The organism is Muricoccus harenae (genome assembly GCF_009848505.1).
GTDB classification, from domain to species: Bacteria; Pseudomonadota; Alphaproteobacteria; order Acetobacterales; family Acetobacteraceae; genus Roseomonas; species Roseomonas harenae.
Map to the genome: position 1 here is coordinate 1 of NZ_WWDL01000027.1, position 55,708 is coordinate 55,708.

Here is a 55,708-nt window from a genome sequence, read left to right on the forward strand (position 1 = left end):
GGAGGGCCACCGCCTCTGGCGCAGGGCGGGGGTGCGGGGCGGGGGGGGGGGGGCTCACGGCTGCGTGAGTCCACGCCGCCGACTGCCAAGACGGCGCGTTAACCCACAGCAAGGCGCAATTCCGTTGCGCCTTCGGTCCAATGAAGCAGCTGGACGCAACATTGATGGGAGAAACTGCTATGCGCACGAGTGTTGCCGCCCTGGCAATCGCTGCCGCCCTGGCCACGCCGGCCCTGGCCCAGCAGGGGAACACTGCGAATCCCGGTTCGCAGCAGACCACCCAGCCGCCCATGAGCATGGCGCCGGCGACGCAGGCTCCGGGCGGAACGGCTGCGCCGGGGACCACAACCGGGCCTGCCGCCTCGCAGAGCCGTGCGGGCACCGCGACGCAGATGGCGCCGCAGGGCAGCGCGACCGGCAGCCAGCGGGTGGAGACTGGCCGCGGGGCCGATGCGACCTCCAACCGTGCGGCGGCCAACGGCAATACCGGGCAGAATGCCGGCCAGAACAACAACGACCAGGCCGCGGTGCGGACGGACAATCCGGGCGATGCGCCGCGGACCACGGCCACGCCGGCCGCGGGCGCCAATTCCTTCACCGAGGGGCAGGCGCGCAGCCGGATCGAGGCTGCGGGCTTTAGCGGCGTGCAGGACCTGAAGAAGGATGAGGCCGGTGTGTGGCGTGGGCGCGCGATGCGCGGCGGCCAGACGGCGGATGTGGGCCTGGACTTCCAGGGCAACGTCGTGACGGGCAACGCGCCGGCTCGCTGACAAGGTGCGCTGAGGCGCCGGCAGCGACGGCTCAGGACGATAACGGGCGGCCCGAGGGTCGCACCAACCGAATGCAGGAGAGACACATGGCCACCCGTACCATTGCGAGGCTTTACGACACCTATGCCGATGCCAGCTCGGCGGTGAGTTCGCTGGAGGCCGCGGGCTTCATGCGGGACGATATCAGCATCGTCGCGAATGACGGTGCGACCGGCACGACCACGACCACGACCGGTGGCGTGGCCACCGACACCACGACCGCCACGGCTTCGGATCACGACGACACCGCGAATGGCGCCGGCACTGGGGCGACCATCGGCACGGTGCTGGGCGGCGGCGCCGGCGTGCTGGCAGGGATTGGCGCGCTGGCTATTCCCGGGCTGGGGCCGATCGTGGCCGCGGGCTGGCTGGTGGCGGCGCTGGCCGGTGCCGGCGCAGGTGCCGCGGCTGGCGGCCTGCTGGGCAGCCTGGTCGGCGCGGGCGTCGAGGAGCGCGACGCGCATGTCTATTCCGAGGGCCTGCGCCGTGGCGGCAGTCTGGTGACTGTGCGGACGGATGACAGCCGAGCCGCCGAGGCCGAGGCCATCATGGCCCGCCACAACCCGGTGGACACCACCGCGCGTGAGGCGGATTACCGGACGAGCGGCTGGACCGGCTACCAGGACGACGCGATCGTCGGTGACCGGCCGGATGGCACGCCGGGCAATCCGCCGGGCACGATGGCGTCCCGCGGCGTCGACCAGGTGGCGGGGACCAATGTCTCCGGCGCCCATCCGGAGAATGAGCGGAGCCGGGCGGACACGACCGTCTATCCGAAGACCTCCAACGCCATGGGGACCTCGTCTAACCCGCCGGGCACCGAGGCAAGCCGCGCCTTCGACCGGGCGGCGGGAACGAATGCCTCGGGCGCCTATCCGAGCCAGTCGGATGATACGGCTGCCAATCCTCCGGGCACGGCGGCCGGGCGGGCGACGGACGATACGCTTGGGACCAATCTGACGGGCACGAATCCGCGCCGCTGACGCATCGGTTGTTTCGTCAGCGTGAGTAATAGGCGGGGCGGCTCCCTTAGGGGGGCCGCCCTGCTCAGTGTTGGGGAGGGCGCTGTCCGCGCGGGGCAGCAGCGGATCGATGGCCTAGGGGCGGTGCAGCGCAGGCGAGGTGCCCGGGCTGGCGGGTTGGGCTGTGGCGATCAGGGCCAAGGTCGTGAGGGTGGTGGCCAGGGTCGCGGGCAGGGCGATGGCCGTGGCGGTCCGGCGGCACGGTGACGGCAGGCTCACGGTGGCTGTGGCGGTGGCGCAGCCTGCAGGGTCAAGGCGGGGCCGCCCGTCTCTGGCGGAGAGGACGGCCCCGGCGTTTCAGGCCTGGCGCATCGGGTGGGACGCGCGACTAGTAGCGGTAGTAGAATCCCACACCCGGCGGCGGCGCATAGTAGCGTGGCGGCGGGGGCGGCGGGGCGTAGTAGTAGACCGGCGGCGGCGGCCGGCGCCAATGGCGGTGCCCGTGGTGGTAGCCGCGCGGTGGCCCGTAATAGCGGGGCGGCGGCGGGGCGTAGTAGTACTGGACGGGCTGGACTGATCCGGCGACGTTCGCCAGGGGCGCCGCGATGGGCATGGCTTCGGCCGGCCGCGGCGCGGCGGCCAGGACGCCCGCCACGGCCGCCGCGGCAAGCGCGACGCGGAACGGGCTGGGCAGGGACGGGGTCATCTCACGCTCCTCCTTGGGCCGGGTTGCCGGCCGGGAAATCCCCAAGGCTCGACGCCTCATGCGGGGAACCGCAGGCCGGGGGACCCAGGCTGGGGACACCCTCAAACTGGGCATCCATCTGGGCAGAACGGAGGCGCGGGCTGCCCCATTGCGGCGGCGGCGGATCAAGCTTTTGAGACCGCCGCGCGCCTCTCGGCAGGCCTTCCCTCAGGCCGCTTCGGCGAAGACTCGGTCGAGGGTGGCGCGGACATGGGTGAAGTCGCGCTGCGGGTCCATCACGCCGTCCAGCGCCTCGGGGGCGATGAGGGCGGTGACCTTGGGATCGGCCAGGAGGTTGTCGCGGAAGCTGCGGCCCTGTGGGGTGCCGAGGTTTTCCCAGGTGGCCATGGCGTTGCGCTGGACCGTGGCATAGGCGTCCTCGCGCGACATGCCTGCCTGGGTAAGGGCGAGCAGCACCTTTTGGCTGTGCACCACGCCGCCGAGGCTTTCCAGGTTGGCCTTCATGCGCTCGGGGTAGACGGTCAGCTTCTCCATCATGCCGGCGGCGCGCATCAGGGCGAAGTCCAGGGCGATGGTGGCGTCGGGGCCAATGACGCGCTCGACGCTGCTGTGGCTGATGTCGCGCTCGTGCCAGAGGGCGACGTTCTCCAGCGCGGGCATCGCATAGCCGCGGACGAGGCGGGCAAGGCCGGTGAGGTTCTCCGACAGGACCGGGTTGCGCTTGTGGGGCATCGCGGAGGAGCCCTTCTGGCCGGGGTGGAAGTACTCCTCGGCTTCCCGGACCTCGCTGCGCTGGAGGTGGCGGACCTCGGTGGCCAGGCGCTCTAGGGCGCTGGCGGCGACGGCGAGGGCGCAGAAATAGGCGGCGTGGCGGTCCCGCGGGATGACCTGGGTGGAGACGGGCTCGGGGCGAAGGCCGAGCTTCTGCGCGACGAAGGCCTCCACGCGTGGGTCCACGCTGGCGAAGGTGCCGACGGGGCCGGAGATGGCACAGGTGGCCACTTCGGCGCGGGCAGCGACCAGGCGGGCGCGGCAGCGGGCGAATTCGGCCCAGTGGCCGGCGAGCTTGATGCCGAAGGTGGTCGGCTCGGCATGGATGCCGTGGGAGCGGCCGATGGTCGGCGTCAGGGCGTGCTCCTCGGCGCGGCGGCGCAGCGCGGCCAGGAGCGCGTCCATATCCGCGATCAGGAGGTCGGCGGCGCGGACGAGCTGGAGGTTCAGGGCGGTGTCCAGCACGTCGGAGCTGGTCATGCCCTGGTGCATGAAGCGGGCGTGCTCACCCATTCCGCTGCCATCCGGGCGCTTTTCGCCGAGCCAGGTGAGGAAGGCGATGACGTCGTGGCGGGTGACGCGCTCGATCTCGTCGATGCGGTCGAGGTCGGCCTGGGAAATGGCGGCGAGGCGGCGGTCGCCCTCGCGGCGGATGGCTTCGGCGGATTCGCGCGGGATGGTGCCGAACTCGGCCATGGCCTCGGCGGCGAGGGCCTCGATCTCGAACCAGATGCGGAAGCGGCCCTCGGGGGACCAGATGGCCGCCATCTCGGGGCGGGAATAGCGCGGGACCATGGCATGCCTCCTCGGCGCCGGCGCCCGGGGGAGCATCGCGGTGGGGTGCCGGCGCGGGGGCGGTATCCGGGGGGCGGCGCGACGTCAACCGGTGAGGCGGGGGCGGCCGGCTCATGGTTAGAAACGGACCGTGGTTCAATGGTTGCTGTAAGATTGCTCATTGTTTATGCGGCTCTGGCCGCTATCTGTTGCGGCAGGCCGCGATGGCGCGGCTGGCGTTCCCGTCATGCGGCGGGGGCGCGTTCATTCATGGCCGGTGCCCGCCCTCGGTGGCGAGGGACCCGGCAGGGGAAGGCGGATCGCGGATGGGAGCGGATTGGTTCATCGCCTTGGGACAGGTCCTACTGATCGACCTGGTGCTCGCGGGCGACAACGCGATCGTCGTCGGCATGGCGGCTGCGGGGCTGCCAGCGGAGCAGCGGCGCAAGGCGATCTTTTGGGGCATCGTTGCCGCCACGATCATGCGCATCGGCTTCGCGGCCATCACGACGCAACTCCTCGCGATCATTGGCCTCACGCTGTTCGGTGGGCTTCTGCTGCTGTGGGTGTGCTGGAAGATGTACCGCGAGCTGCGGCAGGGGCATGAGCAGCACCAGGGCGCGGAGTTGGTAGCGGGCGACGAGACGGCGGATGCGGGAGCGCCGAGGAAGACGCTGAGGCAGGCGATCATCCAGATCCTTGTCGCGGACGTGTCCATGTCGCTCGACAACGTGCTGGCTGTGGCCGGCGCAGCGAAGGACCATCTGGACGTGCTCGTCATCGGCCTCGCCATCTCGGTGGTGCTGATGGGCGTTGCCGCGACCTTCATCGCGAAGCTGCTGGAGAAACATCGCTGGATCGCCTGGGTGGGTCTGCTCGTGATCCTCTACGTGGCGCTGGAGATGATCTATGCCGGTTCCGGCGAGGTGATGAACTTCTTCAACGGCACGCCTGCGGCGCCTCCGGCGGCGCATTAGCAGGGGGTTCCGCCCGGATGTGGCGGGGCCGTTAAGATCCAGTCATGTAAGGCAGTTGGCGCCGCCCGGGAGACCGGGCGGCGCTTTTGCGTGCAGGGGGTGCGGTCTAGGGTCCGCGCGCGGACGCGTTCTACCGGGATTGTGGAGCGGCGTCCGGTTCCCTGCAGAGACGAGGCTAGGCGGCGCCCGGTGGCGCTGCCTTGGCCTGACCGGAGACGTTCATGGAATCCATCACTTCCGCATTGCCGCAGCTCCTCGAGATCATGTGGCTCAACATCATCCTGTCGGGCGACAACGCGGTTGTGATCGGGCTGGCGGCGGCGGGGCTGCCGGAGAGCCAGCGCAACAAGGCGGTGATGTTCGGCATTGCCGCCGCGGCGGTGCTGCGCATCCTCTTCTCCTTGATCGCGCAGCAGCTTCTGGAGCTGTGGTGGATCGACATCCTGGGCGGCGTGGCACTGCTCTACATCGCGTTCAACTTCTTCATGGAGCTGCGCCACTCGCAGCAGGAGGAGGCGACCGAAGGGACCGCGCATCACGACAAGACGCTGATGGCGGCGCTGTGGCAGATCATCCTGGCCGATGTCTCAATGAGCCTTGACAACGTGCTGGCGGTGGCGGCCGTCGCGCGCAGCAACATCACGTTGCTGATCGTGGGCCTGGCGATTTCCATCGTGATGATGGGGCTTCTGGGCGGGCTGCTCGCGCGGGTTCTGGATCGCTACAAGTGGATCGCCTATCTCGGCGTCGCGCTAATCGCCTATATCGGCTTTGAACTGCTGTGGGAGGGCCTGATCATGGCCAATGCGACGTTGAACCTGGGGCTGCCGGTGCCGGCGCCCCATGCCGTGGCCCATTGAGGGCGGCCGGTTGACGAAGGGACGGCTTGGCGGGGCGGTGCTGTGCCGCCTCGCGCTCGTGGCGCTGCCGGCGTTGCTGGCCGGCTGCGCCGTGGATCAGGAGGCGGAGGGTGCCCGCACGCAGCGGGAGCGGCCGCCCCTGGAGACGGTGCTGGCGCGGCTTCCGGCCGGCGCGGCTGGCTTCGAGCGGGGGGCGACGGTGGATGTCGCCCCGGGCGATCCCACGGCGGGGAAGGTGGTGGAATACGCCACCGGCGGGCGCGTCGCGGTGGGGCATGTCTTCGTCTATGACAGTGGCAAGCCGAATGTGACGGCGGCGGACCTGCCGCCGGAGGTGGAGCGGGCGGTGAGCGAAGGCACGGCGCTGCCCTCCGACCGGACCGGACGCGAGCTGACCATAGCCTCCCGCGGGCCGGTGCCGGCGCGCGGGGGCGACCTGTCCTGCGCCTTCCTGGAGGGACGCTTCGGGCGGTTGCAGGTGGAGCGGCAGGTCTGCGTGGGCGTTGCCGCCGGGCGCTTCCTGCGGGTGCAGGTGACGATGCCGAGAAATGGCGCCTCGGGCGTGGATGCGCGGGCCTTCGCGACCGAGATCGCGGCGGCGGCGCGGGGGAGCTAGGAGCGGCTCTGGTGCCGGGAGGCGCGGCCTTCCGGCACTGCGCCGCGGGCGAGCTGCCGGGCCCGGATTTCTAGCGCAGGCAGCGCAGGAAGAGCACCGAGGGGTGGACGGCCTCGCCCACCCCGGCCGCGTCGCGCTGGGTGGCGCTGGCGGCGGTGCGGGGGCGGACGCTCTGTTCCCGCAGGAAGGCGAGCGCCTCCTCGGTTTTCACCGCGAAGTTCACGTTCTGCGGGATGTCGCCGGTGCGCTGCGCCACGCGCTGGGCGTTCAGCTTGCTGGTGATGATGCCGACGACATTGCCTGACAGGTCGAGCAGCGGGCCGCCCGAATTGCCGGGCTGCACCGGCGCGCTGATCTGGAAGTGCGCGCGGTTGTCGGCGAGGCCAGCGAGGGCGGAAATGGCGCCGGTGGTCAGGGTGGGACCAGAGGCGAGCATGCCCGCGAGCGGGAAGCCGTAGGTCACGACGGAATCGCCACGGCGGATGTCGGGGCCGCTGCGGAAGGTGAGCGGCGGGCCGGCGGCTTCGCGCAGGTCGAGCAGGGCGAGGTCCCGGACTGTGTCGGTGGCGCGGATGGTGGCGGTGATCTCGCGCCCTTCGGCGTTGCGGGCACGGATGCTGCGGCAATCCCGCACAACATGGTCGTTGGTGAGGGCCTGGCGGTCGGCGACGACGAAGCCGGTGCCGGACGAGACCTCGCGGCCCCTGGGGGGCGTGGTTTCGTTGGGACCGAGCGGCGGTGGCTTGCCGGCGGGGCCATTGCCGGGGGGTGTGTTCGCAGGTGGGCGCGGGCGGGATTCGGGGCGCGAGGGCGGGCCGGGACGGCGCGGGGCCGGGTCTGGCATGTCGTAGAGCGGCGGCGGCTTGCCAATGGGCGCACCGGTGGATGGAGGTGGGGTGTCCTGCGGCCCGGGCGCGCCGAGGGGCGGTGGCTTGCCGGGGGCTGGCACCAGCTGGGCGAGGCCCGGGCTGGCGACGAGCAGCAGGGCGGGGAGGGCCGCGACGAGGGGGGCGCGCATCGTTGAAGGTTGGGCGCAGGTCGGGCGGCGGGTCAATCGTCCACGCCTGCGGTCAGAGCAGACCTTCGCGACGGAAGGAGAGATGGCGGCCGTTGCCGATGATGATGTGGTCATGGACCGTGATGCCGAGGATGGCGGCGGCGGCCTTGATCTCTGCCGTCATCTCGATGTCAGCGCGGGAGGGGGTAGGGTCTCCCGAGGGGTGGTTGTGCACGAGGATGAGGGCGGTGGCGCCGAGTTCGAGGGTGCGGCGGACGACCTCGCGCGGATAGACGGGGGTGTGGTTGACGGTACCGCGGGCTTGCGGTTCGTCGGCGAGGAGGCGGTTGCGGCTGTCGAGGAAGAGGACGCGGAACTGCTCGACCGGTTCGCGCGAAATGGCGGCGGTGAGATAGGCGACCAGACGGTCCCAATTGTTGAGGACGGGTTGGTCGCGGACTTCCTCGGCGAGGAGCTTGAGGGCGGCGGCCTGGACGAGACGCAGCGCGGCGATGGCCGAATCGCCGATGCCTTCCACGGCGCGGAGGTCGTGCTCGGCGGCGGAAAGGGCGCGGCCGGCGGAGCCGAAGCGGGCGATCAGGCGTTTGGCGTGCGGCTTGGTGTCGATGCGCGGGAGGGCGAGGAAGAGGAGCATCTCCAGCAGCTCGTAGTCGGCCAGGGCGGCGGGGCCGGCGCGGAGGAGCTTCTCGCGGAGGCGCTTGCGGTGACCCTCGGGGCCCTAGGCCGCTTCAGGCGGTGGGCGCGGCGTGGAGAGGGGTTGGAGGTCGGGAAGGGTGGTGAAGAGCGGGCTCGCCTCCTCCATGCCGCGCCTGGGGGGCAAGCCCGCCTCCTGTTCCCGTGATGCGCGAAGGATGGGGCCGGGGCGGGTGGCTTGTCCATGGCGGCGCCCCGGCCTCCGGCGGTCAGGCGAGGTAGCATGCGGCGGGACGTTCCCGGCGGAATTTCGGCTGCAGGGCGAGGTGGGTGGCGTCGAGGCTGGTCCAGTCCGATTCCTCGGGCAGGGGCGGGATGGTGACGGGTTCGCGGCGGTCGAAGCCGACGAGGGCGGCATCCACCAGATCGCCCACCGGCATCATGCCGGGGATGGAATCGGGCGAATAGCCGGAGCGCTCCCCGATCTCCGTGCACATGGCGGCGGGGTGGACAGCCTGCACGTAGAGGCCGCGTGCTCCGAATTCCGCCTGCAGCGCCTGGGAGAGGGTGAGGATGTAGCTCTTCGTCGCCGAGTAGATGCCGGGCAGCACCTCCGGCGCGAGGGCGAGGACGGACGCGATGCGGGGTAAGGCGCCGGCAGGAGGGCTGCGGCGGGCCTTGCCGCGGAGGCCGCAGGGCGACAGGCTGGCCGCATGGCGGAGGACATCTTTCGGATCGGCGCTGTCGGGACTGCCGGGGATCTCGAGGCCGCGAAGGGGCTGTTCGAGGAGTATGCAGCCTCGCTCGGCGTCGATCTGGGCTACCAGGATTTCGCGGCGGAGCTGGCCGGGTTGCCGGGACGCTATGCGCCGCCGGAGGGCGCCCTGCTGCTGGCGCGGGGCGGGGCGGGGGAGCCGCTGGGATGCGTGGGGCTCTGGCCGCTTGCGCCCCTGGGCTGCTGCGAGATGAAGCGGCTCTATGTCTCGCCCCGGGCGCGCGGCCTTGGTCTCGGCCGGGCGCTGGTCGAGGCCGTTATCGGCGAGGCGGCGCGGATCGGCTATCGCGAGATGCGGCTGGACACGCTGCCCGGCATGGCCGGGGCCATCGCGCTTTACCGGGCGGTGGGGTTTGAGCCGATCGCGCCGTATTACGACACGCCCATCGCGGGCACGATCTTCCTGCGGCGGCGGCTCGCGGGCTGACGCGGCGCGGGGCCGCTGGCGTCAGGCCTGGGGCGCGTCGTCCAGCGGGTTGAAAGTGCCGCTCGCCTCGTCCAGCACACAGAGGCTGCCATCGGCGACGTCGAACCAGAGGCCGTGCAGGGCGAGGTCGCCGGCGTGCTCACGTTCGGCGAGCCAGGGGAAGGTGCGGAGGTTGATCAGGGACTGGCGGATGGAGGCGAGCTCCATCGCCGTCTGGTCCTGCAGGGGGTCGACGCCTTCGCAGGTGCGGGCGAGCCGGGTGGCCGGAGCGATCAGCTCCATCCACCGGGCGACGAAGTCGCCATGGGCCGCGTGCAGGCCGTTCAGGTGGTTCTGGCGGAAGGCGTTGATGCCGCCGCAGGAGGCGTGGCCGGTGACGGCGATGTGGCGCACCTGGAGCTGGCGGACTGCGAATTCGATGGCAGCCGAGGTGCCGTGATAATTGGCATCCGGCTGGTAGGGCGGGACCAGGTTCGCAACGTTGCGGACGACAAGCATCTCGCCCGGGTCGGTGTCGAAGACGACCTCAGGCGCGACGCGGCTGTCGACGCAGGCGATCATCAGGGTGGAGGGTCGCTGGCCGGCTTCCGCGAGGCGCGCATAGTGGTCGCGCTCGCGCCGGAACCGGGTATGGCGGAAGCCGCGATATCCCTCGATCAACCGTGCCGGGAGGGTCATGTTGCGGCGGCGGTGACGTAGGGCGGCTTGTGCAGGCCGGCGGGGGAGAGGGTGAAGACCTCGCAGCCGATCTCGGTGACGCCCACCATGTGCTCAAACTGGGCGGAGAGGCTGCGATCCCGCGTGACGGCCGTCCAGCCGTCGTCGAGCACCTTCACCTCGGAGCGGCCGGCATTCACCATCGGCTCGATTGTGAAGAACATGCCGGGCTTGAGGGCGGGGCCTTCGCCGGGGCGGCCGAAATGGAGGATGTTTGGCGGCGCGTGGAACTTGCGGCCGACGCCATGGCCGCAGAAGTCGCGCACCACGGAGAAGCGGTGCTTCTCGACATAGCTCTGGATGGCGTTGCCGATGTCGCCGAGGGTGGCGCCGGGCTTCACCGCCGCGATGCCGCGCATCAGGCTTTCATAGGTGACGTCCATCAGCAGCTTCGCCTTGGTCGAGGGCGTGCCGGCGACATACATGCGCGAGCTGTCGCCGTGCCAGCCATCGAGCAGCGGGGTGACGTCGATGTTCAGGATGTCGCCATCCACCAACACACGGTCGCCGGGGATGCCGTGGCAGACGACGTGATTGATGCTGATGCAGGAGGACTTGGTGTAGCCGCGATAGCCGAGCGTCGCCGGGGTGGCGCCATGGTCGAGCATGAAGTCGTGGCAGAGCTGGTCGAGCTGGCCGGTGGTGGCACCGGGGCGGACATAGGGGGTGATCATGTCCAGGCACTCGGCCGCGAGGCGGCCTGCGCGGCGCATGCCTTCGAAATCTTCCGGAGTGTGGAGGGGGATGCGGCGCGCTTCGCCTGCCGATTGGTCCATAGGCGGAAAATGCGCGCGGCGCCGGGCGGTTGCAAGGCATGGCGGGGATGCATGAAGCGTGGGGCAACAGGCCTGGGAGGCGGCTTCTGCACGGATGGGCAGGCGGGTGCCTGGGGAGGCGCGGGGGCGGTGACCGGGGGCTGATCGGGCGGGCTCGCGGGTGGGTGGCCCGGGTGGGGCTCGGGGTGGGGCTTCAAGGCGGGGCGCCCAGGGCGCATCCTGGGAGTGGCCGCGGGTGCGGCGGGGCGTATCGGGGGGCGTGGTGGCGGTTTCGGGACTCGATGCGGCCGAAGGTGTTGCGGGCATGCCGGAGGATCCCCTTCCCGCGCCACCGGCGAATGCGCGGCTGACGGCGGTGATCGTGGCCTCGGCGCTGATAATGCAGAACCTGGATTCCAGCGTGATCGCGACGGCGCTGCCGGCGATGGCGCGGGACCTGAATTCCGAGCCGCTGCATCTTTCGGCGGCGATCACCTCCTATCTCGTGGCGCTGACGGTGTTCATCCCGCTCTCGGGCTGGGTGGCGGACCGGTTCGGGGCGAAGCGGGTCTTTATGGTGGCGATCGCGGTCTTCGCCCTCGCCTCGGCGCTTTGCGGGCTTTCGCGGGGGTTGGGGGAGCTGGTGGCAGCGCGGGTGCTGCAGGGGCTGGGCGGGGCGATGATGGTGCCCGTCGCGCGCTTGCTGCTGATGCGGCAGGTGCGGCCGGAGGAGGTGGTGAAGGCGACCACCTGGCTGACTATGCCGGCGCTCCTGGGGCCGATCCTGGGGCCGCCGCTGGGCGGGCTGCTGACAGACACCGTGTCTTGGCGGGCAGTGTTCTGGATCAACCTGCCGGTCGCGGCGCTGGGTCTGCTGGCGGTGTGGCGCTTCATCCAGGCCCCGCGGGAGGCGCGGCCGCCGAAGCTGGACGTGGTGGGGGTGACGCTGATCGGCAGTTCGCTGGCCGCCCTGATGTTCGGGGCGGAGACGGTGGGGCGCGGGGTCCTGCCGGCCTGGATGCCGGTGCTGGGCTTCTTGGCGGGGGTGGTGCTGGCCTGGATGGCGCTGCGGTGGCTGCGGCGGGCGCCTTACCCCGCCCTGGACCTCGGGCTGTTCGCGGTGCCGGCCTTCCGCATCGCGGTCGGGGCGGGGAGCCTGTTCCGCATCGGGGCGGGGGCGGTGCCCTTTCTGCTGCCGCTGTTCCTGCAGCTGGGCTTCGGGGCCTCCGCGACCGCGTCCGGGCTGGTGACGCTGGCGAGCGCGCTGGGGGCGCTGGCGATGAAGCCGATGACGAGCGTGGCGCTGCGGCTTTTCGGCTTTCGCAACGTGCTGACCTGGAATGCAGTGGTGGTGGCGCTTTCCCTCGTCGTCTGCGCGACCTTCACCCCGGAATGGCCGCTTTGGGCAGTGTTCCTCGTGCTGGCGTTGGCGGGGCTGGTGCGGAGCCTGCAGTTCACCTCCTCCAACTCGCTGACCTATGTGGATCTGCCGCCAGGGAAGCTTTCGGCGGGGACCTCGATCGCGGCGACGGCGCAGCAGCTTTCGATGGCGCTGGGCGTGACCTGGGGGGCGGCCTGGCTGGCGGCCTCGGCGGCGGTGTTCGGGCGGGCGGAGCCGGCCGTGGCGGATTTTGCCGTGGCCTTCCTGGGCGCGGCGCTGCCGGCGCTGCTGGCGGCACCGATGGCGGCGCGGCTGGCGCCGGATGCGGGGGCGAAGGCTTCAGGGCACCGGGCGCGGGGATAGCAGGGCTGGCCTTGCGGCGCAGAACGCCGCGCGCAGGGCCGGGCGGGCGGCTCGCGCATTACGGGTGCGGGGACTCGGTTGCATTGTGGCAAGGTTCCGGGAGGAAACGTCCCGGTGGTTGCCATGCGCCTGCTTCGTCTCATGGGTATCGTCGTCATGCTGCTGAGTGCTGGCCAGGCATGGGCGCAGGGCTTCGAGCTGCCGGGGCTTTCGGCGGATAGCGAGCGCTTTGCGGCGGGGCTGACGCGGCGCTTTCCGGCGGGCGGGACGGCGGCGCAGCGCGCGGGCGCGGAGCAGCGGGCGCAGCAGGCGGAGGGGCGCAAGGACTGGGCGGCGGCGATCGCGGCCTGGGAGGAGCGGCTGGGCATGGGCGATGTCCGGCCGGAGATGTGGCTCGCGCTCGGGCGTGCCGCGCTGGCGCGGGTGCCGGCGGATCCGGCGAAGGCGCTGCTGGCGGCGCAGCGGAACTTCGACATCGTGCCGGCGGGGGAGCCGGAGGTGGCTTCCCTGCAGCTGATGGCGGATGCGCTTCGGGCGCAGGAGCGCTGGGTACAGGTGATCCAGGTGCTGGAGGCGGTGGCCGAGCGGCTGCCGAATGATGCCGCGACGCGGACGGCGCTGGTGGAGGCGCGGCGGACGGCGGGGATGATGCTGCGGCGGGTGCGGGTGGAGCCGGAGGCGGAGCCCGCGCGGGCTTGCCTTTCCTTCACCGTGGCGCCGCAGGTTGGAAATTCCTGGCAGCCGGAGGACTGGGTACGGGCGGAGCCGGCCATTCCGGGGTTGGCGGTGGTACGCGAAAGGGATCAGCTCTGCGTGGCGGGGCTGCCCTGGGGGCAGAGGACGCGGCTGGTGCTGCGGGGCGGGATGCCGGGGGCGGGCGGGGTGAACCTGCGGGCCGACCTGCCGGTGGATGTCTCCATGCCCGACCGGCGGGCGCGCATTGCCTTCGACCAGCGTGCCTTCATCCTGCCGCGCGGGGCGGCGCCGCGGGTTTCCGTGGGCACGATGAACATCGAGACGCTGCATCTGCGGCTGGTGCGGGTGAGCGAGCGCGGGCTGGTTCCGCTGACGCAGAACACGCGCCTCGGCGAGGAGCTGTCCGGCTGGCAGGCGGAGGAAATCCCGGAAAGCCGTGGGCGGGTGGTGTGGGAGGGGCGTGCGGATGTTCCGCGCTTCCAGCGCAACCGGATGCAGCGGACGGTGCTGCCGCTGCCCGAGGCGCTGACCGGATTCGGGCCGGGGCTGTTCGTGCTGATCGCGCGCAATGCCGCGGATGGGCAGCAGAACACGCAGGACACGGCGGCGCTGCCGATCATGGCAACCGATCTGGGGCTGACGGCCTGGCGCGGCAGCGAGGGGCTGGCGGTGCAGGCGCGCGGGCTGGGGGATGCGCGGCCTAAGCCGGGGGTGAAGGTCGCGCTGATGGCGCGGAACAACGATATTTTGGCTGAGGTGGAGACGGGGGCGGATGGGGTGGTCCGCTTCGGGGGTGCGCTGCTGCGGGGGGAGGGGCCGGTGGCGCCCGTCGCGCTGCATGCGCAGTTGGGCGAGGATCTAGTCGCGCTGGACCTTGAGGCGGCCTCCTTCGACCTTTCCGACCGTGGGGTGACGGGGCGGGATTATCCGGGGCCGGTGGATGCGTTTCTTTGGCTGGACCGTGGGATCTACCGGCCGGGGGAGGTGGTGAATCTCTCGCTGCTGCCGCGCGATCCGTCCGGCCGGGTGCTGGACCTGCCGATCCGGCTGCGGCTGAAGCGGCCCAATGGGCAGGTGGCGGCGGAGACGGTGCCGGAGCGCGGGCCGGAAGGCGTGGTGCTGTGGCCGATCCGGCTTTCCGCCGGGGCGCCGGCCGGCGGCTGGGTGGTGGAGGCGCTGACCGATCCAAACCGGCCGCCGATCGCCACCATCCCCTTCCAGGTGGAGGCCTTCGTGCCGGAACGGCTGGAGGTGAAGGCGGGGCCGGCGCCGGGGCCGCTGACGGCCGGGGCGCCGCTGTCGCTGCCGGTGGAGGCGCGGTTCCTCTATGGGGCGCCGGGGGCGGGGCTGACGGGCAGTGCGGAGATGCGGCTGGCGGTCGATCCGGAGCCCTTCGAGGCGTGGAAGGGCTGGCGCTTCGGCCTGGCGGAGGAGCCTTTCGACGGCGGGCTGCAGAGCTTCGAGATCGGGGCCGCGGATGCGCAGGGGAAGGGCTCGGTGCAGCTTTCCCTGCCGAACCTGCCGGATACGTCGCGACCGCTGCGGGCCGAGGTGGCGGTGGTGATGGCGGAGCCGGGAGGGCGCGGGAGCAAGGCGGCCGCGACCGTGCCGGTGCTTTCGGTGCAGCCCTTCGTGGCGCTGCGTCCGGGTTTCCGCGATGGCAGCGTCGATGACGGGGCGGAGGCGGTTGTCGAGGCGGCGCTGGTTTCGCCGACCGGGGAGGCGCTGGCGGGGCGGCTGCGGGCGCGGCTGGTGCGGGAGCGGCCAAGCTGGCGGCTGACGGTGATCAACGGCACGGCGCGCTATGCGACGGTCTGGCAGGACGAGCCGGTGGATTCCGCCGAGTTGACGGCGGCGCCGGGACGGCCCGCGCGCTTCGCGCGGCGGGTGGGCTTCGGGCGGTACCGGCTGGAGGTGACGCAGCCGGGGGGGATGGGGATTGCCTCGCTGCGGTTCCGTTCGGGCTGGACGGGGTCGGATGATCCGGCGGTGCCGGACAAGGTGGACGTGGCGGCCGACCGGCGTGGCTATGCCGCCGGGGAAACGGCGCGGCTGCGGGTGACGCCGCCTTTCGCCGGGCGGGCCAGCATCGCCGTGCTGACGGGTCGGGTGCTGTCCGTGCGGGATGTGGATGTGCCGGCGGGCGGGGCCGAGGTGGAGGTTCCGGTGGAGGCTGCCTGGGGGCCAGGGGCCTGGGTGGCGGTGACGGTGTTCCGGCCGGGCGAGGCCGCAGCAGGGGCACAGGGCGCGGCGGCTGCTTCAGGCGCGACTGCGCCGCGACGCGCGATCGGGTTGGCTTGGGTGGGGCTGGATCCGGCGGCGCGGCAGCTGGAGGTGGCGCTGGAGGGCGAGGCGCTGCTGCGGCCGCGGCAGCGGGTGGAGGTGCCGGTTCGGGTGGCGAATGCGGGCGGCTCGGCCTGGCTGACGCTGGCGGCGGTGGATGAGGGAATCCTGCGGCTGACGCGGTTCCGCTCGCCCGATCCGGCGGCGCATTTCCTCGGGCGGCGGAAGCTGGGGCTGGATATCCGGGATGATTACGGGCGGCTGATCGCGCCCGCCGAGGGCGAGGCGACGGTGCTGCGGCAGGGTGGCGACGACGACCTTGATACGGCGGGGGTGCAGCCGCCGCAGCGGGTGGTGTCGCTGTTCTCGGGCGTTGTGGCCGTGGGGGCTGATGGGCGGGTGGTGGTGCCGCTCGACCTGCCGGAGTTCAACGGCGAGCTGCGGCTGATGGCGGTGGCCTGGTCTGGCGAGCGGGTGGGGTCCGGCTCGCGGGCTGTGACGGTGCGCGACCCGGTGGTGGCGGAGGCGCTGCTGCCGCGCTTCCTGGCGCCGGGAGACGAGGCGCGGATGCCGGTGCTGCTGCACAACCTCGACCTGCCGGGGGGCGGGGTGAGGGCCTCGGTGACGGTGGAGGGGCCGCTTTCGGTGGAGGGCGGTGGGTCGCTGGGCGGGGAGCTGGCGCAAGGGGCGCGGGCGCTTCCGGCGGCGACCTTGCGGGTGACGGGCGCGGGCGAGGGGGTGGTGCGCGTCGCCGTCTCCGGACCGGGCGGATACAGCGCGACGCATGAGAGCCGGTTCACGCTGCGCTCGCCGCGGGCGCTTTCGCGGGAGGTGCTGGCGGGCTCCGTGCCGGCGGGCGGGATGACGCGCGTGGGACCGGACCTGGCGCGGTTTTTCCCCGGGACGGCAAGCGTGCGCGCCACCTGGGGGCAGCCGGTGCGCTATGATCCGGCGGCGCTGATGCGGGTGAATGTCGACTTTCCCTTTGCCTGCGGGGAGCAGGCGGCGAGCCGGCTGATGGCGCTGCTGGGCTTCGAGGCGGCGCCCGACCGGGACCTGGGGATGCAGCGGTCGGTGGCGCAGATCCTCGACAAGCAGCGCTTCGACGGGAGCCTGGCGCTGTGGTCCACGAACGGGCCGGCGGATTCCTTCGTGACCTCCTATGGGGCGGAGGCGCTGCTGCGGGCGCGGGCGGCGGGGGTGGTGGTGCCGGAGGCGCCGCTGGAGGCGCTGCTGAAGAGCATCCGAGATGATGCCGACAACCGCAGCTATGACGAGCCGCTGGAGAAGGCGGTGCAGGCCTATCGGATGCATGTGCTGGCCATGGCCGGGCGCGGGCTTCCGGGGGCGGCACGGCGGTTGTTCGAGATCCTGGACGAGCTGCCGACGCCGCTGGCCAAGGCGCAGCTGGCCTCCGCCTTTGCGCGGATGGGCGACCGGCCGCGGGCGGAGGAGGCGTTTGCCGCGGCGCTGTCGGCGCCGGCGCGGCGGCCCTGGCACGAGGATTACGGGAGTGCCGCGCGGGATTCGCTGGCGGTGGCGCTGCTGCTGAAGGAGAGCGGCGTGCTGGCCGGGCGCGTTGCCGAGGCGGTTTCGCGGCTGCCGGGGGCGGAGCTGACGCCGGAGGCGGCCTCCACGCAGGAGGCGTCCTGGGCGGTGCTGCTGGCGGCGTCGCTTGGGCGCGACGGGCGGCCGGTGCGGGTTTCGCTGGGCGGGCGGGAGCTGGCGCAGGCGCCGGTGGTGTCGGCGGTGCTGGACGGGGCGGCGGAGGTGCGGAACCTGGGCGACCGGGCGGTGCCGCAGGCGGTTTCGGTGGCCGGGCTGCCGGTGCAGCCGCCAGCGGCGGGACGGCAGGGCCTGCGTATCCTGCGGCGCTTCTTCAACACGGATGGCTCGGCGGTGAACCTCGATACGCTGCGGCAGAACCAGGTGTTCGTGATGCAGGTGGAGGCACGGTCGGAAACCGGGGAGATGCATCGGGCCATGGTCCAGCAGGGGTTGCCGGCGGGGTGGGAGATCGTCGGGCGGTTGCCGGAAGGAGAAGTGGCGGGGATGCCCTTCCTGGGCGAGCTGACGGCGGCCGAGGCTTTCCCGGCGCTGGATGATCGCTTCGCGGCGGCGGTGACGCTGACGCCGCAGGCACCAGTGGCGCGCTACGCCGTGCGGGTACGGGCGGTCACGGCGGGGCAGTTCGAGCTGCCGGGGGCGGAGGTGCGCGACATGTACCGGCCGGGCTTCTTCGCGCGGCAGAATGCAGGGCGGATTGCGGTGGAGGCGGTGCCTTGAGGCGGGTGCCGGGCTGAAGGGACGGCCCGGTCCTTGCTTGCCGTTTGCCGCTAAGGAAGTTGAGGCAGCCGGGAGGTCCCGATGAGCGCGACGATGGCGGCGCCAAAGCCGCGGGAGATGATGCATCTGAACACGCGTTCGGATGCGAAGGGCTGGGCGCGGGCGGCGGTGCATCTGGCGCTGATCCTGGGCAGCGGATGGCTGATTGCCGTTGTGCCCTGGGTGCTGGTGGTGCCGGCCATGGTGCTGGCGGGGGCGATCCAGGCGGCGCTCTTCGCGCCGCTTCACGAGACCTGCCATTACACGGCCTTCAAGTCCCGCCGCGCGAATGCGGTGGTGGGCTGGATCGCGGCGCTGCCGGCACTTCGGAACTGGCATTTCTACCAGCAGTTCCACCTGGCCCATCACAAGCACACGCAGGACCCGGAGCATGATCCGGAGTTGTCCCCGCCGCCGCCGGGGAACCTGGCGAGCTATGTCGGGCGGATCGTCGGGCTGCCTTACTGGCAGGCGCAACTGACGGTTTGGATGCGGGGATGGCGGGGGGACATGTCGGCCTATCCCTTCATCCATCCGGCGACGGCGCCGCGGGTGATCGCGAGCGTGCGGGCGGGGTCGGCGCTGACGGTGGTGCTGGCCGTGGCAGCGGGGCTGGTCTTTGGCTGGGAGGCGGTGCTCCTGTTCTGGGTGGGGCCGCAGCTGCTGGGGCAACCGCTGCTGCGGCTCTACCTGCTGACGGAGCACACGGGCTGCACTGAGGATGCCAATGGGCTGACCAACACGCGCACCATGATGACGGTGGCGCCGGTGCGGCTGCTGATGTGGGAGATGCCCTTCCATGCAGAGCATCACCTGTATCCGTTCATCCCCTTCCACCGGCTGCGGGACGCGCATGTGCTGCTGCGGGACCGGCTGGGGCAGGTGGGGGATGGGTATGCGCGGTGGCATCTGGAGCATGTTCGGGAGTTGCGGGGGCGGTGAGCCGGAGGCTCCGCCTCCGGACCTCCGCCGGGGTGGCGGCCACCCCGGACCCCACGATCGGTTTTTAGCCGTATGGGGCAGCAGCGCCCAACAAGTCGTGAAATTAGGCTTCGGTATTAGCTGCTTGGTTTGAATCAATCCCCGGAAATATCGCTCCACCGGAGGGAAGAGCTACCGCGCTCGGCGGCGTGAAAAGCTCGTAAAGGCCAGGGAATCGGATGTCCGCCTCAGCCTGGCGACCGGATGTCGATGCGAGCCGTTTAGCCAAGCGCCGGATGGCCTGAACTGGCCGAAGGCCGTCCATCCGGCCCCAGGGCCGTGCCTCCAGAAGCGGACATGCCCAGTCTGGCCGCGTCAGGCCTGCTCCCGCCCCGTTGCGGACCTGTGTTCCTCCAGGTAACGCAGTCCTTTCAATCGGCAGTTGCCAAGGTTCACAGATGGCTGGTTCGGGGGATATGACGCCTGTGGGCCACGGTGGTAATCCAACTGTGTTGGACGACAGCGAGCGGCGTCTCCAGGCGGTGCTCGACAACGCCACCGTTTCCATTCTCCTCATGAACGGTCGCCAGCACTGTATCTACATGAACAAGGCGGCGGAGAAGCTCACTGGCTACACGCTTAGTGAGGTGCTGGCGCTCGACAGGCCGCTCCATGATATCATCCACCATACCTATCCCGACGGGCAGCCGTTCCCGCTCTGCGAGTGCGCCATTGATCGAGCATTTCCCGAGCACAACCAGATGCAGGGAGAAGAAGTCTTCGTTCACAAGAACGGCGGCTTCTATCCCGTGGCCTACACCGCGAGCCCCATTCGCGACGAGGCGTCGAACACAGTCGGCACCATCATCGAGGTGCGTGACATCCGCGCCGAGAAAGCGGCCAGAGAGCAACAACGCCTGCTCATCGACGAGCTGAATCATAGGGTGAAAAATACGCTTGCCGCCGTCCAGTCCATCGCCTTTCAGTCGTTGAAGAGCGCGGATGCTGATGCGCGCGAGGCGTTCATGGGCCGGCTCTCCGCACTCTCGGCCGCGCATGACGTGCTGACGGCCCAGGGATGGACGGGCGCAAGTCTCCGCAGCACTGTCAGCATCGCCATTGCGCCCTACAACACGCTTGGGTGCTTTGAGCTTGTCGGCCGCGACTACCCTCTTGGTCCCAAGATGGTGGTTTCGCTCTCGATGGTGCTCCACGAGTTGGCGACCAACGCCGCCAAGTACGGCTCCCTGTCGGTCCCCGAAGGCAAGATCCTCCTCGAATGGTCGGTTCTCAAGGAGGATGGATGCGAACGCCTCGCGATGCGCTGGGAGGAGAGCGGCGGCCCGGAGGTGACGTCGCCGGCGCAGAAAGGCTTCGGCACCCGTCTCCTGGAACGGCAATTCGCGATGGAGTTCTCCGGATCGGTGACGCTCGATTACCGTCCAGGCGGCCTCGTCTGCGCGATGAACCTGCGCCTCCCCTCGGCCAACCCCGCCGACCATGAGGCGCTCAAAAACGCCTCTGGTTCGGCTGCCTGAGACTGGAACGAACAGTGGAGGCGCTCGCCGGCCGTCGCGTGCTGCTCGTCGAGGACGAGAGCCTTGTGGCCGCCCTTGCGGAGGACATCCTGCTGGATGCCGGATGCGAAGTAATACTTGCCATGGACCTCAAGGAGGCGTTGGTCCTCGCGGCGGATGAGAGAATCGAGCTGGCCATACTGGACGTCAATCTTGGGTCGGCTCGCAGCTATCCTGTCGCCGAAATTCTGCGCGAACGAGCCGTTCCGTTCATCTTCGCCACTGGTTACGGGCGCGTTGGGCTCGACGAGGCGTACCGCGATACGCCGGTAGTCCAGAAGCCTTATCGACCCCATGAGCTAATAGGCTGTGCCGAAGAGGCATTCAAAGCCAGGCTTTAGAGATAGGTTAGGTCTGCCCTCACAGGCGTCTGAGGACATCGACCTCAGGCGCGACAACAGACCGCGGGGTCCGAGGGTCGCGTTCGGCCCCCGGTGCGGTCCAGGGGCAAAGCCCCTGGCCTTGTCCCGCGTTCACCTCCAAAGCCGCACGGAGGAGCACGCATGTTCGACTGGATCACGGGATTGGTGGGGCAGACCGGGTATCTCGGCATCGCCTTGCTGATGCTGGCCGAGAATGTGTTTCCGCCCATCCCCTCTGAGCTGATTATGCCGCTCGCAGGATTCACGGCTGCGCGGGGGGAGTTGAACATCTTCCTCGTGGTGTTGGCGGGGACGGTCGGGACGGTGCTCGGGGCGCTGTTCTGGTACGGAATCGCGCGCCGGGTGGGACGGGATCGGCTGCGGCGCTGGACGGGAACGCATGGGCGCTGGCTGACGATTTCACCTGGGGAGGTGGACCGGGCCTCCGAGTGGTTCGAGCGGCATGGGCGGGCGGCAGTGCTGCTGGGGCATTTCGTGCCGGCGGTGCGGACGCTGGTATCGATTCCGGCGGGGATCGCGGGGATGCCGCTGCTGCCCTTCGTGCTGTTCACCAGCCTTGGGACGGCCGTGTGGTGCGGGGTGCTGGCGGGGGTGGGGTATCTTCTGGAGGAGCAGCATGGGCGGGTGGCGGCCTATGTGAACCCGGCCTCGAATGTCGTGATGGGGGGGATCGTGCTGCTCTACCTCTACCGTGTGGTGACCTTCCGGCCGGAGGCGCGGTGACGCCTTGATGCGGCGCCCGGCGGCGCGGGAGAGTGCCCGGCGGGATGGCGGAAGGGCCGGTGATGCGGCGGGGGCTGGACGCGCTGGCGTTGGTTGCGGTGCTCGGGGCGGGGCTGCCGCTGGGGCTCTGGGCGCTGGACCGTGCCTGCCCGCCGGACCTGTCGCGGCTGGAAGCGGTCGGGCGCGTGGTGGTGGACCGGGAGGGGCGGGTGCTTTCCGCGCTGCCGGCGCCGGGCGGGGTGTGGCGGCTGCCGGTGGAGGCCGGGGAGGTGCCCGCGCATCTGGTGGACCTGTTGGTGGCGGCGGAGGACCGGCGGTTCCGGTGGCATCCGGGGGTTGATCCGCTCGCGGTGATGCGTGCGGCCGGGGAATGGGTGCGGGCGGGGCGGGTGGTTTCGGGTGGCTCCACCCTATCCATGCAGGCTGCGCGGCTGCTGGAGCCGCGGCCGCGGAACCTGCGCAGCAAGGCCATCGAGGCGCTGCGGGCGATGCAGCTGGAATGGCGCTACGGCAAGGCCGGGGTGCTGCGGGTCTGGCTGGCTCTGGCGCCGATGGGCGGGAATCTGGAAGGCGTGCGGGCTGGGGCGCTGGCCTGGTTCGGGCGGCCGGTGGAGCGGATCGGGGTGGCGGAGGCGGCGCTGCTGGTGGCGGTGCCGCGGCGGCCGGAGGCGCTGCGGCCCGACCGGCATTCGGCGGCGGCGCTGGCCGCGCGGGATGCAGTGTTGCGGTGGCGGGGGGCTGCCGCGCTGCCGGAAGAGGAGCGGGTGGCGGCGATGGGGGAGGCCGTGCCTTCGGCGCGGCTGGGGATGCCGGGGCTGGCGCCGCATCTCGCGCGGGAGGTGGCGCGGGAGGTGGCGCGGGCGGACGGTGGCGGCCCGGCGGGGCGGGAGCCTGGGGCCGCGGACGGGCGAGCCTTCGCGGATGGGGTAGTGCGGACAGTGTTGGATGCCGGGCTGCAGCGCGCCATGGAAGGGTTAGCGCGGGAGGTGCTGGGCGGGCTGCCGGAGCGGGGCTCGGTGGCGATCGTGGTCGCGGAGCTGGGGGCGCGCGAGGTGCGGGCGCTGGTGGGTGGGGAGTGGCTGGCGGAGGGGCGCGCGGGGGCGCTGGACCTGACACGGGCGGTGCGCTCGCCGGGCTCGGCGCTGAAGCCGCTGTTGTATGCCATGGCCTTCGATCGCGGGCTGGCCTCGCCGGGGACGGTGATGGAGGACCTGCCGCGGCGCTTCGGGGATTGGGCGCCGGAGAAATACGCGCAAGGGTTTTCGGGACGGGTGACGGCGGCCTCGGCGCTGCGGCAGTCGCTGAACCTGCCGGCGGTGGCGCTGATGGAGGCGCTGGGGCCGATCCGCTTCGCCTCGGCGCTGAAGATGCTGGGGGCGCCGCCGCGCATGCCGCCCGGGGCCGGGGCGGCCCTGCCGCTGGCGCTGGGCGGCGCGGGGATCACGCTGCGCGAGCTGGTGGGTGTGACGGCGGCGATTGGGGATGGCGGGCGGGCCGGGGTGTTGCGGGTGCTGCCCGGCGGCGCGGGCGGCGAGGGCGATCCGGTGGTGCGCGGGAGCGCGGCGGAGGCGGTGGCGGAGATCCTGACGCGGCCCTTCCCCGATGGCGGACCGGGTGGCGTGGCCTGGAAGACCGGGACCTCTTGGGGCGGGCGGGATGCCTGGGCGGTCGGCTTCGATGCGCGGCATGTGGCCGGCGTCTGGGTAGGTCGGCCGGATGGGACGGCGCTGCCGGGGGCGACCGGGCTGACGCTCGCGCTGCCGGTGCTGGCGCGGGTTTTCTCGACGATGCCTTCGGCGCCGCGCGCGGTGCCTGGGGGTGTGCGGGTGGTGGGGCCGGGGGTGGGTATGGCGGCCGGGGTGGTGGATGGTCTGCGGCTGCTGTTCCCGCCGGCGGGGGCGGTGATCGAGGAAGGGCCGCTGACGATCCGGGCAGCCGGGGGGCGGCGGCCCTTCACCTTTCTTGTGGATGGGGTGCCGGTGGCTTCGGGAGGGGCGCGGCGGGAGGCGGGCTGGGTGCCGCCGGGGCCGGGCTTTTACCGTGTGACGGTGCTGGATGCCGCCGGGGCGGCGGCGAGCGCGCCGGTGCGGATCCGGATGCGGGGGGTGGAATAGGGAAGGTGACGGGGCCCGGATCCGCTGGGGATCCGGGCCCGCGCCGTCGCGCGATCAGAGGATGAAGTCGCTGGCCGCGAGCGTGTGGTGGCCGGTGAGCTCGACCTGGAAATCGGCCCGGCCGTCGCCGTCGGCATCGGCCTGGACGAGGGTGTTGTCTCCGGACTCGATGGCGTGCAGCTCGCCATCCTGGCCGGTGAAGTCCTCGCTGCCCCGGAAGGTGAAGGAGCCCATGGCGGAGAGGTCGATCACGTCGCCGTCGCCGAAGTCGGTGATGACGTCGTGGCCGCTGCCGGCCTTGCTATGAGACAGGGCGGTGAAGGAGAAGCGATCATTCTCCGCGCCGCCGGTCAGCATGTCCTTGGCCGCGCCGCCGGTGAGCGTGTCGTTGCCGCTGCCACCAACCAGCGTGTCCTTGCCGGTGCCGCCGATGAGCGTGTCGTTGCCGTCGCCGCCGTTCAGCGTGTCCGTTCCGCTGCCGCCGTCGAGCGTGTCCTTGCCGGCATCGCCGTTCAGCGTGTCGCTGCCGGTGCCGCCCGAGAGCGTGTCATCGCCGGCGCCGGCCTGCACGATGTCGGCGCCGCCCCTGGCGTCGATGACATCGTTGCCGGAGGTGCCGGCCAGGTGGTCGGCGGAGCCGGTCGCAACGGTGGTCGGCGTGGCGTCGCCGGGGGCGTCGTCATCGCTGTCGGGCAGGGCGGGGCTGGCATCCGGCGTGGTGGTGCCGGTATCCGTGTTGCCGTCCTCGGTGTTGCTGCCGGTGTTACCGCTGTCCGTGTCGTCCTCATCCGTGTCGGGGACACTGGGCTGGGTGACGACGGGCGAGGTGACGACAGGGGTGCTGTGCGAGCCGTCGAGCTTGCCCACGCCGGCATTGGCGGTGACATGAGCCTTCACGGAAGCGGCGGCAACCAGCGCGTAGTCATAGGGCACGTCATAGTCGGTGGTCGACTTGCCGTCCTGCGCGCTGGCCTCGTTGCCGTCGACATCGCCCCAGGTGACGCCCTCGAACACATTGCCGCTGAGATTCCAGAAGCCGATCTCGTCGCTGTCGAGGCTGACGATCGGGTTGCGGACGTTCTCGAAGACGTTGTTCTCGACCAGGGCCTCGGCGCCCATGCGGATGTTGACCGCGGATTCCGTCACGTCCTTGTAGTAGTTGTCGTAGACGTGGACTTCGCCGTCACGGACGAGCGGCGCGCGTGCGCCGATGTTCTCGAAGATGTTGTGGTCGTAGGTGACGTAACGGCCGCCGGTGTCGCTGTCGGAGAAGCCGTTGAGCGACACCTTGTGGTGGTCGTGGAAGTTGTTGTTCGAGACGGTGACGTATTCCACGCCGCGCTTCATGTCGACGAGGCCGTCGTAATAGTCCTTGCCGACCGACATGCTGCTGTAGAATTCGTTGTGGTCGATCCAGATGTTGTGCGCGCCGCCTTCCATGCCGATCGCGTCGCCCTCGCCGCCACGGACGTCGTGGATCTTGAGGTTCTGGAAGATCAGGTTGGACGAGCCGCCCTTAACCTGGAAGCCGATGCCGTCGAACTCCGCGCCATTGCCGGCGCCGATGATCGAGAGGTTGTGGACGTCGTTCAGGGTGATCTGGTCGGCGCCCGTGTTGGAGGCCGTGATCGTGCCCTTGACCTGGATCGTGAGCGGCGAGGTGCCGGCCTGCTCGATAGCGGCCAGGAGTTCCTTGCCCGTCGTGACCGTAACGGTTGCACCGCCGGCACCGCCCGTGGTGCCGCCGTTAAGGGAAGCGAAGCCGTGAGCTTCATTCGCCATGATGAATACAGTCCCCGTGCGCCAAGAGATCTCGGCGCATCCCAGAAGAGAGGTTCGGGACGTCCTCTGATTTATTAATTATTTTGAAATTAGTGATGGTTTGTTTGTTAAAGAATCATTGGTCATGTAGCGGCTTCGACGCAGTGATTTCGTCCGGCCCATGAATACTGGGTGGTTAGTCCCCGCTGCATGTGTTCTTGGCTATCGCTGCTTGGCGCCGGCCGCAACCCGGCGTCACACATTCCTGTGACGACGAGGGTGTCTTTGAAAATTCGGGCTTGCTAGGCCCTAAGGTATTAGGAACAAGTGCCTACTTGCCGGCAAGTTTTGTCAGTTGGCCTGGGGGGCGGTGCGGGGCAGCCAAGTGATGAGATAGGCGGTGCCGGGGCCGGGAAGGCGCTCGATGGTGGCGTCGATGCCGCGCAGCAGGCTGTCCACCACCGTCAGGCCGAGGCCGCGGCTGGGCTCCTTCGGCATGCCGGCGCCATCATCGGCGATGCGCAGGGTGAAGCCGCCGGTGCCGGCGGGACGGAGCGTGACCTGGATGGTGCCCGGGCCGCGGCCGACGAAGGCGTATTTCAGGGCGTTGGTCGCCAGCTCGTTCACCACCAGCGCGATCTTCACGGCGATGTCGGCCGGGACCTCCAGCGGGTCTAGGTCGGCGAGGACCTGGGTGGCGTGGCCCTCGGTGAGGTCGCGGGCGGCGAGGGCGCGGCAGAAGCGGTCCAGCATCTTGTCGAGCGCGGCGAACTGGCCGGCGCCGTCATGCAGCAGCTCATAGGTCATGCCTATGGCGACCATGCGGTTCTGCGCAGTGCGCAATGCCTGGAGCGCGGCGTGGTCGGAGAGCTGGCGTTCCTGCAGGCGAAGGAAGGAGGCGACGAGGGCGAGATGGTTCTTGATGCGGTGGTGGGCTTCCCGCAGCAGCATGTCGCGGAGCTGGATGGCCTCGTCGCGGGTGGTGCGGGTGGCGCCGAGGCGGCGGATCAGCTCCATCACGTCGGAGGCAGCGTCGGTTTCGGCATCGGCGGCGAGAGAGACGCCCGGGGGCGCGTTTTCGGAGGATTCCAGGCGGCGCGTGGCGGCTTCGAGTGGGGCGACGACGAAGCGCTGCACGGACCAGAACAGCGCGCCGAGACCGGCGAGGAGAATGAAGGCGAGGATCAGTGGCGGTAGCGCCACTTTGAGCGGAGCACCAGCACGGATGGCGCGCTCGGGCAGGGCGACGACCACGGCGAGGTCGTCGGTGGCATACGCCTCGATCAGGAAGCGGCCGCCATCCATGGCGGTGCCCGCGCCCACCGGGCGTTCCGCGCGGTAGGAGGTGCGCAGCGCGTCGGGGAGCGAGGGCAGCGGTTCCGGTGGGCCGACGAGGCTCGTGCTCGCACCCGCGGAATCCCGGAGCCAGACGCGCAGGCCCTCGAACTCCGGCAGGCTGCGGGTGGTGAGGTCGCGCAGGTCATGCACCGTGACCGTAGCCACGATGACACCTTCATGCCGGCCGTTGCGGCGCAGCGGGTGGCCGACGCCGATAACGGTGCCGAGGCCGAACTGGGACTGGTGCAAGGCGCCGGTGACGGGGCGGCCGGTTAGCTCGGCGGTGCGGATCACGGTGCCGGCCGAGAGCACGCCCTCGGCGCCCGCGATGGTGGAGCAGGTGATGCGGTGCTCGGCATCGATGGCGACGAGGTGGCGGACGACGGCGTCCATGGTGAGATGCGCGGCGTTCAGCATTGCCTGGCAGGTTTCGCGGCCTTGGGCGGACGGGTCGGTCGTTGCCAGGATGGAGACGCCCTGGCGGGCCTGGGCGAGCACGCTGCCGATGCGCTCGGCCATACGCCGGGTCTCGGCGACCGCGAGGTCTTCATTGCGGGCCGAGAGGGTGGAGGCCTGCCACCAGGTGAAGATGCCGGCGCCAAGCAGGATAATGAAGGAGACGCAGCCATAGACGAAAGCGAGGCGCTGGCTGAGCGTCCAGCCGCGCGCGCGGTGATGGGGCTGCGCGTCATCCGGGCCACCTGCCGGCGCGGCGGGCAGGAGCATTGCTGTCGGGGCCCCCTCCGGCATGGTCATTCGCTTCCCACCGTTCGGTTTTGGCAGGGCGGGGCGGGGGGCGTCAAACCGACGTGACGGTGTGGTCGGGATGGAGCGTTTCGTCTGATCGCGATCATGCCGCGGGTCGGCCCGGGTGGGGCGGGGCGGTATCGGCGCCGCAGCGGGCGAATGCGGGGGCCATGGCCGCGGGAATGGGCGCGGTGGCCTCCAGCGGCGGATCGAGGGGCAGGCGGATGGCGCGGGCGAGGAGGTGCATGGGCCCCGGCGCGGCAATCTGCGGACCATAGAGCGGATCGCCCAGGATGGGGCAACCGAGCAGGGCGCAGTGGACGCGGAGCTGGTGCGTGCGGCCGGTGGTGGGGCGGAGCTCCAGCCAGGCGGTGTCTTCCGACCGACCGAGCACGCGCCAGGCGGTGCGTGCGGGCTGGCCCTCTGGATGGGCCTCGATGCGCCAGCCGGATTCGCGGGTGCTGGTCTTGCGGAGGGGGGCGTCGGTGGTGCCGGCGTCTTGCCCGGGCTGGCCGGTGACGATGGCCCAATAGGTCTTTTCCGCGCGGCGTTCGGCGAAAAGTGCGTTGAGGGCGGCGAGGGCTGGCTTGGTGCGGCCGAGGACGAGGCAGCCGGCCGTGTCCTGGTCCAGCCGGTGGGCGGGCTGGGGCAGGTGGCGCTTGCCAAGCTGCAGGAGGGGCAGCCAATCGGCGAGGCTGGCGTTGGCCGGTAGGGTCCCCTGGGCGTTGCCGACCGGGGTGCTTCCGATCGGGGCGCTGCGGTGCGGAGTGCCCGATCGCGCGGTGGTGGATCTGGGGCGGCCGGGGTCGATCGGGAGGCCGGCGGGCTTGTCGATGACCATGGCCTCCGGTCGGATGAGCAGGATTCGCGCGGCCAGCCAGCCGGGCAGGGAAGAGGGGTCGCGCATGGGGGCGAATGGGTCCGGCCGAGAGGTTGGGAAGGTGGGGGTTGGCAGGAAGGCGGTGGTGGTCTGCGTCGGGCAGGTGGTGACCGACCATACCTTCCGCGTGGACGAGGTGGAGCTACCACCTTCCAAAACGACGGCGCGGGGCTATGCGCGGAGCGTGGGTGGCATGGCCGCCAATGCAGCGATCGCGGTGGTGCGGCTGGGCGGGGAGGCGGTGTTCTGGGGCCGTGTGGGCCGGGACGAGGCGGGGGAGGAGCTGCGGCAGGCGCTGGAGGAGGAGGGCGTCGATGCCGGCGGGATGGTCATGGCGGAGGGGGCGCGGACGCCGCTTTCGGCCGTGATCGTGGACAAGATGGGAGAACGGAGCATCGTGACCTATCGGGGGGAGAAGCTGCCCTCCGATGCTTCGGGCCTGCCGCTGGATCGCCTTGCGGAGGCTGGGGCGCTGTTGTGCGACCCGCGTTGGCCGGAGGCCGCAGAGGCGGCCTTCCGGATGGCGCGGGCGCGCGGGCTGCCGAGCGCCATGGATGCGGAGAAGACCGAGGAGCGGGTGCTGCGGCAGCTCGTGCCGCTGGCCGACCATGTGATCTTCGCCACCAGCGGACTGACGATCTTCGCGCCCGGGGTTCCGCCCGAGGAGGGGCTGGCGCGGGCGCTGAAGGCGGGGCCGCTGCAGCTGGCGGCGGTGACGCAGGGAGAGAAGGGCACGCTCTGGCTGGCGCCGGGGATGGAGCGGATGGCGGTGCGGCCGGCCTTTCCCGTCGAGGCGACCAACACCACCGGGGCCGGGGACGTATTCCACGGGGCCTATGCGCTGGCCCTGGCAGAGGGGCAGCCGGTGGAGCAGGCGCTGCGCTTCGCCTCGGCGGCAGGGGCGCTGCGGGCGCGCGACGGGCGGACGCCCGACCGGGCGGTGCTGGAGGCGTTGCTGGCGGGCGGGACGGACGTGCCGCCGGTGCGGCGCAAGCGAAAGGACTAAAGGGCTGATCGGGATCAGGCCGGCCGGTTCAGGATCAAAGTAGCTCTGAACTATTCTGACATTGCCGCGCATCTTGCGCGCGCCTGTTCTGCCGGCACGTCGCGGATGGCGGGCATCCTTGCGCCTGCCCCAAGCACCGCGTGAGGGCGGCGCCGGGGCCGGTCGCGGCCCGGGTGCTCTACCGAGCGTGCTTCAGCGGGGCGTGCGGGCGGTCTCCCCACGCACGGCCAGTTCCGGCATGACGCCGTGGCCGTCCCAGCGGCGGATGCGCTCCAGCTCCAGCGCGTTGCCATGCTCCGTCGTCAGCGCCGGGGATGCCGCGAGGGCTGCGGCGCGGGCGCGGCCCATTTCTCGCTCGGCGACAACGGCGCGGTAGCTTTCGCCGGGATCGATGCGGGTGAGGGAGAACTGGGCGACGTCGACACGCAGCAACTCGCGGGCGCGCGTGCGCAGGTCCTCGGTGAGGGCGTTGGCGATGGTGGTGTTGTCGCGGATGATCTCGTCCATGCCGTGACGGCCCATCACCGCCTGGACGGAGGCGGCCATCAGCGGGTTCAGCATGTCGGTCTTCGCGTCATGCTTCCAGCGGATATGGGCGAAGCGCCAGCGCAGGTCTTCCTCGTCGCCCTCGCGCCAGAAGGCGGTGCCGTAGACGGTGAGCGGATGGCCTTCGGCACTGACCGCGGGCATGCCGCGATCGGGGGCGGAGCGGTCCACCGCGACCAGGGCCATGTCATAGGCGGCGCGGGTGTGGGTCCAGGGATTGAGGAAGCCGATCTGGCCGGGGCGGTAGACCGCCGTGACTTCGCCCCCGCGGCTGACCACGACCATCTGGGCGTTGCCGGGACGGATGATGAGCACGCGGTCGATCAGGATCGCGACGGCGAGGAAGGCGATCAGCCCGAGGACGAGCATCGCCGCGCGTGGGCGGCGCGCCTCCGCCCGGGCGCGGGCCGGGGTGGAGGCGGGAAGGTCGTCATCCCTTGGCATCGCTGTCCGGCACCTCGCGCCCCGTTCCTGTCTTCAACACAGGTTAAACGGGGTTCGGGGCGGCGGGTTCCGTCCGCAGCCCCGGGCGGGTCAGGCGCGAGGGATGATGCGGGCGGTTTCGGCGAAGTCGAAGTAGAGGCGGCGCGCCTCTGCGGCGATGGGGCCGGGCTGCATGTCATGGTCGCCGTAGCGGATGCAGGGCTGCACCTTGGCGTAGTTGCCCGTGGAAAAGATCTCGTCGGCAGTCTCGAGCATGCCGGTGGTGACGGTGCATTCGCGGACCTCGCGCCCGGCGCCGCGCAACAGGCTGATGATGCGGGCGCGGGTGATGCCGGCGAGGAAGGTGCCGTTGGCTGCCGGCGTCATCACCACGCCGTCCTTCACCATCATCAGGTTGGCGCTGCCGAATTCGGCGACATTGCCCTCGGGGTCCAGCACCACGGACAGGTCGAAGCCGCGTTCCTGTGCCCAGCCTGTCGCGCGGGCGGAGTTGGGGTAGAGGGCGCTGGCCTTGGCGTCGGTGGGAGCCTGGTCGGGCGCCGGGCGGCGGAATGGCGCCGCGATGGCGGAGAAGCCGGTGGGCGGGGGCAGGGGAGCGTCGTAGATCGCCAGGATGAATTCGGTGCTGGCGGGGTCGGGCTGTGCGGCGCCGAGGCCCTTCCGGACGAAGAACATGGGGCGGATGTAGAGCTCCGCGTCAGCTGGCATCCGGCGGACGCCCTCCTTGCAGAGTTCCTCGATCTGCTCGGGCGTCATGGTGGGCTGCATGCGCATGTTGCGGGCGGAGCGGACGGCGCGCTGGCAGTGCAGGTCGAGGTCGGGGACGGTGCCGCGGATGGCGCGGGCGCCGTCGAAGATGACCGAGCCAAGCCAGAAGGCGTGGTCCATCGGGCCGAGGATCTTGGGTTCCTCGGTGGACCAGGCGCCGAGATGCCAGAAGATGCCGGCCATTCTTGTACTTCCCCCTGAAAACAGTGGCGGAACCTGCCATGCCGGGGATGAGCGGGGAAGGGCTGCCGGCTTAGCGCAGTGGCGCCACGGGCTCAGATGTCCTTCGGCTTGGGCTCGGGCGGGGTGGAGACCTGGGGCAGACCCTGTTCCACCAGGCTGGCCCAGGCGGTCTCCGCATCATCGGCGAAGCGGAACAGGGCGAGGTCGCGCGGGGCGATCATCCCGGCCTCGAGCAGGGCGTCCAGGTTGATGACCGAGCGCCAGTAGGACTCGTCCACCAGGACGATGGGGACCTCCGGAGCCTTTTCCGTCTGTCGCAGGGTCAGAATCTCGAACAGCTCGTCCAGCGTGCCGAAGCCGCCGGGGAAGACCACGAGCGCGTTGGCGCGCATCGCCAGGTGCATCTTGCGCATGGCGAAGTAGTGGAAGCGGAAGGTCAGCTCCGGCGTGGAATAGGCGTTCGGCCCCTGCTCATGCGGGAGCAGGATGTTGAAGCCGATGGAGGGGGCGCCGGCATCATGCGCGCCGCGATTGGCGGCCTCCATGATGCCGGGGCCGCCGCCGGTGGCGATCACGTTGTCGCGGATGCCCTCGCCATCCTCGAAGGCGCCGCCGCGTTGCGAGGCGATGCGGCCGAAGGCGCGGGCCTCGGCATACCAGAAGGACTGACGGCCGGGGCCGTCCTCGCGCACGCGGGCGCTGCCGAAGACGACGATGGTGGAGCGGACCTGCCAGGCGCGCAGGGCCTCGTCCGCCTTGGCGAATTCCAGCAGGAAGCGGACGCCGCGCATGGATGGGCCCATTAGGAAGTCGGTATCGCGCACCGGTAGCCGGTAGGAGGGGGAGGCGAGCTGGGCGGCGTTCGGCCTGGCCGGGGGAGGGCTGTCGGTCATGGGGTCTCCGGTGCGAATGCGGCTGTGCTGGGCTGGTGCCGGGCTCCAGGGGCGGGACTGCTTTCACGCGGGAGGGCGGCCGGAGTTTCCATGGTTGACCGGCGGCGGGCGGCGGTGTGGATGCGGCGGATGGACAGATCGCCCCCTCCCCAGGCCCCGCGGCCGCCCCGGCCGCCGGAGCCGGACCGGATCTGTGGCGTGGCCGCCGTTTCGGCCGTCTTCGCGCGGCGGCCAAGGGACGTGCTGCGATTGTTTCACCTGCCTTCGCGGCGGCGGGAGGCCAATCCTTTCTGCGCGGTGATGGCGGAGCAGCGTAAGCCCTACCGGGAAGTGGGGGAGGATGAGCTGGCGCGGGTGGCGGGCACCGTTCACCACGGCGGGATCGTGGCGGTGACGGCGCGGAGGCGGGTGCCGCAGCTTGTGTTGCCGCTGGCGCCCGCGCTGCGGGCTGCGCCGGTGCTGCCGGTGCTGGATGGGGTTTCCAACCCGCATAATCTGGGGGCGATCGCGCGTTCGGCGGCCTTTTTCGGCTGCATCGGGATGGTGGTGTCCGGGGATCCGCGGCAGGCGGGGCTTTCGGATGCGGCCTGGCGGACGAGCGAGGGCGGGCTGGAGGTGCTGAGCTTCTGGTCCGTGCCGGATGTCGCCTCGGCGCTGCCGCAGCTGGGGGTGATGACGGTGGCGGCGGTGGCTTCGGGCGGGGTGGCGCCGGAGGCGATCCTGGGAAAGCTGGGGCCGCGCGATTGCGTGGCGCTGGTGCTGGGGAACGAGGAGCGCGGGGTGGCGGAGCGCACGGCAGCGGCCTGCGATGCGCGGGTGACGCTGCCGGGATCGGGGCGGGTGGAGAGCCTGAATGTCTCGGTGGCGGCGGCGGTGCTGATCCACGCGCTTTCGGTGCAGCGCTAGGGGGCTGGCCTCAGGGCGGGGGTCAGTCGGCGGGGATCAGTCCTTGCGGCGCTTTTCGTCCGCGGCGGACCCGGTGGGATGGCCCTCGGCGGCCAAGGCGGCGAGGCGGAGGGCAAGGGCTGCGCGGATTGCCCTGCGATAACCGGGGATGCGCTTCCAGGCCTTCTTCTCCGGTTTCGTCATGCCGCAGCCGAGGCACCAGGCGGTGTCGTCGTCATAGCGGCAGATCTTGATGCAGGGGCGCTCGTCCAGGGACGGGGTCAGGTCGATTGCTCCCGCTTGCCCTGGCGTGCCTCGATCTCATCCAGCACGGCTTCCGGGGCGATGTCCTTCTTCGCTTCCTGGATATCGGGATTGGCATCGGCCTTGATGTCCAGGCGCGCGGCGATGGCGGAGACGAGCTCGGTCAGGGTGGTCAACTCGTGCTCGGCCAGAAGGCTGATCTGCAGGTCGAGATCGGCGCGCTTGTCGGCGGCGGCGGCCATGCGGTTCTGGCTGATGAGGACGAAGGTGGAAAGGAAGATGGCCTCCACCGAGGCAACCATGGCCAGGACCACGAAGGAGGGATCAAAGCGCGGCACGCCGGGAATGACTCCGAGATTGACCAGGATCCAGGCGCCGTAGAGGGCCAGGTGCAGATAGACGAAGCGCATGCTGCCGGTGAAGGAGGTGATGGCCTCGGCGATCTTCTCCTCCCGCGTGGCGCTGGCGGCTTCCTGGCGGCGGCGATCCTCCAGCGCCTGGATGTTGCGCTTCAGGGAGTGGCTGAGGCTGTCCGGCCTGGGTGGAGCGACAGTAGGGGGCGAATCGGGCATGGGCTGGCTCATCCTCGGCCGCCGGGGAGGCTGCCTGAGGGCGGGCCGGCGGGCTGCCGATGGGTAAGGCGCGGGCGGGCGGCGGGTTGCCGGGCCCTGGCGGCGGGCGGCGCCGCCGGACGTGACCGCGCAAGGGCGCCTCGGAGGCCGCGGAGGTATTTCGGGGCCGTGCCGCTTCGGTTAGGTCTTGCGCATGTTGCGTATTGGCCGGCGAAACCTTCGTGCAGCCGGTGGTGAAGGTTCCACGTTGACCGGGGGTGCGCCTGTTAGAAGCACCAGGGAGAATGCATGAGCGAGCCGCCCGATTCCAAGGGCTCCGGGCCTGTGGGCCCCGCCGAGGACCCGCCCCGGATTTCAACCGGTAGCGAGGGGCTCGACGACATCCTGGGCGGCGGGCTCGATCCGGATCGGATGTATCTCTACGAGGGGCGTCCCGGCACGGGGAAGACGACCCTTGCGCTTCAGTTCCTGCGGGAAGGCGCACGGCAGGGCGAGCGCGTGCTCTACATCACCCTGTCGGAGACGCGGCGGGAGCTGGCGCTGGTGGCCAAGCGGCATGGCTGGTCGCTCGACGGGGTGGATGTGTTCGAGCTGGTGCCACCCGAGACGAGCCTCGACCCTGACCGCGAGCTGACTGTGCTGCATCCGGCCGAGATGGAGCTGAACGAGACCACCAACCTCATCTTCAACCATGTGAAGGAGTCAAACCCCTCCCGCGTGGTGATCGACAGCCTGTCCGAGCTGCGGCTGCTGGCGCAGAGCGCGCTGCGGTACCGGCGGCAGGTGCTGGCGATCAAGCACTTTTTCGCCAGCCGGCGCTGCACGATCGTCCTGCTGGACGACTTGTCCTCCCATGACAACGACCTGCAGCTGCATTCGATCTCGCATGGCGTGGTGCTGCTGGAGCAGCTGGCGGTCGAATATGGCGCGGAGCGGCGGCGGCTGCGGGTGGTGAAGATGCGCGGCATCCAGTTCCGCGGCGGATTCCACGACTTCACCATCGAGAAGGGCGGGCTTGCGATCTATCCACGGTTGGTGGCGGCCGAGCATCACGAGAGCTTCGAAGGCAGTTTCACCGCGAGCGGGAACGCGGAGCTGGATCGGCTTCTCGGCGGCGGGCTGGAGCGCGGCACCAACGCGTTGCTGATCGGGGCCGCCGGCGTGGGCAAGTCCTCGGTCGCGCTGAGCTATGCGATTGCGGCGGCGGAGCGCGGCGAGCACTCGGCCTTCTTCGCTTTCGACGAGGGGCGGGGGACGCTGGAGGCACGGGCGCGGACGCTCGGGCTGCCGTTGCAGAAGGCGCTCGATACCGGGCTGATCCATTTCCAGCAGATCGATCCGGCCGAGCTTTCCCCGGGCGAGTTCGCGGCGGCGGTCCGGCGCCAGGTGGAGGACGGTCAGGCGCGGGTCGTAGTGATCGACAGCCTCAACGGCTATCTCAATGCCATGCCGGACGGGCGCTTCCTGATCCTGCAGATGCATGAGCTGCTGAGCTATCTGAGCCAGAAGGGGGTGCTGACCATTCTTGTGCTCGCGCAGCATGGGCTGGTCGGGCCGATGGATACGCCGCTCGACATCAGCTACCTCAGCGATGCGGTCATCATGCTGCGCTACTTCGAATATGGCGGAATGGTGCGGCGCGCGCTGTCGGTCGTGAAGAAGCGGAGCGGCAATCACGAGCACACGATCCGGGAGTTCAAGCTCAGCGCGCAGGGCATTTCGCTGGGGCCGCCGCTGGAGGGGTTCAGCGGGATCTTCGCGGGCACGCCGCATTACACCGGGAATAGCGAGCCGCTGCTGACGGGAATCCAGCCCGGCCATGGCTGACAGCGGCAGCATGCGCGTGCTGGTTCTGGCGCCTGTCGGGCGGGACGGGCCTGCCACGGCAGAGCTGCTGCGGCGCCTGGGGCTGGAGGCCGAGATCTGCGCAAGCTTCGCGGACCTGCTCGCACGGATCGAGGAGGGGGCGGCAGTTGTCCTGGCGACGGAGGAGGGGCTGTTCGGCCAGGATCTCTCGCCGCTCGCCGAATGGGTGGCAGGGCAGCCGGCCTGGTCCGACTTGCCCTTCGTGGTGCTGACCAGCCCGCAGCCGCAGCCGACGGTGGGCGTCTGGCGCGAGCGGCTGGCCGGGGTGCTGCGGAACCTTTCCTTCCTCGAGCGACCGCTGCGGGCGATCACGCTGACGAGCACGATGCAGGCGGCGCTGCGGGCGCGTGCGCGGCAATACGAGATGCGGTCGCTGCTGGTGGGGCAAGAGCAGGCGGCGCAGGAACTGGAGGCGTTGGTCGGGGCGCGCACGCGGCAGCTGGAGGCGGCGAATATCGCGCTGCGCACCCAGATCGAGGAGCGGGCGCGGATCGAGGAGACGCTGCGCCAGGCGCAGAAGATCGAGGCGATCGGGCAGCTGACCGGCGGCGTCGCGCATGACTTCAACAACCTGCTGATGGTGATCTCCGGCGGGCTGGACATGCTGGAGCGCAAGGACGACCCGGCGCGGCGGCGGCGGCTGATCGACGGGATGCGCCAGGCGGCGCAGCGCGGCAGCGGGCTGACGCGGCAGTTGCTGGCCTTCGCGCGGCGGCAGGCGCTGCGGCCGGAGCCGGTGGACCTGGCGCGGCAGATCGGCGGCATGCAGGAGCTGCTGGACCGCAGCCTGCGGGGTGACGTGCATGTGCGGCTGGAGTTCCCTGAGGGTCTCTGGGTGACGGAGGTCGATCCGGGGGAGCTGGAGCTGGTGGTGCTGAACCTGGCGGTGAATGCGCGCGACGCCATGCCCACGGGCGGAACGATCGTCATCCGCGGGGAGAACCTGGCGGGCTGGCGGGACGGCACGCTGGAGGGCGATTTCGTGCGGCTCTCGGTGGTCGATACCGGGACGGGCATGTCGCCGGAGGTGCGGGCGCATGCCTTCGAGCCCTTCTTCACCACCAAGGAGGTGGGCAAGGGCTCGGGGCTCGGGCTTGCACAGGCCTATGGCTTCGCGCAGCAGTCGGGCGGCGGGGCGCGGATCGATTCCGAGCCCGGGCGGGGCACGACGGTCATGCTCATGTTGCCGCGCTCGACCAAGGCGGCGCTGCCGGACCAGCACCATCTGATCAACCTGAACACGCACCGGGCGCCGGCTTCCGGCAGGGGATGCGTGCTGCTCGTCGAGGATGACGAGGAGGTGGCGGCATTGGTGGCGGGCATGCTGGACCACCTGGGCTATGAGGTAACCCAGGCGGGGAGCGCGGCGGCGGCGCTGGGCGCCTTGGCCAATGGGCGGGACATCGACATCGTGCTGTCGGACATCATAATGCCGGGCGGGATGAACGGGCTGGAGTTGGCGCGGGAGATCCGGGCGCAGCGGCAGGGCCTGCCGGTGCTGCTCACCAGCGGCTATGCGGAGGCCGCGCGAAACGGGGCCGAGGCGGAGGGAATCCGGGTGCTGCCGAAGCCCTACCGGATCGACGAGCTGGCGGCGGCGATCGAGAGCGTGCGGCGGAGCCCCCAGGCGGCCGCGGGCGCGGCTTGACCCGGTAACAGGCCGGGGTCCGGCCCCGGGCCGGCTTCTGCGGGTTGCGGAGGGCTTTTCCCGGCTTCGCGGGGTTCACGCTCACGCTGTTGCGTAGGGCCGAACGTTTCGGCGGTGTCTTCTGGGCTTGCCCCAGAGGCCGGACGGCGCGACATGACCGCGACATCACACATTCCGGAGCCATTGCCCATGAACATCCGTCGTCGCGTCCTGCTGGGCGCCGCCGCTGCCTCGCCACTCGCCTTGCCTGCGCTGGCCCAGGCGCCGTTCCCCAGCCGGTCGCTGCGGGTCGTGGTGCCCTATGCGCCAGGCGGGGCGGTGGACATCACCGGGCGGCTGCTGGCCGAGAAGCTGCAGCCGGTGCTGGGGCAGACCGTGGTGGTGGACAACCGCGGCGGCGCGGGCGGCAATATCGGCGCAGATTACGTCGCGAAGGCGGAGAAGGACGGCTACACGGTCCTGCTCACCTCCGTCTCGATCATGGCCGCGAACAAGTACCTGTATCGCCGTTCCATGCAGTTCGAGCCGCTGAAGGACCTGACGCCGGTCACCCGGGTGACCACGGGCACGGTGCTGCTGGTGGTGAATGCGCAGCGCCCCTGGCGGAACTTCGCGGATCTGGTCGCGGCGGCGAAGAAGGATCCGGGGAAGATCACCATGGGGTCCTCGGGCACCGGGACGGTGAGCCACATCACCCTTTCCACCGTCTGCCGGGCGGCGGGCATCGACATCACCCATGTGCCCTATCGTGGCGGCGGGCCGGCCATCACGGATCTGGTCTCGGGCAACATCGACATGATGTTCGACGTGATTCCGGCGCTGATGCCGCATGTGCGCGAGGGCCGCTTCCGGGCGCTGGCCGTGGGGAGCGCCGATCGCGTGGCCTATGTGCCGGAGCTGAAGGACGTGCCGGGCATGAAGGAGCTGCTGCCCAATTCCGGCATCGACATGCAGAGCTGGTACGCGGTGAATGCGCCGGCGGGCACGCCGCAGCCGGTCCTCGACAAGCTGCATTCCTCCATCCTGCAGGTGGTGAAGGGGCCGGAGTTCAAGGCGCGGATGGAGCCGCTGGGCTTCACCCCGATCTGGGACGAGACGCCCGCCGCCTATGGCGCGTATCTGCAGCAGCAGGACCAGCTGTGGAAGCGGCTGGTGGAGGAGTCGGGCGCGACGCTCGACTGAGGCTGGGGCTGCTGAGGGCTTCGGGGGCGCCGTGGTGCCCCCGGGGCCCATCTTGGAGCGCTGTCGCCGCGGCTCAGGGGCCGAGGAGCTGCCCGCCATCGACCACGATGCTCTGACCTGTGACCCAGCTGGCGCGGGGGGAGGCGAGGAAGAGGACGACTTCGGCGACTTCCTCGGGATGGCCGAGGCGGCCGAAGGGGATCTGGGCGAGGGTGGCGTTGTAGAGGCCGGGATCCTCCGTGCGGCGGCGTTCCCAGGTGCCGCCCGGGAATTCGATGGAGCCGGGGGCGACGCAATTCGCGCGGATGCCCTGCGCCGCGAGGATGCGCGCCTGGCTGGACGTATATTGCATCACCGCCGCCTTCACCGCCGCATAGGGCGGGTTGCGCTTGGTCGCGCGCAAGGCGGAGATCGAGGCGATGTTGACGATGCTGGCGCCGGGGCCGGATTTCTCGAGCCAGGGCAGCGCGGCGTGGCTGGCACGGACCACGGCCATGACGTCCACCGAGAGGGAGGCGGCCCAGCTGGCCTCGTCATCCGCCCGGCCGAAGCCGGAGGCGTTGTTCACCAGGATGTCGATGCCGCCGAGAGCCTGGGCGGCATCGGGGACGAAGCGGGCGATGGCTTCGGCATCCGAGAGGTCGCAGGGGGCGGCATAGGTTTGCGCGCCCTGGGCGGCGAGTTCGAGGCGCGTCTGCTCGAGCGTGCCGGCGCCGCGGGCGCAGATGGCAACTGCGGCGCCCGCTTTCGCGAAGGCGAGGGCGATGGAGCGGCCGATGCCGCGGCTTCCGCCCATGACGACCGCGCGCTTGCCCTGGAATTCCATTGTTCGTCCGCCTGTTCGATGGGGCGCGGATGATGGCGGAAGCGGGCCGCGCCGCAAGGCTTGGCGGCCGGGGCTAATGGGCCCAGGCTTTCCGGTTGTGGCCGGTCGGGCCGGGGTTCAGCGGAAGGGCGGCGACCACATGAGCCCGCCCTGGGCGGCGAGGCGGTTCGCGCCGCGCTGGACGCCGAGCGGGGCCTGGTTGCGCTCCCACATCTCCCCGTAATTGCCGGTGGTGCGGATGGCGCGGAGGGCCCAGTCGGGTGCCAGGCCGAGCTGGCGGCCAAAGTCCCCGGAGGTGCCGAGGAGGCGCTGGGTTTCGGGGTTAGGGTCCTGGCGCTTCGCTTCGGCATTGGCCTGGGTGACGCCCTGCTCCTCGGCGGCGACGAGGGCGTTGAGGGTCCAGCGCACGATGTCGAACCAGCGCCAGTCGCCCTTGCGGACCATGGGGCCGAGCGGTTCGCGGGAGATGACATCGGGGAGGATGACGTAGTCCTCCGCGCGCGGGCCCTGTCCGGCGCGGATGGAGGTGAGACCGGAGAGGTCGGTGGTGTAGCTGTCGCAGCGGCCGGAGAAGAAGGCCTGTTGCACCTCCTGATAGTTCTCGATCAGCACGGGGGTGAAGCGGAAGCTGTTGGTGCGTGCCCAGTCGGCGAGGTTCAGCTCGGTGGTGCTGCCGGGCTGGATGCAGATCGTGGCGCCGTCGAGTTCCTTGAGGCTGGTGACGTTCAGCTCGCGCTTCACGATGAAGCCCTGGCCGTCATGCAGCAGCACGCCGGCGAAGGTCAGGCCGATGCCGATGTCCCGCGCGGTGGTCCAGGTGGTGTTGCGGGCGAGGATGTCGACCTCGCCGGATTGCAGGGCGGTGAAGCGGGTTTGCGGCGTAGTGGGGACGAAGCGAACCTTCTCGGGGTCCCCCAGCACGGCGGCGGCGACGGCGCGGCAGAAATCCACGTCTAGACCGGTCCAGCGGCCCTGGCTGTCGGCAAGGGAGAGGCCGGCGACGCCGGTGGAGACAGCGCAGGCGAGGGAGCCGCGAGCCCGCACGGCGGCGAGCGTGTCGGGGGCGGGCTGGGCGCCGGCCTGGGTGGCGGCCAGCGCCAGGGTGGTGGTGAGCGTGGCGGCGAGGAGGAGGCGGCGGAGGGGCATGGCGGGCGTTCCCTTGGTCCGGCGGCGGCTTCGGGCCAACGCAGGGAAGGGGGGGCGGTTCCACGCCAGGGGTGACGGGGGCAGGGTCCGCTCCGCCGTGCGGTGCGGCGGAGCGGGGCGGGTTCAGGCGGCGAGGGCGAGATCCTGGCTGAGGAGGTGCCATTCGCGGGGCTCCAGAGCGGGGCGTGCGACACCTTCCAGGATGCCGGCGAAGACCTCCGGCGGGGCACCGTCGCGGATGGCGCGGAGCAGGGCGGTGCGGCCCTGTGGCGTCGCGGCCGGGATCATGATGCGCAGGTATTCCATCATGCGCTCGGGCGGGATGGTGGCGACGATGCGGCCATCGATCGCCATCAGCTCCTCATCGGGGAAATGACGCTGCAGGAAAGGCATCGCCTGCTGCTCCTCATTGGCCATGTGCAGCAAGTCCTCGGCGAAATGGATCGAGAAGGCGAGATAGAGGGCATGGCCGGCGTGGGCGCGGCGGTATTCCGGCGCGATCTCGACATCCTGGATCAGGGCCTCCAGCCGGGTGAAGGCGATCTGGTGGTCGTGATGCTCGTGGTCGAGAGCCTGGCCGAGCTCGGGCGCATGCTCGCGGATGATCACATGCAGCTCGGCATCCTCATGTTCCAGATGTTCCCTGGCGAGGGAGAGGTGGTGGCGCAGTTCGGCCAGGATGTTCTGCCGCTCGGCGGGATCGGACCAGTCGGCGCGGCCGAGGCGCTCCAGCATGCGGGCGGAGGCGAGGCGCAGGCCCTTGTGGATGGGCGAATAGATGTCGAAGCGATCGGACATGGGGTCTCCTTCGCCGGATGCGGGACATCCGGGCGTTGCTGGTGGTTGATGCAATGGGTGCCTAGGCGGCGATGGCGCCCTGGGCACGGAGGGCGGCTTGCCAGCCATAGAAGCCGGCATGCACCTCGTCCCAGCTGGGGCGTGCCTTCATCGTTGCGATCCAGCGGCGGACATGCGGCCAGGGCGTGAGGTCGAACTCGACGAGTTCGCCGAGGGTGATGAAGCAGGCGCCGAGATAGTCGGCGAGGGTGATGGCGGGGCCGAGAATGAAGGGGCCGCCGCTTGCGAGCTGAGCGTCGAGGATGGAGAGGCGCTTCGCGGCGCTGGCCAGGTGCCAGGCGCGGCGTTCCGCTTCCGCGGCTTCCGAGAGGCGGTAGTCGGGGAGGAGGCGCGGATAGACGCAGCCGTAATTGTAATCTTTGGAGAAGAGGCCGAGGAACCAGTCCATCCACTGGTTCACCGAGGCACGCGCCTTCAGCTCCGTGGGATAGGCGGCGGAGCCGTGGAGATCGGCGAAGTATTTCAGGATCGCGGAGCATTCGGACATGCGGAAGCCGTCATGCTCCAGCACGGGAACGAAGCGGTTCGGGTTGATGGCGGCGAATTCGGGGGTCAGGTGGTCGCCGGCGGAGAGATCGAGCAGGACATGGTCCAGGGCGATGTTCTCCTCGGCGGCGAGAAGCATGACTGGGCGGGATGTGGTGCTGACGGGATCGTAGTAGAGCCTGAGCATGGCGGGGTTTCTCCTGGACGCCGCGAGATGTAGCGGGCCGCCTTTACGTTCCGCGATAGGAATGCTTGCGGAGGGCTTCTGCAAAAGTGCAGATTGTTCCGATGTACGAATGGGGCGACCTCCGTGTGCTTCTGGCGGTGGCGCAGGAGGGCAGCACGCTGGCGGCAGCGCGGGTGCTGGGGGTGAACCAGACCACGGTGGCGCGGCGGGTTGCGGCGCTTGAGGCGGCGCTGGGGGTGCGGCTTTTCGACAGGCGGCAGGATGGCTACCGGCTGAGCGAGGCGGGGCAGGCGCTGCTGCCCCAGGCGGAGCGGGTGCGGGAGGAGGCGGAGGCGCTCGTCCAACTCGCCGGGCGGCACCGGCGGGCGCTGGCCGGCACGATCCGGGTGACCACCACCGAGGGGTTGGCCAATGCGGTGTTCACCCCCTGGCTCGGTGATTTCATGGACGCCTATCCGGATATCCGGGTGGAGATGGTTGCGGATGAGCGGCGTCTCGATCTGGCGCGGGGAGAGGCCGACATCGCGATCCGCGTGACCAAGGTGCCGGAGGGGGCGGGGATCGTCGGGCGGCGGATCGCGGACTCACCCTGGGCTGTCTATTGCAGTCGGAGCTATGCGGCGCGGCGCGGGGTTCCCGCCGATGCGGCGGCGCTGGGCGAGCATTGGCTGATCGGGGCGGACGGGGCGCTGGCGGAGGCGGACCCCTTTGCCTGGCTGGCGCGGATGGCGCCGGGCGCGATGGTGCGGAACGTGTGCAGCAGCATCATGAACATGGTCTTCGCCATCCGGGCGGGGAATGGCGTGGGGCCGCTGCCCTGTGCGATGGCGGCGGCGGAGGCGGAGCTGGTGGAGTGCTTCCCCATGCCGGATTTCGGCTATCGGCTGTTCCTGCTGACGCGGGAGGAGCTGAAGGACCTGCCGCGCATCCGCGCCTTCAACGACTTCATCGTGGCCCGGGCGGTGACCATGCGGCATGTCGTGGAGGGGCGCGGGGCCGGGCGGTAAGGCGCCGGGGCTGAAACCGCTTGCCGAGGGGTGGAACGTGTTTCATCATATGATGAAACACGGGAGGCGAGTTCTTGCGGGTCAGGAGCCTACAGTCGCAGGTGACGGAGTCGATCGGCCGGGCGATCCTGCGCGGTGAGGTCGCGGCCGGGGCTGCGCTTCCGGTGGAGGATGCGCTGGCGGCCTCGCATGGCGTGAGCCGGGCCGTGGTCCGCGAGGCGATGAAGGTGCTGGCGGCCAAGGGGATGGTTTCGATCCGCCCCAGCGCGGGGACGCGCGTGCTGCCGCGCGGGCGGTGGCAGCTGTTGGATCCGGATGTGCTGGACTGGCTGGGCGGAAGCGCGCCGGAGCCGGACTTCGTGACCGAGCTTCTTGAGCTGCGGCTGATGATCGAGCCGGAGGCGGCGCGGCTTGCGGCGCGGCGGGCGACGGAGGCGGATGTCTCGGCGATGCGGGCGGCGCTGGCGCGGATGGGCGCGGCGCTGGATGGCGAGGGCGATTATGTCTCGGCCGACATCGCCTTCCATGAGGCGCTGCTGGAGGCGACGCATAACCGATTCCTGAACCAGCTGGGCGGCGCGATGGCGCGGCTGCTGCGCTTCAGCACGAATTTGTCCTGGCGGTATCCGGATGCGGCGCGCGGCAGCCTGCCCGTGCATGGCGCGGTGCTGGAGGCGGTGGCGCGTGGCGATGCCGAGGATGCAGCCGCGCATGTGCTGCATCTGATCGAGCGGCACGAGCGGCATCTGCGCGGGATGCTGGGCGCCGAGCTAGGCGATAGAGACCACATGGCGCGGAACAGCGCCGGGGGAGAGGAGAACATTCCATGACGAAGATTTCTCGGCGGGCGGCGCTCGGCGCGGCAGTTGGCCTGGGTGGTGCTGCCTTGGCGGCGCCGGCGCTGGCGCAGGCCGCATGGCGGCCGTCTCGGCCCATGCGGTTCATCGTGCCCTTCACGCCTGCCGGGTCGGCGGACATGCTGTCGCGCATGGCGGCGGAGGCGATCGCCTCCCGGCTGGGGCAGCCGGTGGTGGTGGAGAACCGCGCCGGGGCCGGCGGCAATATCGGAACCGATGCGCTGGCGAAGGCGGAGCCTGACGGCCATGCCATAGGGCTGGTGACGGTGGGGACGGGCGCGATCAACTACGCGATGTACCGCAGCATGCCCTACAAGCCCGGGGACCTCGCCGCGATCTCCAACATCTGCACCGTGCCGAACGTCATCATGGTCGCGAACCGGGTGCCGGCGAAGACGCTGGGCGAGTTGGTGGAGCTGGCGCGGCGAGAGCCGGGGAAGTTCAACTACGGTTCCTCCGGCGTGGGCACGAGCCTGCATCTGACGGGTGAGATGCTGAAGGGCGGCTCTGGGCTGGACATGACGCATGTGCCCTTTCGGGGCGCGGCGCAAATGCTGCTCGAGGCGGCGGCGGGGCGGGTGGAGATCCTGGTGGACAACCTTCCCTCCGGGCTGCCGCAGATCAAGGACGAACGGGTGCGGGCCTTGGCGGTGACGGATACGCGGCGCAGCCCCTCCCTGCCGGATGTGCCAACGACGGCGGAGGCCGGTTTCCCGGATATCCAGGCTGTGGCCTGGTTCGGCGTGGTGGCGCCCGGGCGGACGCCGCGGCCGGCGGTAGAGGCGATTTCCGGCGCGCTGCAGGATGCCGTGCGGCAGCCAGGCTTCCGTGCGAAGCTCACGGAACAGGGCGCCGAGCCGGTGGGCAACACGGCCGACGAGTTCGAGGCCTTCATCCGCGCCGAGATCGCCAGATGGGGCGAGGTGGTGCGCAAGGCCGGCGTGGTGGTGGAGTAGGGCGATGATCGATCTTTCGGTGAAGCGCGCGGTTGGTCCGGCGATCCGGCTGCATCCGCGCGACAATGTGGTGGTGGCGCGCGTGCCGGTCTCAGCGGGCACGGCCATTCCTGGCGAGAATGTGGTGGCGCGGCAGGACGTGCCGGCCGGGCATAAGCTGGCGACGATGGACATTCCGGCGGGCGGCGCCATCCGGAAATACGACGTGGTGATCGGCTTTGCCGGGGAGGACATTCCCGCCGGCACCTATGTGCATGCGCATAACTGCCTGATGCAGGACTTCCAGCGCGACTACGCCTATGGCGAGGATTACAGGCCTGTCGCCTATGTGCCGGAGGCGGAGCGCGCGACCTTCCAGGGGATCGTGCGGCCGGATGGGCGTGTCGGGACGCGGAACTTCATCGCCATTGCCTCGACGGTGAATTGCTCGGCGACGGTGGTGCGCGGGGTGGCGGATTACTTCACGCCGGAGCGGCTGGCTGATTACCCGAATGTCGATGGCGTGGTGGCGCTGAGCCATACGCTGGGCTGCGGCATGGAGATGACCGGCGAGCCGATGGCGCTGCTGCGGCGGACCATCGCGGGCTATGTGCGGCACGCGAATATCGCGGGGGTGGTGATCGTCGGGCTGGGTTGCGAGCGCAACCAGCTGGGCGCGTTACTGGAGGAGCAGAAGCTGGCGGCCGGGCCCCAGCTGTATCCGATGGTGATGCAGGAGGTCGGCGGCACGCGGAAGACGATCGATGCGGGCATCGCGGCGGTGAGGGCGATGCTGCCGGAGGCGAACCGCGTGACGCGCCAGACGGTTTCCGCGGCGCATCTCACGGTGGGGCTGCAATGCGGCGGGTCGGATGGGTTTTCCTCCATCACGGCCAATCCTTCGCTGGGTGCTGCGATGGACGTCCTCGTGCGGCATGGCGGCACGGCCATCCTGTCGGAGACGCCGGAGATCAACGGCGTCGAGCATACGCTGACGCGGCGCGCGGTCTCCCGCGAGGTGGGGGAGAAGCTGGTCGAGCGGCTGCGCTGGTGGAAGGAGGAATATGCGGTTGGGCGCGACACGCAGATCAACGGCAAGGTGAGCCCGGGCAACCAAGCGGGGGGCCTGGCGAACATCATCGAGAAGTCGCTGGGCTCCTCGATGAAGGGGGGCACGGGGCCGTTGATGGAAGTGTACCGCTATGCCGAGCCGGTGACGCAGAAGGGCTTCATCTTCATGGACACGCCGGGCTACGACCCGGTTTCGGCGACGGGCCAGGTGGCCGGGGGCGCGAATCTGATCGCCTTCACCACCGGGCGGGGGTCCATGTTCGGCTGCAAGCCGGTGCCATCGGTGAAGCTGGCGACCAACACGCCGATGTACCGGCGGCTGATGGACGACATGGACATCAACTGCGGCGTGGTGCTGGACGGCGAGGCGACCATCCAGGAGATGGGCGAGCGCGTGTTCCAGCTTCTGCTGGAGACGGCCAGCGGGCGGCGGAGCAAGAGCGAGGAGCTGGGGGTGGGGAACAACGAGTTCGTCCCCTGGTCCATCGGCATCACCGGATAAAGGGCAGGGGTTCTGCCCTGGCCCGGGATTCGCATGAGGTTTCCGGCGCGCGTGTTGCCATGCTGCGCACCGATTACGGAATGATGACGGAGAGCTTCATGTTGCGACGCCGATCCCTTCTCGCCGGTCTGGCCGCCATGCCATCGGTCGCCGGGCTTCCCGCCCTGGCGCAGCCGGTGGCGGGCGGACGGCCGGTGCGGGTGATCGTGCCCTTCCCGCCAGGCGGCGCGATCGACCTGCTCGGGCGGCTGGTGGCGGAGCGGCTGGGGCCGGCGCTGGGGCAGAATGTGGTGGTGGAGAACCGCGGCGGCGCGGGCGGCATCCTCGGCACGGATGCCGTGGCGAAGGGGCCGAATGACGGCACCGTCATCGGGGTGATCGGCGGGGTGACGATGACCGCCTATCCCTTCCTCTACAGCAAGCTGCCCTTCGATCCGGTGAAGGACCTGCAGCCGCTGACGCTCATCACCAATGGCGCGCTGATCTGCGTGGTGAATGCCGAGACGGCGGCGAAGAACGGATGGACGGATTTCCGGGCGCTGATCGCCTGGTCCAAGGCGCATCCGGACCAAGTGAAGATGGGCTCCTCGGGGCCGGGGACGTCATCGCATCTGTGCATCGAGGCGGTGAACGCCATGGCGGGCGCGCGCATCCTGCACGTGCCCTATCGCGGCGGCGGGCCGGCTATCGCGGACCTGCTCTCGGGTACGATCGACATGATGTTCGATGTGACGCCGGCGCTGATGCCGCATGTGCAAACGGGCAAGTTCAAGGCGCTGGCGCTCTCCTCCAAGGAGCGGATGGATTTCGCGCCGGATGTTCCGGCCATGGGGGATTTCCCGGATCTTGGGCTAGGCAACCTCAACATCGCGCCCTGGAACGCCCTGATGGCGCCGGCGGGAACGCCCGAGCCGGTGGTGCAGCGGCTGATGGCGGCGATCCGGCAGGTGGCGGCCGATCCGGCTTTCGTCGCCCGGTTGAAGCCGCTCGGCTATGACGTGGCGCTGAGCGAGAGCCCGGCGGCGCTGGCGGCGCAGATTAAGCGGGAAACGCCCTTCTGGCGGCGGCTGGTGGAGATGTCCGGGGTGAAGCTGGACTAGGTTCAGGACTCATTGGTCCAGATCAGCGCGACGGCTGCCAGGCAGATGCCGGAGACGAAGGTGTGGGCGCATCGGTTGTAGCGAAGGGCGATGACCCTTGGTGCAGCCGATACAGCGGGAATCTGCACCTTCGAGCCAGAACAGGTCAGCCATGGCAGCACTTTCAGCGGCCATGAAATCAGCCAATCAGATCAGGCGCTGCCCCATATCAATGGGTCCTGACCCTAACGCTGCTCGGCTGTGTGCACGATCCCGGCGAATTCGGAGAAGGCGTCATCCGCCCGCGCCGCGAGGAGCTCGAGGGCACGCGCCGTGGGACGCAGCAGCTTGAGACGCCCCTGTTCCGAAGGCACCAGCTCGGACACCAGCATTCCGCCCAGCTCCATCTCGGACACGACACGCGACAGGGTCGGCGCGCTCAGCAGGCCCTCGGCTCGGGCGACAAGATCCCGGAGTGCAAGCCGCTCCCCGCGTAGCTCAGCCTGGATGACCTCCAGCCCGACCCAAAGTGCCTCACGAGCCCGGTGCGGCGGGTCCCCTCCAAAGATCTCCCGGATCGCGATGAACTGGCGCCTCATGGATGCGAGATGGAGTGCTGCAACGGCCTGGGAGGTGCGCTGGTAGGCCCCGGATCCTGGGCTGATGGTGGAGGGGGCGGGTGAACCATCAGCTTTGGGCATGTCGGCGCTGTAGATGGGGAGGAACGCGGTTCTGGGAAGATGCTGGAGAGGCGAGCTTCGCATGGATAGCTCAGTTTCTTCCGTGTGTGTTACGGTTTCATAACCATGATTCTATTCTGCAGAATCCAGCTTGTTCATTTTGAAAGACCCAGCTTACACTTCGGCGTGAGGCAAACCCGCCTCATCAGAAAGTTAGGTGCCAGTCCAGCTGACATCTGCCGGGGAACCCACCGTATGAACTTCGAAGCCGCGAAGAAGAGCGACACCAAGACCAGCGACACCAAGACCAGCGAGACCAAAAATATTGCTGTGTCAGCAAATGCTTCCGCTGCCTGGTCTGATCTCGCCGCATTCTGGACTGACCGCCGCTGGGCAGCGAAGGCTTGGCCGTTCCCTAGTTCAGACGACACGGCCGGCGTGACGGAGCACGCGTTCAAGACCTACCGCAGCCTGCTCATGGCCCATCAGGCGGCGGCAGAGGCGTTCTGTGAGACGGCCCTGCGCCAACAGGAGGTTACCTTCGGCATCGCGCGGACGGCTCTGGATGCCTATCCGCAGACGCCTGCCGGTCCCAGGGGCCAGGGGTCGGATGCTTCCTGGAAGCGGGTCATGGCTGGTTATGCCGAGGTCTATAACGAGAGTCTCGGGATCACGCAGGCGATGACGGAGGCTGCGTTCAAGGTGCTTTCCCGCGCACCTGGAGCGGTCCTCGCGGGCAAGGCGGAGGAGCGGCCCGCTCGGTGATCGAGAGCTTTCTGCTCGGCACGGGGAGCATCGGCTGGGATCCGGTGTCCCTGAGTTGGCTGCGCGTCGGGGCGTGCCTGGATCTGTGCCCGCGTGGGCGAAGCCGCGTCGAGGTGCGCTCACCGGACGGTCGGCCGCTGGGTTGGCTTCCATCCGAGGACGCGCAGGCCATCACGGGCCTGATCCATTCGGGCGCGGTGCGGACGGCACGGGTGCGTGGCGTGATCCCCGCCTTCGGGCGGGCCCGCGTCCAACTCGCGATCGAGGTCCAGGAGGATAGACGGCCGCAGTGAAACAGGGCCTGGCTCGGGGGGAGCGACCAGTTCCGCACGGCCGGGTCTCCTCACCGATGCGGCCGTGGCATGAAAGTCAGCGGAGGGGTCATGAGCAGCAGCAGGGCGTTCGTGGATCGGGCTCGGCGGTGTCGCCGCGAACAGGCGAAGGCTGAGCAGGAGCAAGAAAGGGCTGCGGGCGCCAGGGCGGGATCAGGCAGCGTCGAGTCGGGCGAGATATGGAGTCTTGTCGCAGATTACCTTCGAGCCCGGGCCGAAATTTGGGAGGCCCGCGCGGCAAGTCCTGCCCGGACGGAGAGGTGCGGAAAGCGCGACCGGGAATGGGGCGAGCGCATCGTGCTCCACTGAGGGCAGCTCACCGCGGTCGCGACCGCCATGCGGCGATGATGGAACCGCGCATCGCGGCGTGAGGTCCGGCGGCCTGAGCGGTCCGCGCGCTGGCGTCAGGTAAGCGCCGTGGGGCGGCGCTCCATGGGCCGGAACGTGCCATGCGCCAGGACGACGGCGGGCGGATGTTCGGGCTGGTGCGGCGCCCGACCCTGGGGGAAACCCTGCCCTCACTGGGCGCTTTGGTCTGAATGGTATCGGGGGATTGCGATCTGCTGGTGGTGGGCGCCGGCGCGGCAGGGATCGCGGCGGCGCGCGAGGCGTTGTCGCTGGGCCTGCGCGTGCGGGTGCTGGAGGCGCGCGGGCGCGTCGGCGGACGGGCACGGACGGATCATTCCCTCGGCACGCCCTTCGATATGGGCGCGACCTGGCTACATGCGGCGCAATCCAACCCGCTGATGCCATTGGCCGAGGCGGCCGGCCTTTGGCTGTTCGACCATGACGCGGTGCGTGATTCCCGCGTCTGGATGGGGGATCGCTGGGCCGGGGCAGCCGAGCTGCGGGATTACGAGGCGGCGGAGCGGGACTGGCATGCGGCGGTGAGGCTGGCGGCCGCGGGGCCGGCGGCCGAAGTTCGGCGCATGAGTCTGGCGGACGCGGCGCCGCGCGGCGGCTTCTGGGATGCGACGCTCACCCATTGGGAGGCGCCGGTGATCTCGGGGGCAGAGGCGCGGGACATCGACCTCGGGGATTACCTCTCCACCCTGCTGCATGGGACGAACCTGATGCCGCGCGATGGCTGCGGGCATCTGCTCGAGGTGCTGGCGCGTGGGCTTCCGGTGGCGCTGGAAGCGCCGGTGGAGCGGATCTCCTGGGGCGGACGGCGGGTGCGGGCCGAGGGCGGCTTCGGTGTGGTGGAGGCCGGGGCGGCGGTGGTGACGGTTTCGACCGGCGTGCTGGCCTCGGGCGCCATCCGCTTCGACCCGGCGCTGCCGGGCGCCGCGGCGCAGGCGGCGCATGACCTTCCCATGGGGCTGCTGAGCAAGGTGGGGCTGCGGGCCGCCGGGGATGACCGGCTGGACGTGCCGGCCTTCGGCGGCATCGAGCGGCGGCTGGAGGAGGGGGAGAGGGCGATGACCTTCGTCGCCTGGCCCTTCGGGCGCGACCATCTCCAGGGCTTTGCCGGAGGCGCCCTGGCCTGGGAAATGGCGCGGGAGGGGGATGCGGCGCTGGTCGACCTCGCCTTTTCCGAGCTGCGGCGGATCTATGGGGGGCGGGCGGACCGGGCGCTGCGGCGGGACGGGGCGGTGGTTTCTGGTTGGGCGCGCGATCCCTGGGCGCGGGGCGCCTATGCGGCACTCCGGCCGGGATGCGGTGGGGCGCGCGAGGCTCTTTCGGCCCCAATTGGCGAGGGGCGGCTGCATCTGGCGGGGGAGGCCTGCCATACGACGCTGGCGGGCACCCTGGCGGGCGCCTGGCTCAGCGGGGCGCAGGCGGCGCGGAGTGCGGCGGCACTGCTCGGGCTGCGGCCGGTGCCGGACCTGCCGGCGTGACGCCGCGCGAGGAAATCCCAGTCGGCGAAGGGCAGGGGGACCGGAGGACGGGGCGGGAGGAGGGCGCGGCGGAGCGGTCTTCGACGCCCGGCAGCCCGGCTCTGCCGCCGGCGGAGGATCTGGGGCCCGGGCGCGCGCCGGATGCGGCGCCGGAGCCGGGGGGTGCCGTGGTGCCCGCAGCCTCGGACCGGGGTGGCGTCCCTGCGCCTGCCGGTGGCGGGGAGGCGCCGGAGGTGGTGCGGGATGGGGAGGTGCTGCGCTTCTCAGGGCGGCTGACGAGCCTGACGGCGGGGCGCGTCTGGCGGCCGGCGCTGTCGGCGGCGAAGGGCGCGCGTCGCATCGACCTCTCCCGCCTGTCGGTGCTGGACACGAGCGGCGCGGCCCTGGTGCTTGCCGCCGCCGAGGAAGCGGGGAAGGACGTGGCCATCGAGGGCGCGTCGCGGCCCGTGGCGGCGGTGCTGGAGCGGTCCCGCGGGGCGGCCAGGCCGGCGCCGCAGGCGCCGCCGGCGCGTCGGCTAGGGCTGGTGCGGCTGCTTGGCGCCTGGGGCGTCGGGCGGATGCAGGCGGCGGCGGATGGGGTCGCCTTCCTCGGTGAATCCTCATCCACCGTGGTGAATGCGTTGCGGCGGCCGCGCAATCTGCGGGCCGCCGACGTGCTGCGGCACCTGGACGAGGTGGGGACGCGGGCCTTCGGGCTGACCTTGCTGCTCGGCGTGCTGATCGGGGTGATCCTGGCCTTCCAGTCCTCCATCCCGATGCGGCAGTTCGGGGCGGAGATCTTCATCCCTCGGCTGGTCGGCATTTCTCTGCTGAGGGAGCTGGGGCCGCTGCTTGCGGGGGTGGTGCTGGCGGGGCGGACAGGCTCGGCCTATGCAGCCGAGCTGGGCACCATGACGGTGAACGAGGAAGTGAGCGCCCTGCGCATCATGGGAATCGACCCCATGGTGATGCTGGTGCTGCCGCGGCTGGTGGCGGCGACCATCGCCATGCCGGTGCTGGCGCTGGTGATGGACTTGGCCGGGCTGCTGGGCATGGGCGGGGTGATGCTGAGCCTGGGCTTCCCGGTGCAGCTGGTGCTGAACCAGCTGCATGCCGGGATTGGGCTGAGCGACATGCTCGGCGGCCTGGGCAAGGCGGCGGTGTTCGGGCTGGTGATCGCCGGGATCGGTTGCCGGGCGGGGCTTTCCGCCGGCAGCGGGCCGCGTGCCGTGGGCGATGCCGCGACCGCGGCCGTGGTGGGCGGCATCGTGGCGCTGGTGATGCTGGACGGGGTATTCGCGGTGTTGTTCTTCCGGCTGGGATGGTGATGGGCGAGCTTGTGGTGGTTGCACCGGCGACATCGCGGCAGGCAGTGCCTGGGGCGGTGCCTGGGGCGGTGATTGAAGTGCGGGACGTGGCCATGGGCTTCGGCAGCCGCGTGCTATTCCGCCATGTCACCTTCCAGGTGGCTCGGGGGGAGGTGTTCGTCATCCTCGGCGGCTCGGGCTGCGGCAAGTCGACGCTGTTGAAGCTGATGATCGGGCTGTACGAGCCGACGGCCGGGCATGTGACGATCCTGGGCGGGGAGCTGGCCACGGCCTCCGGCGACGAGCGGCGCAACCTGCTCCGCCAGCTGGGCGTCATGTGGCAGTCGGGGGCGCTCTTCGGCTCGATGACCTTGCTGGAGAATGTGATGCTGCCCCTGGAGGCCCATACCGACCTGCCGCGCGAGGCGCGGGAAGCGGTGGCGCGGGTGAAGCTGGGGCTGGTGGGGCTTTCCGATGCGGCGGGGCGACTGCCGGCGGAGATCTCGGGCGGCATGGCCAAGCGGGCGGGGATCGCGCGCGCCATGGCGCTGGACCCGCCGATCCTGTTCCTCGACGAGCCGAGCGCGGGGCTGGACCCGGTGACCTCGGCGGGGCTGGATCAGCTCATCAAGGACCTGGCGCGGGACCTGGGCAGCACCTTCGTGGTGGTGACGCATGAGCTGCAGTCGATCCTGGCGATCGGGGATCGCTGCATCATGCTGGACAAGGAGGCGCAGGGAATGATCGCCGAGGGCGACCCGCGGCGCCTGCGGGATGATCCGCCGAACGACACGGTGCGGCGGTTCTTCCGGCGGGAGGTCGCCTGATGGCGGTCTCCGCCCGTGGGCTCTACCTGCGCGTCGGCATCCTGATCCTGGTGGGATTGGCGCTGGGGCTGGGCTTCGTCCTGTTCTTCACCGCCGGCAAGCTGGGGCGCAACACCCAGGCCTTCGAAACCTATCTGCGCGAGAGCGTGCAGGGGCTGGAGATCGGCGCGGCCGTGCGGTTCCGCGGCGTGCAGCTGGGACAGGTGACCGAGATCAACCTCGTCGCCACCTCCTATCCGCCGCCTGCAGAGGGCTTTTCCGCGGACTACCAGCGCGTGCTGGTGCGCTTCGCGATCGATCTGACGCGGCTGCGGGATGCGCCGGATGTCGCCAGGGCGGTGAAGCTGGGGCTGCGGACGCGGCTGTCCTCCACGGGCATCACCGGGGTGGGCTATCTGGAGCTGGACTTCGCCGATCCGGAGCGCTTCCCGGCCGAGGCGCCGCCCTGGACGCCGGAATATCCGGTGATTCCCTCCATGCCGAGCACGGTGGCGCAGGTGACGAATGTGGCGGAGGAACTGGCGCGACGGATCAGCGGCCTGCCGATCGAGCAGGTGCTGTCGGACATGGCGGGGCTGCTCATGGACCTGCGGCGGCAGGTGAATGACGGCGACGTGGCTCAGGCCTCGCGCGCGGCGACCGAGACGCTGGCAACCCTGCAGCAGGCGGTGCGAGACCTGAACCTGCCGGCGCTTTCGGCCGAGATGCAGGCGACGGTGGCGGAGGCGCGTGCGCTGATCGGTGGGCCGGAGGTCAAGGGCACGCTTCGGAACGCCAATGCGGCGATGGAGCGGCTTCAGGCGGGACTGCAGCGGCTGCCCGGGGCGATCACGCAGATCGAAACGGCAGCGCGCTCCGTGAACAACGCCATCGGCGATATCAACGTGGACCTGACGCCGACTCTGCGGGACCTGCGCGCGGCCTCGGGCAACCTGCGGGACACGACGGAGCTGCTGCGGCGTTCGCCGGGCGCGGCCGTGCTTGGGGCGCCGCCGCCGGCGCCGGATTGGACGAGGGAGAGGCGGTGATGCGGCGGCGGATGATCCTGGTGGCGCCCCTGGTGCTGGGGGCCTGCTCGGTGCTGGACCGGCCTTATGTGGAGCCGCGGCGCTATCCGCTCTCGCCGCGCCGGCCGGGGCCGCCGGCCCGGCGCACCGCGCGGCGGACGCTGCTGATGCGGATCACGCGGGCGGCGCCCGGGATGGACAGCAAGCTGCTGCGCTCGCTGCGGCCGGACGGGACCGAGGCGGTGGAATATTATGCCGAATGGACGGCCCCGCCGGCCGAGGCGGCGGAGGAATCGCTGCGGCGCTGGCTCGTCGATGCTGGGCTGTTCACCGCCGTGCTGGCGCCGGGGACGCGGGGGCAGGCGGACCTGCTGCTCGAGACCGAGCTGGTGGCGCTGCATGTCGATCTCGGGCGCGGGGTGGCGGTGGCCTCGATGACGGCGGTGCTGCTGCGGGACACGAGCCAGTTCGGGACGCGGGTGGTAGGGCAATTCGCCGAATCGGCGACGGTCCCGGTGCCGCCGGAACGGCCGCTGGGGCCGGATGCGCAGGCCGCCGGGATGGTGGCGGCGCTGGCGGCGGTGCTGGCGCGGCTTGAGGCGGATCTCGCGCGCCACGCGTGATGGCTGCTTGCGGTGAGGCGTTAACGCTTCGGTAGGGTTCGTCGCGTCATTCTCAAAACAGAGACGTGGCGCCAGGATAGCGCTGTTCCTTGGACGAATGGGACAGGCGCATGGCGGCCAAGCGGCGGGGCGACATCTGGGATGAGGTGTGGGCGGATTACGATGCACGGCAGGCGCTGTGCGTGCCGAAAGCCTCGCCCCGGCCCTGGCGGCGGTCCTGGGAACTGGGTTGGGGCGTCCGAGCTTCGGGGCCGGTGCCGGGACAGGCAGCGCGCGTGGTGGAGCAAGATGTCCCGCCGCGGCCTGTGCAAGGAATTCCGCAGGGGGGTGGACAGGCTGTGCCCGGTTCCGAGCCGGCGCGGTGGGTGCGGCCCTGGGTTCAGGTGGTGATGGCCGTTGTCGCGGGGCTGGCGCTGCTGCTGGCCTGGCTGGCGCTGCCCTGGATGCTGGCGGTGCGGCTTTCGGTGCCGATCGGGCAGGTGGATGCGCCGGGACTGATGCGGCAGTTCGACGGACCAGCGGCCATGGCGAGCTTGCGCAAGGGGCTGGCGGCGGAGTTGCGCGACGAGCAGGGCGAGGGGGCGCGGCGCTTTCTCACCGCCATGGCGGGGCGGATGGCGGCCTCCTGGGAGAAGCCCGAGGGGGTGGCGGCCTGGCTGGCGCTGCGGGCACGTGGTGGCGTGGGGGAGGGAAGCCCGGCGGGGCTGACCAACCTTCGCGGAGCGTGGCCGCTCGGGCTTACGTCCTTCCGGGTGGAATATGGACCTTCCCGGGGGGAAGGCGGGGTGGCCTTCGACATGACCTGGCAGGGCGACGGCTTCCGGGTGACGGGGCTGCGTTTCCT

The 55,708-nt window shown here is 70.5% G+C and carries 50 protein-coding genes and 1 pseudogene (1 of these 51 cut by a window edge); 31 read left to right on the forward strand and 20 right to left on the reverse strand.

The features are described from left to right. Window positions 1–179 precede the first annotated feature (179 nt). Both GSE44_RS18140 and GSE44_RS26295 read left to right on the forward strand, forming a co-directional pair. Window positions 180–770: a hypothetical protein gene (locus GSE44_RS18140; RefSeq protein ID WP_159350246.1), complete on the forward strand. Its 591-nt coding sequence runs from the start codon at window positions 180–182 to the stop codon at window positions 768–770. Window positions 771–856: 86 nt separating this feature from the next. After that, entirely contained in the window at window positions 857–1,792 is a 936-nt protein-coding gene (locus tag GSE44_RS26295; protein ID WP_159350247.1) for a general stress protein, read from the forward strand. Window positions 1,793–2,159: 367 nt separating this feature from the next. On the opposite strand, the gene GSE44_RS18150 is transcribed toward GSE44_RS26295, so the two are convergent. Beyond that, entirely contained in the window at window positions 2,160–2,477 is a 318-nt protein-coding gene (locus GSE44_RS18150) for a hypothetical protein (protein ID WP_159350248.1), read from the reverse strand. A gap of 207 nt (window positions 2,478–2,684) precedes the next feature. Then, a complete protein-coding gene (purB, locus tag GSE44_RS18155) occupies window positions 2,685–4,043 on the reverse strand; it encodes an adenylosuccinate lyase (protein WP_159350249.1) in 1,359 nt (452 codons plus the stop codon). 305 nt (window positions 4,044–4,348) lie between these two features. Here purB and GSE44_RS18160 point away from each other — a divergent pair, with 305 nt between their 5' ends. From GSE44_RS18160 to GSE44_RS18170, 3 genes are all read left to right on the forward strand, one after another. Beyond that, a complete protein-coding gene (locus GSE44_RS18160) occupies window positions 4,349–4,999 on the forward strand; it encodes a TerC family protein (RefSeq protein WP_159350250.1) in 651 nt (216 codons plus the stop codon). A gap of 221 nt (window positions 5,000–5,220) precedes the next feature. Continuing rightward, on the forward strand, window positions 5,221–5,859 hold the full coding sequence (locus GSE44_RS18165) for a TerC family protein (protein WP_159350251.1): 639 nt from the start codon (window positions 5,221–5,223) through the stop codon (window positions 5,857–5,859). Beyond that, window positions 5,843–6,475: a hypothetical protein gene (locus GSE44_RS18170; protein ID WP_159350252.1), complete on the forward strand. Its 633-nt coding sequence runs from the start codon at window positions 5,843–5,845 to the stop codon at window positions 6,473–6,475. Before GSE44_RS18165 ends, GSE44_RS18170 begins: the two co-directional genes overlap by 17 nt. Before the next feature lie 70 nt (window positions 6,476–6,545). On the opposite strand, the gene GSE44_RS18175 is transcribed toward GSE44_RS18170, so the two are convergent. The 3 genes and pseudogenes from GSE44_RS18175 to GSE44_RS18185 form a co-directional block, all read right to left on the reverse strand. Beyond that, window positions 6,546–7,493: a S1 family peptidase gene (locus GSE44_RS18175; protein WP_159350253.1), complete on the reverse strand. Its 948-nt coding sequence runs from the start codon at window positions 7,491–7,493 to the stop codon at window positions 6,546–6,548. 52 nt (window positions 7,494–7,545) lie between these two features. Continuing rightward, a pseudogene (radC, locus tag GSE44_RS18180) lies at window positions 7,546–8,211 on the reverse strand (RadC family protein); the annotation flags it as partial. Window positions 8,212–8,395: 184 nt separating this feature from the next. Continuing rightward, window positions 8,396–8,737, reverse strand: a complete 342-nt coding sequence (locus GSE44_RS18185) for an SDR family oxidoreductase (protein WP_159350254.1) — start codon at window positions 8,735–8,737, stop codon at window positions 8,396–8,398. Window positions 8,738–8,839: 102 nt separating this feature from the next. Between GSE44_RS18185 and GSE44_RS18190 the strand changes: the two genes are divergently transcribed. Continuing rightward, window positions 8,840–9,328, forward strand: a complete 489-nt coding sequence (locus GSE44_RS18190; RefSeq protein ID WP_159350255.1) for a GNAT family N-acetyltransferase — start codon at window positions 8,840–8,842, stop codon at window positions 9,326–9,328. A gap of 21 nt (window positions 9,329–9,349) precedes the next feature. On the opposite strand, the gene GSE44_RS18195 is transcribed toward GSE44_RS18190, so the two are convergent. Together GSE44_RS18195 and map are read right to left on the reverse strand one after the other, a co-directional pair. Further along, window positions 9,350–10,006, reverse strand: coding sequence for a carbonic anhydrase (locus tag GSE44_RS18195; RefSeq protein WP_159350256.1), 657 nt, complete (start codon window positions 10,004–10,006; stop codon window positions 9,350–9,352). Beyond that, window positions 10,003–10,821 carry a type I methionyl aminopeptidase gene (map, locus tag GSE44_RS18200; RefSeq protein WP_159350257.1) on the reverse strand — a complete coding sequence of 273 codons (819 nt, stop codon included), beginning with the start codon at window positions 10,819–10,821 and terminating at the stop codon, window positions 10,003–10,005. The genes GSE44_RS18195 and map overlap by 4 nt, the downstream gene beginning before the upstream one ends. Before the next feature lie 304 nt (window positions 10,822–11,125). On the opposite strand from map, the gene GSE44_RS18205 reads away from it, so the two are divergent. From GSE44_RS18205 to pbpC, 7 genes are all read left to right on the forward strand, one after another. Next, window positions 11,126–12,544 (forward strand): MFS transporter, encoded by a 1,419-nt coding sequence (locus tag GSE44_RS18205; RefSeq protein WP_159350258.1) that lies wholly within the window; start codon window positions 11,126–11,128, stop codon window positions 12,542–12,544. 123 nt (window positions 12,545–12,667) lie between these two features. Then, the gene (locus GSE44_RS26300; RefSeq protein ID WP_159350259.1) at window positions 12,668–17,809 is read left to right on the forward strand and encodes an alpha-2-macroglobulin family protein; all 5,142 of its coding nucleotides are present in this window, start codon (window positions 12,668–12,670) and stop codon (window positions 17,807–17,809) included. Between the two features lie 81 nt (window positions 17,810–17,890). Then, window positions 17,891–18,790 (forward strand): fatty acid desaturase, encoded by a 900-nt coding sequence (locus GSE44_RS18215; RefSeq protein WP_159350260.1) that lies wholly within the window; start codon window positions 17,891–17,893, stop codon window positions 18,788–18,790. Window positions 18,791–19,281: 491 nt separating this feature from the next. Continuing rightward, window positions 19,282–20,307: a PAS domain-containing sensor histidine kinase gene (locus tag GSE44_RS18220; protein WP_201306129.1), complete on the forward strand. Its 1,026-nt coding sequence runs from the start codon at window positions 19,282–19,284 to the stop codon at window positions 20,305–20,307. Between the two features lie 14 nt (window positions 20,308–20,321). After that, a complete protein-coding gene (locus GSE44_RS18225; RefSeq protein ID WP_159350262.1) occupies window positions 20,322–20,687 on the forward strand; it encodes a response regulator in 366 nt (121 codons plus the stop codon). A gap of 162 nt (window positions 20,688–20,849) precedes the next feature. Beyond that, complete coding sequence (locus GSE44_RS18230) at window positions 20,850–21,452, forward strand: DedA family protein (RefSeq protein ID WP_159350263.1); 603 nt, start codon at window positions 20,850–20,852, stop codon at window positions 21,450–21,452. A 44-nt stretch (window positions 21,453–21,496) separates the two neighbouring features. Beyond that, window positions 21,497–23,566, forward strand: a complete 2,070-nt coding sequence (pbpC, locus tag GSE44_RS18235; protein WP_159350264.1) for a penicillin-binding protein 1C — start codon at window positions 21,497–21,499, stop codon at window positions 23,564–23,566. A gap of 54 nt (window positions 23,567–23,620) precedes the next feature. Here the strand turns inward: pbpC and GSE44_RS18240 are convergent, their stop codons facing one another. The 3 genes from GSE44_RS18240 to GSE44_RS18250 all read right to left on the reverse strand — a co-directional run bounded on the left by GSE44_RS18240 (window position 23,621) and on the right by GSE44_RS18250 (window position 28,319). Beyond that, complete coding sequence (locus GSE44_RS18240) at window positions 23,621–25,348, reverse strand: pectate lyase family protein (RefSeq protein ID WP_159350265.1); 1,728 nt, start codon at window positions 25,346–25,348, stop codon at window positions 23,621–23,623. 330 nt (window positions 25,349–25,678) lie between these two features. Further along, window positions 25,679–27,391 (reverse strand): sensor histidine kinase, encoded by a 1,713-nt coding sequence (locus GSE44_RS18245; RefSeq protein ID WP_159350266.1) that lies wholly within the window; start codon window positions 27,389–27,391, stop codon window positions 25,679–25,681. Between the two features lie 124 nt (window positions 27,392–27,515). Further along, a complete protein-coding gene (locus tag GSE44_RS18250) occupies window positions 27,516–28,319 on the reverse strand; it encodes a pseudouridine synthase family protein (protein ID WP_235924924.1) in 804 nt (267 codons plus the stop codon). Between the two features lie 34 nt (window positions 28,320–28,353). Here GSE44_RS18250 and GSE44_RS18255 point away from each other — a divergent pair, with 34 nt between their 5' ends. Next, the gene (locus tag GSE44_RS18255; RefSeq protein WP_201306130.1) at window positions 28,354–29,298 is read left to right on the forward strand and encodes a PfkB family carbohydrate kinase; all 945 of its coding nucleotides are present in this window, start codon (window positions 28,354–28,356) and stop codon (window positions 29,296–29,298) included. 192 nt (window positions 29,299–29,490) lie between these two features. Here GSE44_RS18255 and GSE44_RS18260 read toward each other — a convergent pair whose 3' ends face one another. From GSE44_RS18260 to GSE44_RS18270, 3 genes are all read right to left on the reverse strand, one after another. After that, window positions 29,491–30,288: an SPFH domain-containing protein gene (locus tag GSE44_RS18260; protein WP_159350268.1), complete on the reverse strand. Its 798-nt coding sequence runs from the start codon at window positions 30,286–30,288 to the stop codon at window positions 29,491–29,493. 90 nt (window positions 30,289–30,378) lie between these two features. Continuing rightward, the gene (locus GSE44_RS18265; RefSeq protein ID WP_159350269.1) at window positions 30,379–31,239 is read right to left on the reverse strand and encodes a branched-chain amino acid aminotransferase; all 861 of its coding nucleotides are present in this window, start codon (window positions 31,237–31,239) and stop codon (window positions 30,379–30,381) included. A gap of 92 nt (window positions 31,240–31,331) precedes the next feature. Continuing rightward, window positions 31,332–32,132, reverse strand: coding sequence for an LOG family protein (locus tag GSE44_RS18270; RefSeq protein WP_159350270.1), 801 nt, complete (start codon window positions 32,130–32,132; stop codon window positions 31,332–31,334). A 198-nt stretch (window positions 32,133–32,330) separates the two neighbouring features. On the opposite strand from GSE44_RS18270, the gene GSE44_RS18275 reads away from it, so the two are divergent. Beyond that, a complete protein-coding gene (locus tag GSE44_RS18275) occupies window positions 32,331–33,038 on the forward strand; it encodes a TrmH family RNA methyltransferase (RefSeq protein WP_235924926.1) in 708 nt (235 codons plus the stop codon). Between the two features lie 36 nt (window positions 33,039–33,074). On the opposite strand, the gene GSE44_RS25785 is transcribed toward GSE44_RS18275, so the two are convergent. After that, the gene (locus tag GSE44_RS25785) at window positions 33,075–33,308 is read right to left on the reverse strand and encodes a DUF1289 domain-containing protein (protein ID WP_201306134.1); all 234 of its coding nucleotides are present in this window, start codon (window positions 33,306–33,308) and stop codon (window positions 33,075–33,077) included. Beyond that, entirely contained in the window at window positions 33,299–33,853 is a 555-nt protein-coding gene (locus GSE44_RS18285; protein ID WP_201306131.1) for a DUF1003 domain-containing protein, read from the reverse strand. The genes GSE44_RS25785 and GSE44_RS18285 overlap by 10 nt, the downstream gene beginning before the upstream one ends. Before the next feature lie 288 nt (window positions 33,854–34,141). Between GSE44_RS18285 and GSE44_RS18290 the strand changes: the two genes are divergently transcribed. The 3 genes from GSE44_RS18290 to GSE44_RS18300 all read left to right on the forward strand — a co-directional run bounded on the left by GSE44_RS18290 (window position 34,142) and on the right by GSE44_RS18300 (window position 38,549). Next, window positions 34,142–35,680 (forward strand): ATPase domain-containing protein, encoded by a 1,539-nt coding sequence (locus tag GSE44_RS18290; protein ID WP_159350273.1) that lies wholly within the window; start codon window positions 34,142–34,144, stop codon window positions 35,678–35,680. Further along, window positions 35,673–37,367 (forward strand): ATP-binding protein, encoded by a 1,695-nt coding sequence (locus GSE44_RS18295; RefSeq protein WP_159350274.1) that lies wholly within the window; start codon window positions 35,673–35,675, stop codon window positions 37,365–37,367. Before GSE44_RS18290 ends, GSE44_RS18295 begins: the two co-directional genes overlap by 8 nt. 189 nt (window positions 37,368–37,556) lie before the next feature. Further along, the gene (locus tag GSE44_RS18300) at window positions 37,557–38,549 is read left to right on the forward strand and encodes a Bug family tripartite tricarboxylate transporter substrate binding protein (protein ID WP_159350275.1); all 993 of its coding nucleotides are present in this window, start codon (window positions 37,557–37,559) and stop codon (window positions 38,547–38,549) included. A 73-nt stretch (window positions 38,550–38,622) separates the two neighbouring features. Here GSE44_RS18300 and GSE44_RS18305 read toward each other — a convergent pair whose 3' ends face one another. From GSE44_RS18305 to GSE44_RS18320, 4 genes are all read right to left on the reverse strand, one after another. Next, complete coding sequence (locus tag GSE44_RS18305) at window positions 38,623–39,375, reverse strand: SDR family NAD(P)-dependent oxidoreductase (RefSeq protein WP_159350276.1); 753 nt, start codon at window positions 39,373–39,375, stop codon at window positions 38,623–38,625. A gap of 117 nt (window positions 39,376–39,492) precedes the next feature. Next, on the reverse strand, window positions 39,493–40,521 hold the full coding sequence (locus GSE44_RS18310) for an amino acid ABC transporter substrate-binding protein (protein ID WP_159350277.1): 1,029 nt from the start codon (window positions 40,519–40,521) through the stop codon (window positions 39,493–39,495). 123 nt (window positions 40,522–40,644) lie between these two features. Beyond that, window positions 40,645–41,319: a hemerythrin domain-containing protein gene (locus GSE44_RS18315; protein WP_159350278.1), complete on the reverse strand. Its 675-nt coding sequence runs from the start codon at window positions 41,317–41,319 to the stop codon at window positions 40,645–40,647. 61 nt (window positions 41,320–41,380) lie between these two features. Then, complete coding sequence (locus tag GSE44_RS18320) at window positions 41,381–42,052, reverse strand: glutathione S-transferase family protein (protein WP_159350279.1); 672 nt, start codon at window positions 42,050–42,052, stop codon at window positions 41,381–41,383. Between the two features lie 86 nt (window positions 42,053–42,138). Between GSE44_RS18320 and GSE44_RS18325 the strand changes: the two genes are divergently transcribed. The 5 genes from GSE44_RS18325 (at window position 42,139) to GSE44_RS18345 (ending at window position 47,524) form a co-directional block, all read left to right on the forward strand. After that, window positions 42,139–43,059 (forward strand): LysR family transcriptional regulator, encoded by a 921-nt coding sequence (locus GSE44_RS18325; protein WP_159350280.1) that lies wholly within the window; start codon window positions 42,139–42,141, stop codon window positions 43,057–43,059. A gap of 101 nt (window positions 43,060–43,160) precedes the next feature. Beyond that, window positions 43,161–43,889 carry a FadR/GntR family transcriptional regulator gene (locus tag GSE44_RS18330; RefSeq protein WP_201306132.1) on the forward strand — a complete coding sequence of 243 codons (729 nt, stop codon included), beginning with the start codon at window positions 43,161–43,163 and terminating at the stop codon, window positions 43,887–43,889. Further along, a complete protein-coding gene (locus GSE44_RS18335; protein WP_159350282.1) occupies window positions 43,886–44,872 on the forward strand; it encodes a Bug family tripartite tricarboxylate transporter substrate binding protein in 987 nt (328 codons plus the stop codon). The genes GSE44_RS18330 and GSE44_RS18335 overlap by 4 nt, the downstream gene beginning before the upstream one ends. Window positions 44,873–44,876: 4 nt before the next feature. Further along, a complete protein-coding gene (locus GSE44_RS18340; RefSeq protein ID WP_159350283.1) occupies window positions 44,877–46,424 on the forward strand; it encodes a UxaA family hydrolase in 1,548 nt (515 codons plus the stop codon). Between the two features lie 98 nt (window positions 46,425–46,522). Then, window positions 46,523–47,524: a Bug family tripartite tricarboxylate transporter substrate binding protein gene (locus tag GSE44_RS18345; RefSeq protein ID WP_201306133.1), complete on the forward strand. Its 1,002-nt coding sequence runs from the start codon at window positions 46,523–46,525 to the stop codon at window positions 47,522–47,524. A 224-nt stretch (window positions 47,525–47,748) separates the two neighbouring features. Here GSE44_RS18345 and GSE44_RS18350 read toward each other — a convergent pair whose 3' ends face one another. Further along, window positions 47,749–48,102, reverse strand: coding sequence for a hypothetical protein (locus tag GSE44_RS18350; protein ID WP_159350284.1), 354 nt, complete (start codon window positions 48,100–48,102; stop codon window positions 47,749–47,751). A 336-nt stretch (window positions 48,103–48,438) separates the two neighbouring features. Between GSE44_RS18350 and GSE44_RS18355 the strand changes: the two genes are divergently transcribed. From GSE44_RS18355 to GSE44_RS18390, 8 genes are all read left to right on the forward strand, one after another. Continuing rightward, window positions 48,439–48,948, forward strand: coding sequence for a hypothetical protein (locus GSE44_RS18355; protein WP_159350285.1), 510 nt, complete (start codon window positions 48,439–48,441; stop codon window positions 48,946–48,948). Further along, window positions 48,945–49,241 (forward strand): hypothetical protein, encoded by a 297-nt coding sequence (locus GSE44_RS18360; protein ID WP_159350286.1) that lies wholly within the window; start codon window positions 48,945–48,947, stop codon window positions 49,239–49,241. The genes GSE44_RS18355 and GSE44_RS18360 overlap by 4 nt, the downstream gene beginning before the upstream one ends. Window positions 49,242–49,819: 578 nt before the next feature. Next, window positions 49,820–51,121, forward strand: a complete 1,302-nt coding sequence (locus tag GSE44_RS18365) for a flavin monoamine oxidase family protein (protein ID WP_159350287.1) — start codon at window positions 49,820–49,822, stop codon at window positions 51,119–51,121. Further along, a complete protein-coding gene (locus GSE44_RS18370; protein WP_235924929.1) occupies window positions 51,118–52,428 on the forward strand; it encodes an ABC transporter permease in 1,311 nt (436 codons plus the stop codon). The genes GSE44_RS18365 and GSE44_RS18370 overlap by 4 nt, the downstream gene beginning before the upstream one ends. Beyond that, window positions 52,428–53,234: an ABC transporter ATP-binding protein gene (locus GSE44_RS18375; RefSeq protein WP_159350288.1), complete on the forward strand. Its 807-nt coding sequence runs from the start codon at window positions 52,428–52,430 to the stop codon at window positions 53,232–53,234. Before GSE44_RS18370 ends, GSE44_RS18375 begins: the two co-directional genes overlap by 1 nt. Further along, window positions 53,234–54,262 (forward strand): MlaD family protein, encoded by a 1,029-nt coding sequence (locus tag GSE44_RS18380; protein ID WP_159350289.1) that lies wholly within the window; start codon window positions 53,234–53,236, stop codon window positions 54,260–54,262. The genes GSE44_RS18375 and GSE44_RS18380 overlap by 1 nt, the downstream gene beginning before the upstream one ends. Continuing rightward, on the forward strand, window positions 54,262–54,864 hold the full coding sequence (locus tag GSE44_RS18385) for an ABC-type transport auxiliary lipoprotein family protein (RefSeq protein WP_159350290.1): 603 nt from the start codon (window positions 54,262–54,264) through the stop codon (window positions 54,862–54,864). The genes GSE44_RS18380 and GSE44_RS18385 overlap by 1 nt, the downstream gene beginning before the upstream one ends. A gap of 89 nt (window positions 54,865–54,953) precedes the next feature. Next, window positions 54,954–55,708: the 5' portion of a hypothetical protein gene (locus GSE44_RS18390; RefSeq protein ID WP_159350291.1), read on the forward strand. It continues 49 nt past the right edge of the window; 755 of the gene's 804 nt are visible here — the first part of the coding sequence; it begins with the start codon at window positions 54,954–54,956; its stop codon lies off the right edge, out of view.

Bases quoted from the DNA above. Each gene is read 5' to 3' on its own strand.
- GSE44_RS18375 (WP_159350288.1), top strand. From the start codon at position 52,428: ATGGGCGAGCTTGTGGTGGTTGCACCGGCGACATCGCGGCAGGCAGTG.
- GSE44_RS18230 (WP_159350263.1), top strand. From the start codon at position 20,850: ATGTTCGACTGGATCACGGGATTGGTGGGGCAGACCGGGTATCTCGGC.
- GSE44_RS18265 (WP_159350269.1), bottom strand. From the start codon at position 31,239: ATGGCCGGCATCTTCTGGCATCTCGGCGCCTGGTCCACCGAGGAACCC.
- GSE44_RS18245 (WP_159350266.1), bottom strand. From the start codon at position 27,391: ATGCTCCTGCCCGCCGCGCCGGCAGGTGGCCCGGATGACGCGCAGCCC.
- GSE44_RS18305 (WP_159350276.1), bottom strand. From the start codon at position 39,375: ATGGAATTCCAGGGCAAGCGCGCGGTCGTCATGGGCGGAAGCCGCGGC.
- GSE44_RS18250 (WP_235924924.1), bottom strand. From the start codon at position 28,319: ATGCGCGACCCCTCTTCCCTGCCCGGCTGGCTGGCCGCGCGAATCCTG.
- GSE44_RS18270 (WP_159350270.1), bottom strand. From the start codon at position 32,132: ATGACCGACAGCCCTCCCCCGGCCAGGCCGAACGCCGCCCAGCTCGCC.
- GSE44_RS18380 (WP_159350289.1), top strand. From the start codon at position 53,234: ATGGCGGTCTCCGCCCGTGGGCTCTACCTGCGCGTCGGCATCCTGATC.
- purB (WP_159350249.1), bottom strand. From the start codon at position 4,043: ATGGTCCCGCGCTATTCCCGCCCCGAGATGGCGGCCATCTGGTCCCCC.
- GSE44_RS18290 (WP_159350273.1), top strand. From the start codon at position 34,142: ATGAGCGAGCCGCCCGATTCCAAGGGCTCCGGGCCTGTGGGCCCCGCC.
- GSE44_RS18320 (WP_159350279.1), bottom strand. From the start codon at position 42,052: ATGCTCAGGCTCTACTACGATCCCGTCAGCACCACATCCCGCCCAGTC.
- GSE44_RS26295 (WP_159350247.1), top strand. From the start codon at position 857: ATGGCCACCCGTACCATTGCGAGGCTTTACGACACCTATGCCGATGCC.
- GSE44_RS18295 (WP_159350274.1), top strand. From the start codon at position 35,673: ATGGCTGACAGCGGCAGCATGCGCGTGCTGGTTCTGGCGCCTGTCGGG.
- GSE44_RS18260 (WP_159350268.1), bottom strand. From the start codon at position 30,288: ATGCCAAGGGATGACGACCTTCCCGCCTCCACCCCGGCCCGCGCCCGG.
- GSE44_RS18170 (WP_159350252.1), top strand. From the start codon at position 5,843: ATGCCGTGGCCCATTGAGGGCGGCCGGTTGACGAAGGGACGGCTTGGC.
- GSE44_RS18215 (WP_159350260.1), top strand. From the start codon at position 17,891: ATGAGCGCGACGATGGCGGCGCCAAAGCCGCGGGAGATGATGCATCTG.
- GSE44_RS18190 (WP_159350255.1), top strand. From the start codon at position 8,840: ATGGCGGAGGACATCTTTCGGATCGGCGCTGTCGGGACTGCCGGGGAT.
- GSE44_RS18385 (WP_159350290.1), top strand. From the start codon at position 54,262: ATGCGGCGGCGGATGATCCTGGTGGCGCCCCTGGTGCTGGGGGCCTGC.
- GSE44_RS18340 (WP_159350283.1), top strand. From the start codon at position 44,877: ATGATCGATCTTTCGGTGAAGCGCGCGGTTGGTCCGGCGATCCGGCTG.
- GSE44_RS18310 (WP_159350277.1), bottom strand. From the start codon at position 40,521: ATGCCCCTCCGCCGCCTCCTCCTCGCCGCCACGCTCACCACCACCCTG.
- GSE44_RS18300 (WP_159350275.1), top strand. From the start codon at position 37,557: ATGAACATCCGTCGTCGCGTCCTGCTGGGCGCCGCCGCTGCCTCGCCA.
- GSE44_RS18140 (WP_159350246.1), top strand. From the start codon at position 180: ATGCGCACGAGTGTTGCCGCCCTGGCAATCGCTGCCGCCCTGGCCACG.
- GSE44_RS18315 (WP_159350278.1), bottom strand. From the start codon at position 41,319: ATGTCCGATCGCTTCGACATCTATTCGCCCATCCACAAGGGCCTGCGC.
- GSE44_RS18150 (WP_159350248.1), bottom strand. From the start codon at position 2,477: ATGACCCCGTCCCTGCCCAGCCCGTTCCGCGTCGCGCTTGCCGCGGCG.
- GSE44_RS18195 (WP_159350256.1), bottom strand. From the start codon at position 10,006: ATGACCCTCCCGGCACGGTTGATCGAGGGATATCGCGGCTTCCGCCAT.
- GSE44_RS26300 (WP_159350259.1), top strand. From the start codon at position 12,668: ATGCGCCTGCTTCGTCTCATGGGTATCGTCGTCATGCTGCTGAGTGCT.
- GSE44_RS18365 (WP_159350287.1), top strand. From the start codon at position 49,820: ATGGTATCGGGGGATTGCGATCTGCTGGTGGTGGGCGCCGGCGCGGCA.
- GSE44_RS18205 (WP_159350258.1), top strand. From the start codon at position 11,126: ATGCCGGAGGATCCCCTTCCCGCGCCACCGGCGAATGCGCGGCTGACG.
- GSE44_RS18160 (WP_159350250.1), top strand. From the start codon at position 4,349: ATGGGAGCGGATTGGTTCATCGCCTTGGGACAGGTCCTACTGATCGAC.
- GSE44_RS18345 (WP_201306133.1), top strand. From the start codon at position 46,523: ATGTTGCGACGCCGATCCCTTCTCGCCGGTCTGGCCGCCATGCCATCG.
- map (WP_159350257.1), bottom strand. From the start codon at position 10,821: ATGGACCAATCGGCAGGCGAAGCGCGCCGCATCCCCCTCCACACTCCG.
- GSE44_RS18240 (WP_159350265.1), bottom strand. From the start codon at position 25,348: ATGGCGAATGAAGCTCACGGCTTCGCTTCCCTTAACGGCGGCACCACG.
- GSE44_RS18175 (WP_159350253.1), bottom strand. From the start codon at position 7,493: ATGCGCGCCCCCCTCGTCGCGGCCCTCCCCGCCCTGCTGCTCGTCGCC.
- pbpC (WP_159350264.1), top strand. From the start codon at position 21,497: ATGGCGGAAGGGCCGGTGATGCGGCGGGGGCTGGACGCGCTGGCGTTG.
- GSE44_RS18335 (WP_159350282.1), top strand. From the start codon at position 43,886: ATGACGAAGATTTCTCGGCGGGCGGCGCTCGGCGCGGCAGTTGGCCTG.
- GSE44_RS18285 (WP_201306131.1), bottom strand. From the start codon at position 33,853: ATGCCCGATTCGCCCCCTACTGTCGCTCCACCCAGGCCGGACAGCCTC.
- GSE44_RS18355 (WP_159350285.1), top strand. From the start codon at position 48,439: ATGAACTTCGAAGCCGCGAAGAAGAGCGACACCAAGACCAGCGACACC.
- GSE44_RS18165 (WP_159350251.1), top strand. From the start codon at position 5,221: ATGGAATCCATCACTTCCGCATTGCCGCAGCTCCTCGAGATCATGTGG.
- GSE44_RS18350 (WP_159350284.1), bottom strand. From the start codon at position 48,102: ATGAGGCGCCAGTTCATCGCGATCCGGGAGATCTTTGGAGGGGACCCG.